The following is a 57671-nucleotide window of genomic DNA, read 5'->3' as shown; positions in this document are numbered from 1 at the left end:
TTGCTTGCTACAACGAACCTGAGTTCTGAACAGCGCAAATATTTAGATATGATCAAAGTTTCCGGGCAGTCATTGATGGGGATTTTGAATGATATTTTGGATTTTTCTAAAATCGAGGCGAATCGCTTAGAACTGTCGAATACCGAGTTTCTTCTTGACGATGTACTCGGCGCACTAGCAAGCATGATGGCGGTGTCCGTAGCAGAAAAAGATGTTGAGGTTGCCATCGGAATGGGCGTAGATGTGCCAAAGCGCTTGATCGGTGACCAACTGCGATTGCAGCAGGTACTGACTAATTTGACGAGCAATGCACTGAAGTTTACGGAGAAAGGCGAGGTCGCCGTTTTCGTCGATACGATTCAAGATAAGGTCGATCTTGAGACTAATCGCGTTTGGTTAAAAATCACAGTCAGTGACACTGGCATAGGAATGGATAAACAGCAGCTACAAAAATTATTTCAGCCTTTCTCTCAAGCCGACGCCTCTACTACGAGAAAGTTTGGTGGAACAGGTTTAGGACTGTCGATATCGAAGAGTATTGTCAATCTCATGGGCGGCGACATGGACGTGAAAAGTCGGTTTGGCATTGGCAGTGAATTTCAGATTACGGTGCCGATGATTGCTGTCAATGATACGACGACTGTGAGCTCTGCCACTCAAAAACGACTAGATCTTTTGGTCGTCGACGATAATTCCACGAGCAATCATTACATCTGCAAGACAGTGCGTTCATGGAATTGGAATACGGAATCTGCGACGAATGGACAACAGGCGATTGATATCGTAAGTGCTCGACTCGCCGAAGGAAGACATTTTGATGCCATTATCGTTGATTGGCAAATGCCGATGATGGATGGCTTAGTCACCATCAAGTTGTTGCGTGACATACTCCCTAAGGGCAAAACACCATTAATCATTATGGTTAGCGCATTTAGTCGAGACAGAATGCTACAAGAGCAAGCTGCAGATTATGCCGATGCAATTTTGATGAAGCCGATCACGGGATCAAGCGTATTTGATACCGTGCATGAAGCGATCCTGTTATGTTCTGGCCTAGAAGTGATGCCCCGTTATAGTAAAGCGATATTGACACGAGCCAATCAAATTCAAGGCGCAAAGTTACTTTTGGTAGAAGACAATCCTTTTAATCAAATTGTTGCTAAAGGCTTTTTAGAGCAGGGTGGTGCGACCGTTGATGTGTTAGAAAACGGCTATCTTGCGGTCGAACATTTGCGAAGTCACGCAGACAAATATCACGCAGTCTTGATGGATGTGCAAATGCCCATCATGGATGGTATTAGCGCGACGCGCATCATACGTAATGAATTGCATCTGCAAATTCCGGTCATCGCAATGACGGCAGGTGTCATGAGCTCTGAACGCGATCGTTGCTTACAAGTTGGAATGAATGATTTTGTCGGGAAGCCGATCGACGTCGAACAAATGTTTTTGGCAATTTCGAAGGTCTTGCCAATGGCATTGAATCAGGCAAAAATGGAAAACGAGAAAGTGAAGGAAGACTTATTAGCGACCACTTCCGCAAATCCTTCGGATTCATCAGTTTTTGATCCTCGCTCATTGGAAATTTTAGCTGCGGCTGATCCTAAACACTTGCAACGGATATTAGATTCGATCAGTTCTATGGTAGAGCGCGCTAGTACGCAAATGCTCGACGTTAGGCGTGCGTTTGAAGCACAACAGCCAGAAGTCGCCACTAGAGTGCTCCATACGATGCGAGGGTCTGTGGGGACACTTGGTGCCAAGGTTTTTGCGATGCAAACCTTACGGGCTGAAAACGAGATTCGGGATGGTGGCGCCAATGTTGACATGTTATTGACGTCTGTCGAACAGGAATTGCGGAAAACAATTGAGGCAGCACAGCATTGGCTAAGTGAAAAACGCTTAGGTCTAAGCACGCCAAACCTAACGGCACTCTCCATCGATGACGAGTCCGCAAGAATGGAACAATTTAGACAGTATCTTCAACAGAATGATCTCGCTGCTTGCGATGTTTTTGATACCCTAAAGGAAACGCTAAGCCAAAAAATATCAATGGAAGCATTCCTTCTTATAGAAAAAAACATGAGTGAATTAAACTTCGCACAAGCTGAAAGAATTCTGAGTCAAGCTTTGTTAAGGCATTGATGTGGTCTAATGAAGCCGGTTGCTTCCGCGACTCAAAGTGCGCAGAGTATGTCCTTGAGTACGTTGATATTGATTCTCGTTCCCAAGGAAACGCCGCAATTTACTGGAGAAATTTGGCTGGATATGACTGAATCCGGTAAGCGTTCCGATTTGTTGAAAAGCCTCTTCGGATCTTCTCACTAGCGTTGAAATTGCACTGGACTAAAGTCCGCATAGACATGACTCGATTTCGAATCGTTCACTGGCTTATTGAGCGAACTGAAGTTGGATGTCGGGATTGTCTGCAAACTGAATAAGCCTAACTTTGCGCCAACCCAGCGTCCGGGTTTAGCTTGAAAGGTGACGTTGTCCGGCAGTACAGAATGATAGGTCCTACCATCGACGCTATAAAACCACAAGGCTTGCGCTCCCGGTTTGACTTGCAGGCGTAGATAGAGCTTTAGCTCTGTCTCGGTACTTGCATTCGTTGAACCAAGATCGGCGATCTCTATTTGATGCTCGCTACACGATTGTTGACTGTTTTTGCATTCCGCGTAGATGATTGTTTGCTTCACTTGTTTTTCCTGCCCGGTATTCTTCAAACCTAGCCAAGCGTAGTCCATGCCAAAGAGGCTCAAACCTGCTGTGAGTCCTATTACGTTTGGATTTAATGTAATTGACGTATCGACGGTGAAGGTTTCTGCGGGCAGTTTTTGCATTAGTAGTGCCGGATACTGAGCTAAGCTTTTGTCAGACGACCATGGCAAACTAAACAGTCTTAAGTAGCCATGTCGTGCACTCAGCGAAAACCAGCTAGGCGACCAATTTGCTTGCCACTGCCATTGCAATTCGAGATCACTTGACGTGAAGTCATCTGACGTTGCTGGATTGTTGCGAGATGCGGCGGTCGTTGATATGACGGGTTTTTCCCATTCCATTACTGGCTCACCTATGCCCGTTTTCACATTCATGTTACCCATCACTGGCCAATCTTGCTCCCATCGCATTGGTTGTAAATGGACGATCCGGCCATAGGCGCGCTTATCTTGAAAATGATAGAACCAATCACGTCCATCTTCCGCATTGACCCATGCACCTTGATGCGGACCATTGATCTTGCTATCTCCTTGTGCCAAAACGATTTTATCTTCGTAAGGGCCTTGAATATTTTTAGAACGGAATACCGATTGCCAACCAAATTCAACACCACCTGCGGGCGCAAAAATATAGTACCAGCCCTTGCGCTTATAAAACTTTGGACCTTCTAAGGTTTTATAGCCAGGTAGAAGATTGCCGTCAACAACCAGCGTGCCTTTGTCATCGAGGAGTTTGCTGGCGTCTGCAGTCATTGCACGCAAAGTGAGTTGATTATTAAATCCCGCACGGCTTTTCGCCCATGCATGCAGAAGCCAAGCCTTACCATCATCGTCCCATAATGGTGTCGGATCGATTAAACCTTTACCGGCAACGAGTAGATGTGGTGATGTCCACGGTCCAGCAAAGTTCTTCGCGGTCATGACATAAATGCCGAAGTCTGGATCAGGATAAAAGATCCAAAATTTGTCATCATGAAAACGTAGGCTCGGTGCCCATACGCCTTTACCATGTTGCGGCGTCGAGAAGGTCTCATTTGGTATCAAATTCTGCAAGGCGTGTCCGACCAGATTCCAGTGAATCATATCGCTCGATTGCAACAATGGAAGACCCGGCGCGCTGTTGAAGCTCGATGCAATCATGTAGTACTGGTTGCCGACGCGGATCACATCGGGATCAGAATAGTCTGCATGAATAATCGGATTACGATAGCGGCCATTGCCGAGATCAGGTTCCCAGACTTGTTTTGTATCGTGTCGATTTTTATTCTGAGCATGCACTGGCGAAGCAAGCAATAAGATCGACGAAAACAAGCAGCAGAGTGCTTTGTCAAAGCAGTTCATGGAATTCCTTAGCAGAGTTCTTGCGTATGTACGATTGATGTCGCTACAGATTTCAGCGACGCTTATCCAGCAAAAGCGGTTTCTGCATAGCCTTGGACACCCGGATTGAGCAGGATAGTGGCACCAGCCCATTCGTCATCCGCCGCTTGCCCTGCTGCGATGGACGCAACCATCAAGGTGTCCAGTTTGTCACCACCGAAACAGCACATGGTTGGTTTTTTCATTGGCACCGCGATTTGTCGATCGAGTTTTCCTTCTGGGGTAAAGCGCAAAACCAATCCGGCGTCATTGGCGCAAATCCAATAACAACCTTCAATGTCGATAGCCGCGCCATCGGGACGACCATCCATCGTTTTCATATCAACAAAGAGGCGTTGATTGTGGGGCGTGCCGCTATTTGTATCGTAGTCAAACGCCCAGATCAGTTGGCTGTTTGGATGTGAATCAGAAAGGTACATGGTGCGACCATCTGGTGACCACGCGAGCCCATTTTGGACAAATAAATTCGAGATGAAGGGAGCTGAGATGCCTTGTTCTTTGGTATAGCGATATAAATGTCCAGCAGCTCGTGGCACTGACATATCGATCAACATGGTGCCGCTCCAAAATCGACCTTGGCGATCACAGCGACCATCGTTGAAACGCATTCCCATTGCCGATGTTGCTGGCGCTGCTAGATGTTGTGCGTCGACGATTCCACCTGCCACTACGTTGAGATGAAATACGCCGCTTTCCATTCCCGCTATAAAGCCGCCACTAGCTTGAGGAGCCATGCAGCCTATCATTTCAGCAGTGCTCCAGCTTGATACTGCGCCGCTCCTAGCATCTAAACGCCAGATAGTCTTTGCTGTGATATCGACCCAATACCAGGCTGCTTCGTGCGCAATCCAGATGGGGCTTTCACCGACGCCACAGCGGATGTTTGTCTGTGGCGTCGTAACGCGAATGATGTCAGGAGTAAGCACGTTTGGCATATTAGAGATCGTTAATCACTTTGTACTTTGGTACCAATGTTTTCATTACAGTCCAAGCGACTAAATAGGCGAGTGCACAGATCGCAAACATGATCGTGTAGCCAGTTTGCAATTGGCCTTGGCTTCCGTAGTAGTCAAACAACCAGCCACCGAGTTTTGTGATCAAAACGCCGCCTAAACCACCCGCCATACCACCAATACCGACAACAGAGGCGACGGCTTTTTTCGGGAACATATCAGACACTGTCGTGAAAATATTTGCTGACCAAGCTTGATGGGCCGAAGCGCCGATACCGATCAAAATCACGGGTACCCAGAAGCTTAGATAGCCGAGCGGTTGCGCCAATAAAACGACCAGCGGGAAAATCGCAATCATCAACATCGCCTTCATGCGACCATCATAAGGCGCATCACCGCGATTGATAAAGTAGGTTGGTAACCAACCACCACCGATACTGCCGACCATGGTCATGCTGTATAACACTGCCAATGGAATCACGAATTCGGTCGTTTTCATACCGTATTGCGCAGCAAGATATTTAGGCAACCAAAATAAGAAAAACCACCAAACGCCATCGGTCATAAATTTGCCAAAGGCGAATGCCCAAGTCTGACGATACGCGAGTAATTGGAACCAAGAAAATTTCTTGCCATCGTCATTACTCTCGACCACGCCATCTGTCAATTGATCATGATTGATGTAAGCGAGTTCTTCTGCGGACAAACGTTTTTGCTCTTCTGGTTTGTCATAGAACACCATCCATGCACCAAGCCAAATAAAACCAATTGCGCCAACGATAATGAAGGTCGCCTGCCAACCCCATGCTGCAGCAATCAAGGGCACGGTGATCGGTGCCAGCACGGCACCAATGTTGGCACCAGAATTGAATATGCCAGTTGCAAAAGAGCGTTCTTTTTTAGGGAAATATTCTGCGGTTGCTTTAATCGCTGCTGGGAAGTTACCTGCTTCACCTAACGCCAAAACGGCACGAGAAATCATAAAACCTGCGATCGAGACGGGAACGGCTGCGAGTCCTAGTGCAGTCGCGATACTGTTGATGGCTTCACCAAAAAAGATCGCATACGCATGCATGATGGCACCAAGAGACCATACGGTAATGGCGAGAACAAAGGCTTTTTTTGTTCCGATTTTGTCAATGAAACGACCTGCAAACAACATGGAAATCGCATACACAAATTGAAACGCAGCGGTGATGTTCGCATAATCGCTATTCGTCCAACCAAACTCTTTGCTCAAGTCAGGTGCCAATAAGCTCAAGACCTGACGATCTAAATAATTGATGGTCGTCGCAAAAAACAAAAGTGCGCAGATGGTCCATCGGTATTTGCCTATGCCTGTGGCATGGACTTGTGCATGTGTTGACATAGGTGTCTCCGGTTTTATTGTTTTTGGCAGTGCTGTTAATTTGAATTTCGATTTAGATTTCGATTTGTAGGGCTGGTGCAATTCACGTCGTTTAAAAATTGCGCAGGCGTGAGCCATCGACAGGCGGCGCGGGTTGCGCCCGCCCTACATTTTTTGATTTCCCCTCCCGAATACAGGAGAGGGAACTCTTTTACAGATTACTTGGCTTGCACGGTCAATTCACCATTGACCACACGTGGGATACCGTAAGGATTGGCATCTTGCAAGCTGGTTGGCAAGAGTTCAGCAGGGAACTCTTGATAACAAACTGGACGCAAGAAACGATCAATCGCACTGGCACCAACCGAAGTTGAACGGCTGTCCGAAGTCGATGGGAAAGGACCACCATGCACCATCGCGTGACAGACTTCGACACCTGTTGGAAAACCATTAAACAAGATACGACCAGCTTTACGTTCCAAGGTCGGTAACAAGGATTTAGCAATCGCGTAATCTGCTGCGGTTGCGTGCACAGTCGCCGTTAATTGGCCTTCGATGTGTTCAGCAATTGCTTGCATTTCGGTCAGGTCTTTGCAGCGAATCAAGAGCGAAGATGGACCAAAAACTTCATCATGCAATGCAATATTATTTAAGAAATCTTTTGCATGGCAGACTGCCAGATTAGCGCGTGCTGCACACGGTGTCGTCGCTTCTTGACCTTGTGCCAAAACCGCGACTCCACTGACTTGATTTAAGCGTTCAACACCTGAGCTGTAGGCTTGATGAATGCCTGGCGTTAACATCGTGGCTGCAGGTTTTGCCTGTAATGCCGCACTTGCTTTATCAATAAAGCCCTGTAACTCTGGACTGTCTAACGCGATGACCATGCCAGGATTGGTACAGAATTGTCCCGCACCCATCGTCAATGAATCGGCGAAACCTTGCGCAATGCTCGCACCCTTGGTTTTTAATGCATCGGGCAGTAAGAAAACAGGATTGATACTACTCATCTCCGCATATACAGGAATCGGTTCCGCACGTGCTGCGGCAGTACGCACCAACGCCATACCACCTTGACGAGAGCCAGTGAAGCCGACGGCTTTGATTGCAGGGTGGGCGACTAAACTTTGGCCGATCTGACGACCATCACCAATTAACATGGAGAATACGCCGGTCAAACCACAATCTTTCGCAGCTTGCTGTATCGCTTTACCGACTAATTCGGACGTACCGAGATGCGCGCTATGTGCTTTGACAACCACTGGGCAACCTGCTGCGAGAGCGGATGCAGTATCACCACCAGCAACGGAGAATGCTAACGGGAAGTTACTTGCGCCGAAGACCGCAACTGGGCCTAATCCAATTTTACGCAAACGTAAATCAGGACGTGGCGGAACGCGTTCTGGCAAGGCAGAATCAAGTGTTGCAGACAGATAGGCACCATCGCGCACAACTTTGGCGAACAATCGCAATTGATTCATCGTGCGACCACGTTCGCCTTCCAAACGCGCTACTGGCAAGCCAGTTTCTTGATGCGCACGTTCGATTAGCGTGTTACCCAGTGCTAAAATATTTTCAGCAATTTTCTCTAAAAATGTCGCTCGTTGCTCCGGGGTGGTTTCACGATAGCTATCGAATGTGGCTGCTGCCAATTGACATGCTTGATCGACATCCTCTTTGGTCGCCAAACCAAATGCGGGTTCGAATTCGCTGTTAGTGGCGGGATTGATCGCTTTGATCGTGCCCGCACTACCGAATAGGGATTCCTGGCCGATGACCATGCTTCCTGTGATTTGCATGCATTACTCCTTGATTCGTAATCTTACGTTGATGAACATTTCATTTTAACTGGGCGATTGCGCCCAGTCTTGATGGAAATCGTCATCATTCGTGCTTATTTTTACGCTGACTTCGACGTTTATTGCGGACCTTGCGCGCGAATTAACTTTAACAGCATTTCATCTTCTTCCGCTGTTAGGTCAGTCAACGGTGCACGCACTGGACCGCCGCTGCGACCAACTAAGCGTGCACCAGCTTTGACGATACTCACTGCATAGCCAGCCTTACGATTACGGATATCGAGGTATGGGAGGAAGAATTCATCGATTAAACGATTCGTCGTTGCGAAGTCATCGGCCGCAGTTGCATGGTAAAAATCCATTGCCAATTTCGGAACGAAATTGAATACCGCAGACGAATACACTGGTGTGCCGATCGCTTTGTAAGCACCAGCAAAAATCTCTGCTGTCGGTAAACCGCCGAGATAGCTGAAGCGATCACCCATACGGCGCCAGATGGACACCATCAATTCGATGTCACCGACACCGTCTTTAAAACCGATGAGATTTGGGCAACGTGCTGCTAGTTTTTCCAAAGAGTCTGGTGTCAAGCGGCAATTAGCACGGTTGTAGACAACCACACCAATACTGACGGATTTACAAACTTCGGCAACATGCTCGATCAAGCCATCTTGGCTAGCTTCGGTTAAATAATGCGGCAACAACAACAAACCCTGAGCACCTAAACGCTGCGCATCCTGCGCTAACGCAATCGCAGTGCGTGTGGGGCCACCGACACCCGCCAAAATTGGCACTTTGCCACGGCAAGTATCAACTGCAGTACGGATCACATCGCTGTATTCGCCTGGTGTCAAAGAAAAGAATTCACCTGTCCCACCCGCGGCAAACAAAGCACTCGCACCATACGGCGCTAACCACTCCAGACGTTCAGCATAAGTATCAGCACGGAAGTCATCATTTTCATCGAAGTCGGTGATAGGAAAGGATAAGAGTCCAGACGAGAGGATTTGTTTGAGTTCTTGCGGGTGCATAGTGTCTCCAGTGATAAATGCAGGAAATTGGGTGGAATTGGAAAAAATCATGGGTCTAAATTTAAGTGATACGTCATCGTACAACTTAAAATTGGTTTTTGCAAAGGGTTTTTTCGAATTTATTGATGGTGAAGATTTTGTTGTTCTTAATGAAAGGATTTGCTTGAATGTTTTGGCGCACCTTCCCCTTCAAGGGGAAGGCTGGGATGGGGATGGGTAATTACTAGGGACTCGGGCGAAAGTTTTCAGCAAGTTTGGTTATTTTTTTGGGGCTGAATTTTCTTGGGTAATGTTTATTTTCGCGAATGGTTTGTGGTCCGAAGGTCGGGTGTGGCCCGACAGCCACTTCCTTTCTTTGCTTCGCCAAAGAAAGGAAGCAAAGAAAGGCGACCACGCTGCCACTGGCCTTCGGCTTCCCAATTGTGCAGGACAAAAAATGGGAAAGTGTCGAAACTCGCTTCGCTCAGACAACGACACTTTCTTTATCCATTTTCTGTCCTGCACAATTGGCAGTGTCAGAAGTGGATGAAGATCAAAATCAACTACAACACCAAAAGCAACGGCAACACTAAAACAATCAGTATCATCGAACCTTCATTTTCTAATGTCGGTTGTTGGTCGTCGTTTTTGACTTTGTTTTTGACCTACCCCCGTTTGAGACGATGTAATTTGTGCTTCGCAAAAAATGGATAAGAAAGTGTTGCTGTCTGAGCGCAGCGAGTTTCAACACTTTCCCATTTTTTGTGACGCACAAATTATGCTGAAGCGAAGCGTAAGCACCCCGAAGGGGCGAGTCTACGGTCGCCTTTTTTGGATTACCTTTTTTGGCGAAGCAAAAAAGGTGATTGGCTGTCGGGCCACACCCGACCTGTGAACGATGAAAATAGCTGACAATTGGTGGGAATACAGACAGTGTAGAGCCCGAATTTAATGATTTAAAAGAAGAAAAGAAAATCAGCCCGCCCCCTCAATCACCTCCTGCGCCAACCTCAATCTCTCCCGACTATTACTCAAATGCGTCCGCATAGCCGCCCGCGCTGCCTCAGGATCTTTACGCAAAATCGCATTAAAAATATCCTCATGCTCATGATGCACGCGCACCAAATAAGCAGATGGATCATCTTGATTGAGTTGCGCGGTATTCAAACGTGCACGCGGAATCAAGGTGTGTCCCAAATGCCCAAGTAACTCAACAAAATAAGGATTGCCAGTCGCTTGGGCAATCAATAAGTGAAAGCGCACATCGGCATCGACGGAATGTGCGCCAGACTCGACCGTGGCGCGCATTTGTTGCAGGACCGCGCGCATCTCTTCGACCTGTGCTTCACTGCGGCGCGCGGCGGCATGCCAAGCGGCTTCGGTTTCCAAACTGATGCGAATTTCTAATACCGCGAGTACGTCGCGTACCGTCACGATCGACGAATTTTGTAAGCCCAGATGATGCGAAGGTGCGAGTACAAAAGTGCCAATGCCGTGCCGCGTTTCGACTAAGCCGGCTGCTTTCAGTTGCGAAATCGCCTCACGCACAACGGTGCGGCTGACGCCATAAACCTGCATGATTTCCGATTCTGTCGGCAGCTTTTCTCCAACTTTTAAATCATCGCTCTTAACGCGTGTCGTTAAGTGATCGACCACTGCGCTGGCAAGATTACGTGGTTTGCTGCGAATGGGGACTGGGTTGGCGTTTGTGCTGGTCATATTGAAATTGATCTTTGTTTGTTGAGACTAAACCAAAACGAAATGCGGTAGGATGGAGGCTTAGTCATTTCTTGTATGATAACCGATAAGTCCTCACTGTTGAAATGGGTTTCTATGTTGAGAAAAAGTGAAAAACCAGATCAATGAATCTTGGTTGTACGATATGGATATTACCCCCCCCTCTCCCGCATGCGGGAGAGGGTAGGGGTGAGGGAGGTTCAGATTCAAATGGCGCAGTTCAATTGCCATTAATCAATCGCATTTAAAAGACGACAAAGTTCTGAAATGACTCAAACACCCCATCCCCACCCTAGCCCTCCCCTTGAAGGGGAGGGAACTATCTGTGTGGCTGCAACTTGTATCGTTACCACTGCTTTGAAGGAGAGGAACCTAGGAGAGATAAGTGCTGTTGACAGCTTCTTCAATGGGGTTTTTCAACAAAGCCTGTAAACGCGCAGCCCCAACTGGCTCTTGTTCTTGTAAGGCAATCACCGCCCAGCGCTTAGCATGTTGTTCCGACACTGCTTGAATCTGCGCTAATTCATTGTGTGCCCGTTGTTGCAATAAGGCTGATGTGGGATGCGCTAAGGCGAGGCTATTGTTAATGACCCAAGCCCAAGGCTCAATCCCCGCACGTCGTAAATCATGCTGCAAGCTTGCCGCTTCCAACACCGGCGTGGTTTCTGCCAGCGTGACAATTAGTATCTTGGTTTGCTGCGGATCTTGTAGTTGCATCATCGGCGTATTAAAACGCACCCCAGTGCTTTCCATTTGACGCGCGATTTCGCGGTGATAAGCACCCGTTGCATCGAGCAATAACAAAGTATGCCCCGTCGGCGCGGTATCCATTACGACAAACTTTTTTCCGGCTTCACGAATCACGCGTGAGAAAGCTTGAAACACGGCAATCTCTTCGGTACATGGCGAGCGCAGATCTTCTTCCAATAGGGCGCGACCAGCATCATCCAGATGTTTCCCTTTACTCGCCATCACTTGCGCGCGATAAGCTTCCGTCGCGGCTTGTGGATCGATACGACTGACGCTCATATTCTCGACTTCGCCACCGAGTGCCGCCAACACATGTGCTGCGGGATCGGAGGTCGTTAAATGTACTGCATGACCACGACGCGCCAACTCAACTGCGAGTGCCGCTGCCACTGTGGTTTTGCCGACACCGCCTTTGCCCATAGTCATAATCAAACCATGACCATCGGCTGTTAAATCATCAATCAAGCTGGATAAGTTTGGGCAGCTTGGCGTAGTTGATATTTCGCTTGTTGATATTTCGCTCGTCGGTATTGCCGCAGAAGATGGGTTCAACAAAGCACGCAGCGCAGGCAAGCCAACTAAGTTGAAGCCTAGCAAAGGAACATAGTCAATCGGTGCATTGACCAACACTGCAGGCATCGCGTTTAGCGTGCTTTGTTCACGTTGCACGATGGCTGCTGCCAACTTGTCATGTGCCGCCTCGGTTTCTGGCATCACGCCATTGATCACTAAATATTGATGTTGAAATCCAATCGCTGCTAATTCTTCGTGTGTGCGTGCTGCCTCACGTAAAGCCGCCGTTTGCGCACGCGCAACCAAGACCATGCGTGTGCGTTGTGGATCAGCTAAGGCTTCCACCGCAGCATGATATTGCTCGCGTTGCTTTTCTAATCCAGCTAGCGGGCCCAAGCACGATGCATCGCCTTTGCCTTCTTCTAAGAAGTCGGACCATGCACCAGGCAATTGCAACATGCGTATGGTATGACCCGTTGGCGCTGTATCGAATAGGATGTGATCAAATTGGCTGATCAAAGATTGATTGGTGAGCAAACCCGTGAACTCATCAAAAGCGGCAATCTCGGTGGTACACGCCCCAGACAATTGTTCTTCGATGCTGTTGACTACTGCATCTGGTAAGACCCCACGCACCGGGCCAACGATCTTGTCGCGATAGATTTGCGCTGCTGCTTGCGGATCAATTTCTAGAGCAGATAAATTTGCAACTGCACTCACAGGCGTGATGTGATTGCCGATCGCGATGCCAAACACTTGGCCGACATTCGACGCTGGATCGGTGCTGACTAACAGCACGCGTTTGCCAAGATCCGCCAAGTAAATGGCCGTCGCACAGGCGAGCGAGGTTTTTCCCACGCCACCTTTACCTGTGAAAAATAGAAACGCAGGGGTTTGTTCAAGAAATTTCACAAGCGACTCCAGTCGTGAATAAATGCATCAATTCGGTAAAACGAAAATGGAGGCTAACAACTTTGACCTTCACCACAACAAGGCGCAGACGCTGTCGAGTTTGCGCTAGTGCTTGTGCTAACAGAAACAGGCAAGATGCTTAAACCAAGCCAACGTGCCAACTCCGCACGACGTGGATAACGATTCGTGAGCGCGATTTCACCATCGAGCAAAATCAAAGGTAAACCTTCTTGACCCGAACGCTCTAAAAAACTTTTTACGACTGCGTTCTCAGCAAATGCCATCGGTTGTTGTGCCAGATTAAAGCGCTCTATTTGCGCACCTTGCTTCTTTGCCCAATCGATATCCGCGGCAAAGCTGACTAATTGTTGATCTGCATCGACACCGCAGACACCCGTATTGCAGCACATGGCGGGGTCAAAGATTTGTAGGGTTTTCATACTGCTTTTCCAGTTTCAATGTTGACATACCGAATCGATGCACATTACAGCATATAGATCCAGTCACACTTTGCGCTAACGCATAGTTGGTGGATTAAGCCATGATATTGGCGATCTTATCCATCTCTGCCTTTAACGCAGCTTTATCGTGCTGCAAGGTGTCGAGCGGTAAAGCCAAGAAAGCTTCAATCCGAGCGCGCAAAATACGATAGGCCTGCATAAAACTCGCATCGATTTCGGCATCGGTACCGGTCGCATGGGCGGGATCTTCCACACCCCAATGCGTGCGTAATACAGGCCCTAGATACGCAGGGCAAGTTTCGCCTGCTGCGCTTGCGCAGACCGTGATGACGATGTCGGGTGTCGCGGGTAAGTTATCCCAAGATTTGCTGAAATAGCCTTCGGTGTTAATACCTTCACGCGCCAATAATGCCAGCGAACGAGGATGCACTTGCCCAGTCGGCTTACTACCCGCGCTCATCGCGCGCCAACCCGCTGGTGCTAAGTGATTGAATGTCGCTTCGCCCAAAATGGAGCGGCAAGAATTACCCGTGCAGAGAAATAAAACGTTCATGATGTGATGATCCTGAGTGACAATTATTGAGAGGAGGATTTCGGATACAACCAGTTAAATAAAACAGTCGCACAAGCAGCACCGACTAACTGCGCCACAATAAAGCCCGGCGCATCGACAGGGCGTATGCCAGCAAAAGTATCGCTCATTGAGCGCGCTAAAGTCACAGCTGGATTGGCAAAGGATGTAGAGGAAGTGAACCAATACGCCGCCGTGATATAGGCCGCTACTGCGAATGGCGTAGTGGCAGGTCGCGTACGAGAGGTGCTGATGATGACGGCGATTAAACCAAACGTCGCAATGCATTCACTCCACCATTGTGATGCGCCTGTACGTATATGTGTCGATGCAAAAAATATGTGCAAATCAAACATACCATGCGCTGCTGCGACTCCCGCAAAAGCGCCAAGAATTTGCGCGACGATGTAAGGGAGGATGAACTGTGTAGGTAAGTTCTTTTGCCATGCTTCGGACAAGGTCACCACAGGATTAAAATGTGCGCCGGATAAATTACCAAACATCAGAATTAAAGCAATTAAACCTGCTCCGGTCGCCAGTGCATTCGCTAATAAAGCGATAGCAGTATTTCCGCTAGAAAGTGTTTGCGCCATGATGCCTGAGCCGACCACAACGGCGAGTAAAAATGCGGTTCCCAGAAATTCAGCGACGAGTTTTTTTAACATAGAATTGCCAGCGGTCATACTTGGGTTTCTCCGATTTTTTTCATCTCGTGGTGAATCGCATTTTTCTCTAGCATGGACAACGGCAAGCTCACAAAAATGCTGATGCGTGCCATGATTTGACGGAAAACTTTGTGAAACAGTGCGCGCTTTTCTTCATCACTACCGTTTAATGCAGCAGGGTCTTCGAAACCCCAGTGCGCAGTCAAAGGATGCCCTGGCCAAATCGGACAGACTTCGCCAGCAGCGTTATCACATACGGTGATAATGAAATCCATTTGAGGCGCATCGGCCGCAGCAAGCTCATCCCAACTTTTGCTGCGTAAATTCGTGACGGGATAATCTGTGTGCTCAATTTGCTCAATCGCAAAAGGATTCACCGTGCCATTTGGAAAACTGCCCGCAGAATAGCCTTGAAAGCGTCCATGACCCATGGTCGTAATTAAGGCTTCCGCCATCACGCTGCGTGCTGAGTTACCGGTACACAAAAAGAGCACATTAAAGGTTTTGTCTGTCATGTTGGTTTTACCGAGAAAAGTAGAAATAGTAGATATGCGTGTTTTTTAGTTTGCAGCATCACAAGCTAGTGTGGAATTGGTCGAGCAAGGATTGCCACCGCAGCAGCTTTCTGTCAGGAATCCTAATAACTCGTTCATGACTGCAAAGTTAGCCGAGTAAATGATGAACCTCCCATCCTGTCGCGCCATGATCAAGCCAGCATGCGACAGCTCTTTTAGATGGAAGGATAAAGAAGAAGAAGGCACCTCAAGTTGCTCAGCAATTTTGCTAGCGGCTAAGCCTTCAGGACCAACGGCGACCAACAAACGAAATATTGCTAGCCGTGATTCTTGTGCCAGTGCGGCGAGGGCGGTGATGGCGGATTTGGTTTCCATGTATGCTTTTGAGATTGGGTTTCATTAATCGGGTTTACGCAAAACAGACGCTAGCGTCTTTACAGTCGCCTCGCCGTACAATTTGTACTTTCGGCGACGCGCCTAGCTAGCGCAATTTTGCGTAAGCCCTAATCAAAATTTGTTTGATTTCGATAATTCTATATTTATCGAAATATAGAATCAAGCTTAATTTAAATGACGATCAGTTTTTAAGTCAGTCTTAATGACTAAGTAGGAGGCTTGTGATTGTGCGATCGTCTAGGATATTTTTCATGTTGACGTGAAATGTCCTGATTAGTCTAAGTCGACAAAGACTCTTTGTAGCCAAGTCGCTTTTGAAATTCTGAAGTTACGTTCTTTTTTGACTAGCCGCGATGATCTGCGCAGTGACAAGATCAACATCGACTAGCGGATTTGCAGCAACTGAGCGACACCACATTTGCCCGTCCAATACACAGCTAGACAACATACCAGCAGGCAGTGCAGCAAGAAATTCTGAGGTGGATAGATGACGTGGTCGAAAGACATTAACTGCCGTTTGGGGTGGATTCCACAACTCAAGATGGTCTGTTTGTTCGATATTCTGGGCGAGCGTATCAGCAGCTTGCATCAAAAATTCAAGTCGTTGTGCAAGACCATTCTGTCCCCACGCTAACAGCGTCGCAAGTAAAGGAATTGCAGCAGCAGAACGTGATCCTTGCACGCCGACATTGGGTTTCGCCAAATATCCGCCGCCAAAACTGATTGCTTGATTTGCCGTGCTTAAGTCGCGGAACATAATCATGGCGGAGTCTTTGGGTTGAAATAGCCATTTATGGGCAGAGATCGCCACCGAGTCAGCTTTCTCTATGCCGCTCAAACGATCAGAATACTTGGGACTCAAGCGCAGTGGTCCAGCCCATGCCGCATCGATGTGCGTCCATGCGGCGACACCACTTAGTGTTAGGGGATCAATCGCGCCCGTTGCGGTAGTGCCAGCGTTCAATACCAAGCAGGCTTTTTCTAAATTGGGGAGTTGATCAACATCCAAGCGTCCCTGTGTATCAAGACCAACTTTGACCAGCTCTAAACCAAGTAGGCGACACGCTTTTTCTACACTCAGATGAGCTGCTTGCGATGTCACCACTTTTCGAATTCCCGCAACATCACGCGCAGCCCAAATGCCAGTTAAGTTAGCGATGGTAGAGCCTGAGCAAAAGTGACCTCCCTGCATATCAAAATACGGGACTAGCCAATCGAATACCTGCTTTTCCGCTTGGGTGGCAAACGGTGAAGTTGCTTCATGCAGCAAATTTTGGTTGAGACTGGCATTCCACATTGCCATCGCCCAAGTAATCCATGGAGTTGGTGGGTCCATGTGTGCCATCGATGTATGTGCACCTAGCTGTGCAGCGTGACCAAGTACCTGAGGTGCAAGCAAATTCAATACTTCAACTTCTCCTAGACCAACAAGTGGTAAGTTAGTTGGCAGATCAGACACTTCTGTACTTCTTGAAGTCATTAGCCTGAGCGCTTGCGTCAAACCTTCTGTATCAACAAAACTGGAATCGAAACGATGCATACAAAATCCTAGAAATTTGAATCTAATTGAAAGTATCTTGCTACCCGAAAGCTGATATGCGCGCTCTATAGCTGCACCATAATTTCACACCACAATCATGATCAGGATTCTCTGTTGAAAAGGCTGCTTTTGCTAGCTTTAATTTGTCGTCTATTTGTATTTTGTGTGGACACTTTTTTTGCTACAAACTTCAGTCTTTCCTGCTTACGACGAGGTCTTCAATACGGATTGAATGAAAGGCGCTTTGGCATCCGTATAAGCAGCCTTATCATCAACATATTGCGCAGCGAGGCGCCGTTTTAATTGCTGATACTCAGAACGCAACGCGGAATCTGCACGCAATAAGTCACGAAACCGTAGATGCTCGCACCAAATACGTGAACCGATTTCTACGCCATGTAAGTGAATGCGCAAACTGTTTGCTGGAGACTTCACAAAGTAACGTCGTGTCGGAATCTCTTTTTCATATTTGGAGACATAGTCAAATCCGAGCGCTTCTAAAGAAGTGATCTTTGATTCAATCTCGCTTAGTGCGTTTGTGCCAAGCAGAATATCAATTACGGGTTTGGCACAAAGCCCAATCACCGCGGTACTGCCAATATGTTCAATCTGGGTGTTTGTCGAAGAAAAGACCGTGAATAACTCTTCGCGGATTTGTGCAAAAATACGCGGCCATTCTTCTGAGTAAGAACTGATAACGACACTTGATTTCATATGACTTTTATTTAATTTTTATTGGACTTTTGCTCAAGCGAAAAGACGATCATTCTTGGGATTATCCTCTAAGCCCATGAGCGCGAACGACAGGTCGAAAGTGTTTTTAATGATAAGGCAGCTTCTTCTCTGATCCATTGCGCAAACGCTTGAACACTCGCTCGTTGCGCATCTTGTTCGCGATAAAGTAGCCAGTGTGAATACGGATCACGACTGCGGATGGCAAGCGGACGCACTAGTTTCTTTTCCAATAAATCCTCAATCACTAACACGTCTAGCGCGAGACCAATCCCATGATGCGATTTGGCGGTGTCGATGGCTAAATGTTCATGACTGTAGAATGGACCTTTCTTCGCATGCGCAAGTAGAGCGGTTTGATCGCTTTCAACCAAGGTTTTGAATTCGGTGAGACTGTTCAACCAAGCTTGCCAGCGTTCACCTACTTCACCGGTTTCATGATCGGGTGGTAGTGGTAAGCGAAGCAGTGTGTGGGTAGTCAAATCCGTCAAACTTTGCAGTGAACTGTGCTTAGATTTTTTCGTAGATGTCGTCACGTTACGCAAATACGTCGGGCTACATACTGGAAATAAGTAAGTCTCTTCCCACAATTTTTCCGCATGCAATCGAGTTTTCTTTGTGCCACTTGATGCCTGCTCGTAGCCACCTTTGCCATAGCGCAATACCACATCAATGCTGGTATCTTTGATCAAATCATGCGTTTGATTTTCAGACGATAAGCGCAAATCGATTTCAGGATATTGCGTATGAAAACGACTCAAGCGCGGCACCAGCCATTTCGCTGCGATGGATGGCGCAGCACTTACCACCAAAACTTGGCTATCACTATCGGGAGCACGTGCTTGCTCCAAGGCGATTTGCAATTGTAAAAACGAAGCGCTCACTTGCTCGGATAATTGTTGGCCCTTCGCTGTCAGTTGTACCAAACGATTCGAACGTACAAATAGCGCGGTGCCTAAATAGTCTTCTAAAGCCGCGAGCTGATGGCTAATCGCGGCGGGTGTCACCGAGAGTTCCTGTGCTGCTAATTTAAAACTACCAAGCCGTGCGGCCGCCTCAAAAGCACGAATGGCGCCGAGTGGAGCAGAGCGGATGTGGATAGATTTCGTCATGAGTTCAGTTTAGCAGAACTAATCCGAATCGCAAAAATCATCATTTGTCAGCGGCATCAGCGACACCTACACTGCGACTCCATCGAGTTTTTAATACTGAATTATTTGGAGCAAACCATGAAGAACACACAGATCACATCCCATCCACGACGTTTTTTATTTTTACTTGCGAGCAGTCGAGCGCAAGGCAATACCGAACAATTAGCTCGCTACGCGGCAAAGTTCTTGCCTGCCGAGGTCAAGCAAGAATGGATCAATCTACATGATTACGACATGCCGGATTTTGTCGACCAACGGCATACTGGCGACGGCGAGTATCCTGCGCCACAAGGCGCAATGCGTGAATTGCTCGACGCCACTTTATCTGCGACGGATTTGGTGTTTGTGACGCCGCTATACTGGTATAGCCTGCCAGCGTCAGCCAAGAAATACCTCGATCACTGGTCTGGTTGGATGCGCGTACCTGGTTATGACTTCAAAGAAAAAATGCGCGGTCGTCGTTTGTGGAATGTCACAGTGACAGCGGATGAAGATCAAAGCTACGCGCAAGCTTTAGTCGATAGCCTGCGCTTGACAGCGGGGTATATGGACATGCCGTGGAATGGCAGTTTGATTGGTTATGGCAATCGCCCTGGGGAGATTGTGCAGGATGTGAGTGCGTTGGAGCGAGCGGCGAAATATTTTGTTTGAGCTTTGGGGACAATATCCAAATTAAGCAGGCGGGAATCGTAATTGAGAGAAATTACGTCCATTAATAATCGCTTTCCGTTCAATTTCCGCTGCTGATTCCAACCATCCTTTTTGTTCTAAAAAAAGTAGAAATGCACGCGTGCTAATTTTACGGCAGTTGTCAGGCAATAGAAAACTGGCACGCGCGATTTTGTGATCTTCAAATAGAAATACGCCAGTCGGGGGAGGAATCCGTAGCGCAAATTCATTCATCGCTTCTTGGATCGCGAATTCACCGAGATTTGATTTCTTTTGAGGTGCTGAGGCCGATGCAAGATTCTGCTTAAAGTGTTTGAGCGTTTTTGTTTCCACGATCGGCAGTTTATTTGTCTTGACCCAATCAGAAATTATTTGACTAGTGGGTGTTTGATTGCGTGTCAGCTCGTATAGCACCATGTCAACGAGCTGCACTGACCAGCCCGGTTTGAAAATAGCATCCAACGCTTCTGCGTAAGCAAGCGTAATCAACGGTCCAGCATCGGGTAGTAGTAGAACAGGAGTTGTCTCTCTCAAATCCAACTCCATCAAGGTAATAAAGCGTGAAGACTATCTACCATGCTCTGAGTCGTTGAGTCAGGCAAGCGTGGCATCGGCAAGTGTGCCTGTGCCATCAACAAAAATAAATCCTCATCACTATCAATTCCCAATGCAGCCATGGCAGCATGGTCGTCAATACGCCCCAAAGAAAAATCTAATAAAGTCTTGAAATTCTGATTATCCGATGCCTCAGCCGCTTCAAATGTTTCAACCAAATAACGCAACTCTGCATTGAAAAGGGCGTTGATCGAGGTGTCAGATTTTGCAGCAATAATCTTGGCGCGCTTGAGTAATTCACGGTCTACTGAGCCGGTAAAGTTAACTGTTTCAGCCATAATGACCTCTTAATAAGTATAAGAATAAATACACATAAATGAGTGTAGCACATATTTGTGTGTACTTGATTGGGTGCGAATAGATGTGGCTATGGATGAATAAAACAATCCGCGTTGGCACAAAAAGCGTGCTCACTCTTGTGGCTGCTTAGAGCAAACGCTAAAGAAACTTTGCATATTCCAGCAAAATAAGCTGATAATGGCTATAATTTGCATGAAACGTCAATGAGGATTCATTCGGTGGAACTAGTAAATACGACTTTAGAACGCCCATTGCGGTCAAAACAAAGCGCCTTGAGGCAAGTGGCGAGGACTTTGCACGCTGGCAAGGTGTATCGTCGTGAGGATTTGGCGCAGGTATCTAATGCGGTTGATCGGCACCTGAGCGAATTAGTTGCTGATGGTTTTTTGAAGCGCTTGGCGCAAGGGCTTTACTACGTGCCTAAAAAATCGGTGTTTGGTGTACTTCCACCGGATGATCATGAATTGGTCACTGCTTTTTTGCGTGACAAGGATTTTTTGGTGTTCTCCCCATCAAGTTATAACGCTTTGGGCGTAGGAACTACGCAGCTTTATAACAAAACCATTGTCTACAATCACAAACGGCACGGCGTGTTTTCGTTTGGAAATCGTCAGTTTGATTTTCGAGTTAAGCCACGGTTTCCGAAAAAGCTTACTTCTGAATTTTTGTTGGTTGATGTGATTAATAATTTGGATGAATTCGCAGAGGATAAGAACCAAGTGCTTCAAATGGTTGAGCGAAAACTACCTTTATTCGATCAGGCTAAGTTGAAGCGTGCTGTTTCTGCCTTCGCTTCTGTCGCTACAAAGAAACGTTTTATAGCTTGGCGTTTTTCATCTGATCATGCTTGAGCTTTTGCATACTCGCAGCGACTTTAACGAGCTTCTTTCCATTGTTGCGCAGAAGCGCGGGATAGCGCCCGTACTCGTTGAAAAGGACTATTGGATTATGCATTGCCTGTGGGGTTTGCAGTAGTCGCAATTCCAGTTCGAGTTGAAGGGCGGTACGTCATTATCTAAGGGCTTTGGCATTATCCATCGCTTTTCGGAAGATATTGATATTCGCATAGAGCCGCCAAGTGAGTTGCAAGTTAAGGCGGGACGACATCATGACAAACCTGCGCATGTTGAATCTCGACGTGCATACTATGATTGGCTCTCGCAACACATTCGTATTTTTGGAATCGAAACCGTTCAACGCGATACTGATTGAGTTCGCTTTTTATGGACACAAGTATTGATAAAAATGAGATTATTCCATACAGTTGAATTAGATGTTAATTGTTTGGTTACTTGATTGGTAAAATCCAGAATGATTGAATGGTTTACATTGGTTGATAAAATAACTCTATAAATGGCATCGACCTGTTATTTTTAATAAAGCAGATTAATGTGATGAGCCTATGAACGCTAAATATGAAGTTTGAACAAAATGAAACAAGTGAATGACTCTGATCAGATATCCCGACTTGTCATATGCGGATATAAGTCCATTGCTACATGCAATTTGGAGTTGGGGAGATTAAACGTTCTGATAGGTGCTAACGGCGCTGGTAAATCGAATTTCATCGGTTTTTTTCGCCTAATTGGTCGGATACTCGATCAACAGTTACAAACAACTGTAGGACAAGCCGGTGGACCTGATGCAATGCTGCATTATGGGAGAAAAAAAACCGAAGAACTGAGGGCAGAACTGTACTTCGGAAATAATGGCTATCGTTTTAGCTTACGGCCAACCCTTGATAATCGAATGGTTTTCCATAGAGAGGCACTTTGGTGGAATGAACATGGAGACTGGCGACCAGCCTCAGGCCATTTCGAGTCGTATGCTGAGAGTCAGAAAGGGAGAACTGCAATTTATGCTTATGTCATACCAGCCATGCGGAGCTGGCGCCTCTACCACTTCCATGATACAAGCCACAGTGCTTTAGTTAAACAGATTCATAATGTGAACGATAATGAATATTTAAGGGAGGATGCCCGCAACTTAGCTGCGTTTTTGTTGCGATTGAAAAATCATCATACGGAGCATTATCAACGTATTGTGAAAGCAATACGCTTGGCTGCCCCGTTCTTTGGTGATTTTTACTTACGTGCTACCGTTGATAATAAAGATAAGATCCAACTTGAATGGACAGAACAGGGACAAGATGAGCCGTTTAGTGCAAGTGCGTTATCTGACGGTACTTTGCGTTTTATTTGTTTGGTTTCGGTGTTGCTGCAACCCGAAGAGTTTATGCCAAAAACCGTGTTGATCGACGAACCTGAGCTTGGCTTGCATCCTTTCGCAATTAAAGTGCTTGGTGGACTAATGAAGTCTGCTTCTCAAGAGCACCAGTTGATCGTTTCGACGCAATCGGTAGAGTTAGTGAATGAATTCGAAGCCCAAGATCTAATTGTTGTAGATAAGCGTGGCGGTGAGTCAATTTTTAGCCGTCCCGACGTTGTGAAATTGGCTGAATGGCTATCGGAATACAACCTTGGAGACCTTTGGAAGAAAAATCTGCTAGGTGGGAGGCCGGGGCGATGAGCCGTGTTTATCTATTAGTGGAAGGGCAGACGGAGGAGGCATTTGTTAATGAACTGATGGTACCGTTTTATGCCAGAATAGGTCTCTATCTAACCCCAATTATTGTCAGTACAAGCGCTGGACATAAAGGAGGAATGATTAGCTTTGCAAAAACGAGACCTCAAATTGAGAAATTGTGTAAGCAAGATGAGGCTGCTTATGTAACAACGCTTTTTGATCTTTACGCACTACCAGAGGATTTCCCTGGGAAAAGAAGTCCGGTTTATCCAATGAGTGGAAATGGGCGGCAAAAGGCAAAATTTCTGGAAGACGAGTTGGCTTTGGTAGTTAATTTACCCAACTTTATTCCTAACTTACTTGTACATGAATTTGAGGCTTTGCTGTTTTCTAAGTTGGAAGTTTTTAAGCAGTGGACTGATGATGATAGGGTATTGGAACCCTTGATTTTAGCTCGAAAAAAGAATGCGCCGGAGGATATTAACGATGGTCCGCATACAGCTCCATCGAAACGAATTCTATCTGCCATGTCTGGGTATCAAAAGACATTTCATGGTCCTTTAATTGCATGTGACATTGGTTTGGATGCTATACGAGCTGAGTGTCCACATTTTGATGCGTGGTTACACAATCTTGAAGGTTTAGTCTCAACATGAGAACTATTGATGAAGTGTATGATTGAATTGAAGGGTGCACTGAAAGTATCAGCCACCAAGAGTGACTGATATTGCATCGTTATAGAAATTTATCGAAACATCACATCAAAATAATATCGTACTGCTCCTGATGAAACACATTCTCCACCTGCAGTGAAATCGGCTTACCAATGAAATCCCCCAGCATTGCCAGATGTTGCGACTCTTCTTCCAAAAACATATCAACCACAACTTGCGATGCCATGATGCGGAATTCTCTTGGGTTGAATTGTTTGGCTTCACGCAAAAGTTCGCGCAGGATTTCGTAGCAGATGGTGCGGGCGGTCTTGACTTGGCCTTTGCCGCTGCAAGCGGGGCAAGGTTCGCAGAGGACGTGTGACAGCGACTCGCGTGTGCGTTTGCGTGTGACTTCGACTAAGCCTAATGCGGAGAACGTGGAAACCGAAAGTTTGGTGCGGTCACGTGCTAGGGCTTTGTTGAGTTCCGCCAAAACAGCATCTTTGTGTTCCTGACTTTCCATGTCGATCAAGTCGAGGATGATGATGCCGCCTAAATTGCGCAGGCGGAGTTGACGGGCAATCGCGAGTGCTGCTTCGAGATTAGTCTTGAAAATCGTATCATCAAAATTGCGACCTGCTACAAAGCTGCCGGTGTTGACGTCGATGGTGGTCATGGCTTCGGTTTGATCGATGATCAAGTAGCCGCCGGATTTGAGATTGACGCGACGACCGAGCGCGCGTTCGATTTCTTCTTCGACGCTGTAGAGATCAAATAACGGACGCTCACCTGTGTAGTGCTGGAGCTTGGGCAATACGGATGGCGTGTAAGTGCGACCGAATTCTTGCAGCATCAAAAAATTTTCGCGGGAATCGACTTGTATGCTGCTGGTTTCTTCGTTGACGAAATCCCGCAAAACGCGTTGCGCTAGATTCAAATCTTGATGCAAAAGGCTGCACGGCGGTTTGGTCTTGGCGAGCTTGGTGATGGTGGACCAAGTGCGGCGCAGGTATTCGATGTCGGCGCGCAGATCTTCTTCGGAAGCATCTTCTGCCATGGTGCGCACGATGAAGCCGCCTTTTTCATCTTCCAACATTAAGCCTTGCACTTTGGTGCGTAAGGCTTCGCGTTCTTCTTCGTTCTCTATGCGTTGTGAAATGCCGATGTGGGAGTCTTGCGGCAAAAATACCAACATGCGACCTGCAATCGAGATTTGCGTCGAGAGGCGCGCGCCCTTGGTGCCGATTGGGTCTTTGACGACTTGCACCGTGACTGCCTGACCATCGTATAGGAGTTTTTCGATGGGAGTGAGTGGCACATTATTGGAATTACCCTCATGCCCCTGTGGACGTGCATCCCAGATATCTGCGACGTGTAAAAACGCGGCACGTTCGAGGCCAATGTCGATAAAGGCTGATTGCATGCCGGGCAAAACGCGCACGACTTTACCCAAATAAATATTGCCGACCAGACCGCGCGATAGCGTGCGTTCGATATGCAACTCTTGTACTGCTCCCTGAAAAATCAGGGCCACGCGGGTTTCTTGCGGCGTGACGTTGATTAAAAGATTTTCGCTCATGGCTAGGTTTCTATTGGATTTTAAAGTTTAATTCAGTTTGAAGCGGTCGAGTAGGGCGGTGGTCTCGTATAAAGGGAGACCCATAATGCCGGAATAACTGCCGCTGATATGTGTGATAAAACGCGCCGCCATGCCTTGTATGCCATAGCCGCCTGCCTTGTCATAAGGCTCGGTGCTGTCGCAATAGGCAGCGATTTGCGCGTCGGTTAATGCGGCAAATGTCACTTCGGAAGTTTGCGTGCATTGTAAAAGCTGATGTTGATACTTGATCGCGATGCTTGTGAGCACTTGATGCGTGTTGCCAGCGAGTTTGCTCAGCATGGCAATGGCCTCTTCACGATTGGCGGGTTTGCCTAAGATTTCTTGAGCGATGACGACGGTTGTATCGGCGGCCAGTACGGGATGCGGAAATAAGCGTCGCGATAACATCGCATCCCATGCTGCTTGTGCTTTTTCTTGCGTGACACGGGCGACATAGGCATCAGGTAATTCGCCCGGAAGCACGATTTCAGTGACATCGGGGCCACGTGGAGGCGCGTCACGTAATAGTAAAACCTCAAAGTCGATGCTGACTTGGCGTAGCAATTCACGCCGGCGAGGGCTTTTAGACGCGAGATAAATTTTTTGGTGGTGCGACATAGCTAAAATCCTGATGCGGGGCGCGGTCGCTACGTTTTTTATACCCGATGGTAAGGGTGATTCTGAGTAATCGACCAGGCGCGGTAGAGTTGTTCTGCTAATAATACACGCACCATGCCATGCGGCAAAGTTAAACTCGAGATACGAATCAAACCGTCAGCTTTTGCCTTGAATTCTGCGTCTAAACCGTCCGCACCGCCGATGACAAACACCACATCACGACCTTCTTGCTGCCAATCGGTCAGTTGTTTGGCTAGGCCGACGGAGGTCAAATCCTTGCCGCGTTCATCGAGTGCAATGATTTTGGCATTCTTGGGGATCACCGCCTCAATTTTTTCTCTCTCCAATGCCATCACAGTTTCGGCGGTTTTGCTGCCTGAGCGTTCGATCGGTTTGATTTCTTTGAGAAAAATCCGGGCTTCAGGCGGCATACGTTTGGCGTATTCCTGAAAGCCATTTTCTATCCAAGAGGGCATTTTGTGGCCGACGGCGGCGATGATGAGTTGCATGTTGATGAGTGTGATTTATACGATTTTGCAATTATACGGCGCTCCCCTTGTCTTTATCGGATTCAGACTAAATACACCAAGAAACTCAAGGAAAATTCACTTTCAAGACGACTGGTCTAATTTGCGTTACAATTCAACGCATGAAACCAATACGCTTAAATATTCGGCAACACATTCTCGATACGGCTAAACCCATTATTTTGGGGAAAGGTTTTGTCGCGGTTGGCTTGAATGAAGTTTTGCAGGCTGCGGATGTGCCTAAAGGCTCGTTTTATCATTACTTCAAATCCAAGGAATTATTTGGTGAAGCTTTGATTGCCAGCTACTTTGAAGATTATTTGTTGGAAGTTGAGCAGCTACTGAAGGCCAATGGCGAATCCGCAGCAAGTCGTTTTATGCAGTATTGGAATGGTTGGCTGACTTCTTTGGCGGATAAAGATATGCAGTGTCAATGCTTGGCGGTGAAGTTAGCTGGCGAAGTTTCCGATTTGTCAGAAGCCATGCGTCTCGCTTTGCATCAGGGCACCGATCGTGTGATTGCGCGCCTCGCCCAGTGTGTAGAGGAGGGAAGAGCCGACGGCTCATTACCGACTTCGCTCGATGCGGCAGTGTGTGCCGAAACGCTCTACGAAATGTGGTTCGGTGCCAGTTTGCTTACCAAGCTTCGACGCGATCCTAGTGCTTTGGAGTCCGCCATGCGATCAACCAAACACTTGTTAGGTCTTTCAACGTAGACCAATAGTTCTTAGATTTACTTGTTTTTAGATTTACCTATTTTCAGTTTTACCGTACGCATCACGCGTCTATTTATTAAAGGATATTCCATGTTATTTACCTCACTCAAAGCTGGCTCATTAGAATTGAATAACCGTATGTTGATGGCCCCGTTGACACGCACGCGCGCAGGTGTTGAGCATTTACCAAATGCCTTGATGGCCGAGTATTATGCGCAACGTGCGAGCGCAGGTTTGATCATTACGGAATGCACGATGGTGACGCCGAACACGTCGGCATTTGCGGCTGAACCTGGCATTTACAGTGCCGAGCAAATCGAAGCTTGGAAATTAGTGACGAGCGCCGTGCACGACAAAGGCGGCAAGATCGTGATGCAGATTTGGCACGCTGGCCGTGCCGCTCATCCAGCGTATAACAATGGTGCGCCAACTTTCGCTCCAAGTGCCATTGCTATCGAAGGCGAAGTGCATACGGTGGATGGCAAGGCAGCGCACGTCGTACCACAAGAACTGACGATCGATCAGATTCAAAGTATCGTGAAGGATTTTGCCCAAGGTGCAAAAAATGCGATTGCTGCTGGCTTTGATGGCGTTGAGATTCATGGCGCGAACGGTTATTTGATCGACCAATTTTTACGTGATGGTTCCAACAAACGTACAGACATCTACGGCGGTAGTTTAGAAAACCGTGCCCGCTTTTTATGTGAAGTGATTACGGCAGTTAGTGCGGCAATTGGTTCAGATAAAGTGGGTTTACGTTTGTCGCCATTAAATAGTTACAACAGCATGATCGATAGCGACCCAGTCGCTTGGACCACGTATTTGAGCCAACGTTTGAATGACTTCAATCTCGCTTATTTACATGTAATGCGCGCCGATTTTTTCCAAGTGCAAAAAGCCGACGTGATGCCAGTTGCACGTGCGAATTACAAAGGCGTATTGATTGGTAACATGGGCTATACCGGTGAAGAAGCAGAAGCAGCGATCACAAATAATTTGTTAGATGCAGTCGCCTTTGGTACCGGCTTCTTAGCAAATCCAGATTTGCCTGCACGTATCAAGGCTGGTGCAGCATTGAATGCGCCAGATTCTTCTACGTTCTATACACCTGGCGCGGTCGGCTATACCGATTATCCAGTGTTGAATGATGCGGCATAATTTTTCTATTTCGTATGTTGCGTAGTTTGTTGAGTCGCATGCTGAAAAATTGATTGCTACTAATTGGGGAGTGTCGCAGGACATTCCCCAGTTTTTTTTAGAACATGAAAATGAATATTCAATCATGTAATTTGATCTGATTCCAGTTATCCCCAGTTATATTGCGCGTGAAAAAGTGATGTGTAAACAGATCTGAATGGACTGAAACTTGCACTTATGCTCACGGGGTTAAGGTAGAATATTTCGGCTCGGTGGTTTCAGTTTTCTATCCGTCAATAGCGTCTTTGTACCAGCGCGGCTCGCATGTATTTTGCTGTCAGTAAACGGGATGTCGTAGGGTGGCGACAAATCGCTCGGCATTCCCTTTTATCAGCAGTATTACGATGGTCTCTGGCTGCGCAACGGCGGTAACGGAAGATGGCAACAGTGGGCTCGTAGCACTTTTTTACTGCCATGGCATGCAGTCTGAGCGGTAATCGACTTTTATCTATGACGTGAGAGCTAGGCTAAAATATGACTGAAAGTGTGCAAAAAAAACTCCTGCGTGTGAGGCCACCGCGGGTAAAAATTACCTACGATGTGGAAACTGGCGGGGCCATCGAAAAAAAAGAGTTGCCTTTTATTGTGGGTATTTTCGCTGACTTAAAGGGCAGTTGGGAAGAGCCGGATACGCAAGTACCCTTAAAAAAGCGTAGCATGATCGACATTGATCGTGACAATTTCAACGACGTGATGGCCACCATTTTGCCACGGGTGAATTTAAAACCCCTCAGCAGCCACCTCAGCGGTAATTCGCTTGATCAGGTAATGAGCTTCTCCAACATCGACGCATTTGAGCCGATGAAAGTGATTGATGCCTTGCCATCACTCAAAAGCCTTCACAATGAACGCAGCCAAATTCGTGATCTCCAATCCAACGTGGAATTAGATGATGCTCTTGCACGTCCACTCGATGCCTTAATCGATGTAGCGCAACCGAGAAGACCGGCAGTAGCGAAGGTAGAGGCAACCAACTCGGTTGAGGCGAAAACCAATGTCGACCCGCCAATTGCCGCCGTTCCCGTGAGTGACACAGTTGACGCGATCAATGCTGATGCTATGGAGAAATGTGCAACTCAGTTAGCCAAAATCTCTAGCTCGAATGTTGAAGCGTGGAAGATGACGCTAGCTCCTTTCGTTAAACAAATGAACTTGTATTTTTCGGAGAGCGATGCGTCTGCTGCCGCTCGTATGACGCAAGCGAAGCAGCGAGGTGCGATTGCAGTGATCGATGAACTGCTGGCTCTGATTGATAAAAAACTCAGCAGTACACTATCAGCCGTAATGCACTGCCCAGGCTTCAAGCAAATCGAAGCGACTTGGCGCGGCCTGCACTATTTGGTGATGAATACCGAAACAAGCGCCACGCTCAAGCTGCGCGTTTTCCATGCCACAAAAGAAGAGTTACGCAGGGATATGATGAACACGGTCGAATTTGACCAAAACACCTTGTTCAAACTGATCTATGAAGCCGAATACGGCACCTACGGCGGCTATCCTTACAGCTTGCTAGTGGGTGATTATGCATTCGGCAATAGCGGCAGTGACTTGGATTTTTTGGGGAAAATAGCAGAGGTGGCAGCTGCGGCGCATGCGCCCTTCATCGCCCAAGCATCACAGGAGCTGTACCGTTTGAGTGGCTTTGATCAGTTAGACGAGCCACCTGATTTCAAGGAGACTTTTGAAAGTCACGAACTGAACGGGTGGAACGCGTTTCGTGAAATGGAACATTCGCGCTATGTCACCTTGACCTTGCCGCGTGTCTTGTTGCGCCTACCTTATGGCGCACCTGGGAAACGCAATGCTACACCGTGTGAGGGCGTCAATTTTGACGAAGAAGGTGTCAGCGCACTCAATCCGATTCGCTTTTCCAAAACCGGCGAAGCCATCAGCTATGCCGATCCAGAGGCCGATCATCTTTTGTGGGGCAATCCGGCATATTTGCTGGCCGAGCGCATTACCAATGCGTTTTCTTTATATAACTGGACGGCGGCCATTTGTGGCGTAGAGGGGGGCGGCTTGGTCGAAGGCTTGGCAAGTTACACCGACACTACCACCAGCGGTGCGACCGAATTATTTTGTCCGACCGAAATATATATTAGCGATAGGCGTGAAAAAGAATTAAATGATATGGGTTTCATTTCTCTGTGTCATTGCAAGGACACTGGCAAAGCCGCCTTTTTTTGCAGTCAAACCACTAATTTGCCAAAGAAACATTTTTCTGACTCGGCCATTGCGAACGCAAAAATCTCGGCGATGCTGCCCTATATGCTGGCTGCCTCACGTTTTGCGCATTATATAAAAGTGATTATGCGCGAGAAGATTGGAGGTTTCCTGACAAGAGGCAATGTCGAAAGCTACCTTAATGCTTGGATTGCCAATTATGTGCTGCTGGACGATAACGCCTCGCAGGAAGCGAAAGCAGCCTACCCATTACGCGAAGCCTGTGTGGTGGTCACAGACGTGCCGGGCGAGCCTGGTTACTATCGCGCCACGGTGTTTTTGAAACCGCACTTTCAATTGGAAGAATTGGCCGCTTCGATTCGTTTGGTCGCCAATCTTCCAAGTTAAATCCAGTACGTTGACCTATTTTAGGAGTTGCTATGGATTTAATTTTATTACAGCCGGGTGATCAGAGCATATTTAGCGGCAGCGACAACGCCGAGACTGTTAACTCCCGTTTTGACAGAGGTACCGGGCCGACCGGATTTTGTATTGAGCTAGTGTCACTACATCAAGGTATGAAGCAGCAAGTAACCACAGATGTCAGTAATCAAGCTCGCACCTCGGGTCGTCCGGTGATCACTGAATTCACGCTGGTGAAATATGTCGATAACACATCGGTGAAACTGTATGACTATTGTTTGCGCGCTGCTGTGATAGGAGCCGGTGCAGATCAACCAACCAAGATATTTATTGCCCGCAATTCTGGCGATAAAACCGCAAATATCATCACGATTACGCTGAAAGACGCCTTGGTGAGCGAGATTCAATTGCAAACGCATCCTGATGATTTGCCGACGGAGCAATTTAAGCTTAGTTTCACTGAAATTTTATGGACCTACACCGTGCAGCAAAATGATACGAAACGACAAGACAGTTTGTCGTCCGGCTGGAGTCTCCTCAAAAATAAGCCAATTGGCGCGCTAAGTAGGGAGTTACCCTAGGTCTGGAATGTCCGCACTGTACTTCGCTATGGCACTCGTTTTGGCACTAGCTTCTGTTGTTTTAATAGGGCTCGCGCAAGTTGGCGTTGTGTTGTGACCGCTCACAACGGGGGATTTGAGAAAGAGATGAAAATATGTTGATGGTCCATAAAAAATGGGGAATAACCGAATTGATTATTCCCCGTTCTTTTCAAGAATTTCTTGCAATCAAAATTACTCAGCGGTTTTACGACGCGTAGTCGCTTTTTTCGCGGCTGCTTCTTTCGACGATGCTGTGGCAGTTTTCGTTGCTGCAACTTTGATACGACCACCAGTCGGGATCTTCGCTGCACGTGGTTTTTTCACTGCGGCATCGCCAGTTGCAGAAGCACGTGGCTTGCGAGCTGGTTTTTCACCTGCCAACTCCGCCGCCACTTTGCTCACGCGTGGTTTGCGTTTTGGTTTCTCATCTTCCACAGTCGTTTGAATTGCCATCATATCTGGCGTCACTTCAACTGGAGCTGCTTTAGAACGTGTGCGTTTTGGCTTCTCTTCATCCATAGGGCCAGCCGTCATTTTGGAAGTACGCTTAGCAGCACCCATTTTGACTTCTTTACCGCCCCAGAGTTCTTCTAAACGGTAGTAAGCACGAATCGCTGGTTGCATGATATGAACGACCATATCGCCCAGATCGACCAGTACCCACTCACCCGTGCCTTCACCTTCCATACCGACGATGTTGCCACCGTTTTCTTTGACCTTATCGCGCACTGCCGCAGCAAGTGCTTTGGTTTGACGGTTAGAGGTGCCAGATACCACGCAAACGCGGTCAAACAAGCTGGTGATTTCAGTGGTGTCAAAGACCTGAATGTCTTGACCTTTCACGTCTTCCAATGCGTCGAAGACTAAAGTTTGTAGTTTTTTGATATCCATAATGCCCTATCTATCTAAATTTTGAATTCTTGGTGCCTGCTTCATCGTGAGTTTGAAGCCGATCCTACTGTAATTCGTGCTGTTGATTCACTGAGGTTAGCGCTAATTGTAAATCCACTCGTTTTGAAGGTAGTCTAACACCTTGCGTGGAATTAGCGAGGTGGTTTCCTTGGTTTGCCCTTGTTGCTGCAATTCGTCGCGAATTCGTGTTGCAGAAATATCCCAAGCTAGATTAGTTTCTAGCCAGGTTTTGCCAAAAGAGCATTGCTTAAGATCTTCAATAGCGCCATTTGCTTGCTGCCAGAGCGCGGCAAATTCGCTGGGTAATGTGTCGAGTTGCAAGCTGTAGCCTGGTCTTGCGGCAACGACGATATGTGCCAATTTAAAAATTTGTTGCCAGTTTTTCCACGTTGCGAAATTGTGAAATTGGTCGGCACCAATTAGCAAAATAAGCGCGATCTCCTCATTTGACTGAGCATTACCCCATTGAGATCGCATGTTAGTTAGAGTTTCAACCGTGTAGCTGGGAATCTGCGCAGCGGCACGTTCTACCTCTTGTCGGTCGATGCTGTAGGGCACAGATAATTGCTCATCAAATGCCAACTCCAACATCTTAATTCTTTGTTCGGCGCTTGCCTTTAAACCTGCTTTTTGCCAAGGTTGGCCTGCTGGGACTAAGCGCACTTCGTCGACCTTGAGCAGTTTTGCAAAATGCTGCACCAGAGCGACATGTCCATTGTGGACGGGATCAAAACTACCGCCAAAGACCAACACCGAGCGTTGGATAGTTGTTGCTGCGGCAGAATTGGAAGGAGCGGATTTTACACCCATTCCTTGTGTACCAAAAAGTCAGTCGCCAATTTGGCTTCTGCGCTACCCGCTTCAGGCTTCCAATCGTAGCGCCATTTCACGATCGGTGGCATCGACATCAAGATCGATTCAGTACGACCACCCGATTGCAGCCCAAATAAAGTGCCGCGATCGAATACCAGATTGAATTCCACATAACGGCCTCGACGATATGCCTGGAAGTCACGTTCGATTTCGCCAAAGGCAATATCTTTACGGCGTTCGAGAATCGGGCGATACGCTTTGACAAATCCATCGCCAACACTCTTGGTCATGGCAAAACTTTGCTCAAACGATTGTTCATTAAAATCATCAAAGAAAATACCACCGACGCCGCGTGCTTCTTTGCGATGTTTGAGATAAAAATACTCGTCACACCATTTTTTAAACCGAGGATGCAAGTCCGCACCGAAAGGTGTTAAGGCATCTTTGCAAGTTTGATGGAAATGTTTCGCATCTTCTTCAAAACCGTAATACGGCGTCAGATCCATGCCGCCGCCAAACCACCACACCGGATCTTTACCTTCGGCATAGGTAGTGAAAAAGCGCACGTTCATGTGGACTGTCGGCGCATACGGATTGCGCGGATGCAGTACCAAAGACACGCCCATGGCTTCCCATTGACGACCGGCTAATTCTGGGCGACTTGCCGCTGCTGATGGCGGAAGATTTTTGCCCATGACATGGGAAAAATTCACACCGCCGCGTTCAAATACATTACCTTCTTCAATGACCCGTGAAATCCCGCCACCACCTTCAGGACGTTCCCAGCTATCGGTGATAAAACGGCAGCCATCGACTTCTTCCATAGCTGAGACTATGGAAGCTTGTAAGCCTAGTAAATACTCTTTAACGGAATTAGCGTCGGTCATGATTTGTAAATAATTTCTATAAGCCTTCCAACGTAGTGGTTCGTAGGAAAAGCAAAGGTGTCGCGATATGTAGTGGGTAGAACCTAGAATATTTTAGCGTCATCCCTGCGAAGGCAGGGATTCAGTGTCTTTAAGCAGTTACGTCACTGGATTCCCGCCTACGCGGGAATGACAATACCCGAAGTTCAGTGCTTACGATCAGTGTTTACGCTCAGTGTTTACGATTCAGTGCACGCCATCCAATATCTTTACGATATTGCGCGCCTTTGAATTGGATTTTTTCAATAACATCGTAGGCATGTTTCTGTGCAGTTTTGACCGTATCGCCAAGACCAACCACACATAACACACGACCACCAGATACGCTAAGCTTGCCGCCAGCTAATGCCGTGCCCGCATGGAAAGTAATGCAATCAGCAGTTTCAGCAGGAATGCCCGTGATATCGGCGCCTTTCTCTGGCGCATCAGGGTAGCCAGCAGCTGCCATGACTACGCCCATTGCAGTACGTCTATCCCATTCGAGTTCGACCGTGTCAAGTGTGCCATTCACTGCATGTTCCATCACCGTGATCAAATCGGTTTTGAGACGCGACATAATCGGTTGCGTCTCTGGATCGCCCATGCGGCAATTAAACTCCAAAGTCTTAGGATTGCCTTGATCATCGATCATCAAACCAGCATACAAAAAGCCAGTAAATACGATGCCATCTTTTGCCATGCCTTGTACCGTCGGCTGAATGATTTCGCGCATCACGCGAGCATGCAATTGTGGCGTCACGATCGGTGCTGGGGAATACGCACCCATACCGCCGGTGTTTGGACCTTGATCTTGATCGAGCAAGCGTTTGTGATCTTGGCTAGTTGCTAAAGGCAGAATATTTTTGCCATCGACCATCACGATAAAGCTCGCTTCTTCGCCTGCCAAAAATTCTTCGATCACAACACGCGCACCCGCATCACCGAGCTTATTGTCGGACAACATCATATCAACGGCAGCATGGGCTTCTTCAGCGGTCATCGCAACGACGACGCCTTTACCAGCAGCTAAACCGTCGGCCTTGATGACGATAGGTGCGCCTTTTTGATTCAGGTAGTCATGCGCTGCTTGCAAGTCGGAAAAAGTTTGGTATTCCGCGGTTGGAATATGGTGGCGGTGCATGAAAGCTTTAGCGAAATCTTTCGAGCTTTCAAGCTGTGCCGCTTCTTTCGTTGGGCCAAAAATTTTCAAGCCTTTTTCACGGAAAATATTCACGATACCCGCCGCGAGTGGCACTTCAGGTCCCACCACTGTGAGGCCGATGTGTTCTTGAATCGCAAATTCTGCTAAGGCGTGCGGATCAGTAATATTGATATTCTTTAGATTTCTATCGAGCTCTGTACCGCCATTGCCAGGCGCAACAAAAATTGTTTGCGCACGTTCTGATTGCGCTAATTTCCACGCTAATGCATGTTCACGACCACCGGAGCCGACCACGAGAATTTTCATTTTTTACTCTTGAACTTAAATATCAATTGATCTTGATTTGCCACGCAAATGCGGGATGCGAGACGCCAAACTTAATCTTCGATGATGGCGTTGGTAAATACTTCTTGTACGTCATCAAGATTTTCTAGCGCATCAATAATTTTTTGCATTTTGATAGCATCATCACCAGTGAACACCGTTTCTGTTTGCGGCTTCATCACGACTTCTGCGACTTCTGGTTTAAAGCCCGCTTTTTCTAAAGCATCTTTAAGCGCGGATAAGTCGTGTGGCGGGCAAGTGACTTCAATGCCGCCTTCGTCATCGGTGACCACATCATCAGCACCAGCTTCTAAGGCTGCTTCCATCAATGCATCTTCATTAGTGCCAGGAGCAAAAAACATTTGACCGCAATGAGTAAACAAGAACGCGACAGAACCTTCTGCGCCCATGTTGCCGCCAAACTTATTGAACGCATGGCGGACTTCAGCCACAGTACGCACACGGTTATCAGTCATACAGTCAACGATAATCGCCGCGCCGCCTATGCCATAGCCTTCATAGCGAATTTCTTCATAGTTGGCGCCTTCCAGCGTACCCGCACCGCGTTGAATCGCGCGCGTGACGTTTTCTTTTGGCATATTTGCATCGAAGGATTTATCGACTGCTAAGCGTAAGCGTGGGTTGGAGTTGACATCTTCGCCACCCATACGCGCTGCAACCGTAATTTCTTTAATCAAGCGTGTCCAAATCTTGCCGCGCTTCGCGTCAGTTGCGGCTTTTTTATGCTTGATGTTGGCCCATTTACTATGTCCTGCCATGATTGCTCTTTCTAAAATTGGCAATTCTTTGCACTTATTTACACTGACTTGCGGTAATTTTTATCATTCGCTAACAATTCAGACATGTCGCGATGGAAACTTTGCAAAGGATTGGTTTTATAATGAAGACCGCTATTCTAACATAGAGCACTTATGCAAAACCGCCCAGAGCTTTGTCGGGCGGCATGGTTTGCATAAGTTTTCGAAGTCGATTTGAACAATTATCTCTTTTTATTCAATTTCACCCCAGGCAAATCATGTCAAAACCACTCTTAGTCGCCAAATCCATTGCAAAAAATCAAACTATTGATCTCCATTTGCTTTCCGACTGGGCGAATCGCCATGGCTGCATTACTGGCGCTACAGGCACAGGCAAAACCGTGACCTTACAAGTACTGGCACAGTCTTTTTCGGATATTGGTGTGCCAGTCTTTATGGCCGACGTGAAAGGTGATTTGTCGGGGATGTCGCAGGCAGGCCAATTGTCGCCAAAGATGCAACAGCGCCTGCAGATGCTAGGTGTCGAAGCGCCAGAATGGCAAGCCTGCCCAGTGACTTTCTGGGATGTATTCGGTAAACAAGGTCATCCGGTGCGTGCCACGATTTCTGACCTAGGACCGTTGTTGCTCGGTCGCATGCTGAATTTGAACGAAACGCAAGAGGGCGTATTGCAACTCGCCTTTAAAATTGCCGATGACAATGGATTGTTATTATTGGATGTTAAAGATTTGCGCGCCATGCTGCAATATTTGGGTGACAACGCCTCTGAATTTCAAACCGAATACGGCAACATTTCCGCTGCCAGCATAGGCGCAATTCAACGTGCTTTGTTGGCGATGGCCGAACAAGGTGGCGAGGAATTTTTCGGCGAGCCTATGCTCAATCTTGACGACATGATGCAAACCGATACGAACGGCAAAGGTTTTATTAATATTCTGGCGGCAGATCAACTCTTGCAATCGCCACGGTTGTATTCGACTTTCTTGCTATGGATGTTGTCCGAGCTCTACGAAAATATGCCAGAAGTCGGTGATGTCGCACAACCTAAGATGGTATTTTTCTTCGACGAAGCGCATCTTTTATTCGATGAAGCGCCAAAAGTCTTATTGCAAAAAATCGAGCAAGTGGTCAGGTTAATTCGATCCAAGGGCGTTGGCGTTTATTTCGTGACGCAAAACCCGCTGGATATCCCCGATACTGTGTTGGGCCAATTAGGTAATCGCGTGCAACACGCATTGCGCGCATATACCCCTCGTGATCAAAAAGCAGTGCAAGCCGCTGCGGAAACATTCCGACCGAATCCTGAGCTCGATACTGCTGCCGTGATTAGTGAGCTTGGTGTCGGTGAGGCCTTGATTTCTTTCCTTGATGAGAAAGGTCGTCCGAATATCGTACAGCGCGGTTTTATCGTGCCACCAGCATCACAAATTGGCGCAATTACGCATGAACAAAGGCAGGCTATCATCGCCAACTCTATCGTTGCTGGCGTTTATGAAAAAGCGATTGATCGGGAATCCGCCTATGAAAAAATTAAAGGCCGTGTGTCACAAACTAGCGAAGGCAGTAGCCAGGCGACGCCGCCAGTTGCTAATGATAATGAAGCTTGGGGACGTTCGGCCGGTTCGCAGTCAACACAGTCTCCCCAACCGCACTCTCAACAGCCTGCACCCGCACAACAAGAAGCTGAGGGCGGTGGAATTGCGGGCGCTTTAGGCGGTATGTTTGGGAATTTGTTTGGTGGATCTGGGATACGTCGTCGCGATAATGTGGCAGAGACGATGGTGAAGTCGGCAGTGCGTACCATTGGTTCGCAGGTTGGACGTGAGATTATTCGTGGGGTGTTGGGCTCGATTATGAAGAAGCGATAAGTTTGATTTTGGTTTTGTAGGTTGGCGCTGAACGTAGTGAAGCCCAACATCGGTTGTTTTGTTTGGAAGCATGTGTGGTGCTGCGAAAATGTGACGTTGGGGTGTTTGACCTCCTCAGGTCGGGTGTGGCCCGACAGCCAGTTACCTTTTTTGTCTCGCCAAAAAAGGTAACCCAAAAAAGGCGACCACGCTGCCACTGGCCTTCGGCTACCCAATTGTGCAGGACAAAAAATGGGAAAGTGTTGAAACTCGCTGCGCTCAGACAGCAACACTTTCTTATCCATTTTCTGCGAAGCACAAATTACATCGTCTCAAACGGGGGTAGGTCAAAGGCAAAAACAAAGTCAAAAACAAAGTCAAAAACAACGACCTATAACTGCCAGACGAAAAATGATTAACCGTCGATGCTGATTGTTTTGAAGTTGCCGTTGCTTTTGACTTCCATCCACTTCTGACACTGCCAATTGTGCAGGACAGAAAATGGATAAAGAAAGTGTTGCTGTCTGAGCCGAAGGCGAGTTTCAACACTTTCCCATTTTTTGTCCTGCATAATTGGGAACCCGAAGGGCAGGGGCAGCGTGGTCGCCTTCTTTTGCTTACTTTTCTTGGCGAAGCAAGAAAAGTGAGTGGCTGTCGGGCCACCCCCGACCTACAGGCAGTAAATCAACAGAAAAAACACTAAACAGATACAACCAACGACAATCTACAATTCAAGGATCAAGCTGAGAGAGCACCATGCACATCAAACACCTAATCACCATCATCCTATTAACCACCAGCCTAACAATTACTTACGCCGCCACAGCCCAAGTCACAGTCAATCCCCTAGTCATAGGCGAATCCATAGAGCTAGTCTCTAAAACCATGCAAGAAACCAGACGGATTAATGTCTATTTACCTGACGGCTATCAACAAGACCGATCAAAATCCTACCCCGTCGTATACATGCCCGATGGTGGTGTTGCCGAAGACTTTCTACATATCGCTGGTCTGATGCAAGTCTCGATTGCCAATGGCACGATGCGTCCATTTATTCTGGTAGGGATTGAAAACACCGTACGTCGTCGCGATTTGACAGGGCCTAGTGATAGCGACTTGGATAAAAAAGCGATTCCTAATTTGGGTGGCGCAGACTTGTATCGCCATTTCTTAACGAAAGAGTTAATTCCTGAAATTGAGCAGCGTTATCGCACGACGCAAGAACGCGCATTAGTGGGTGAATCTTTGGCGGGACTGTTCACGATTGAGACCTTGTTTCATACGCCTGAGATGTTTCAAACCTATATCGCAATCGATCCTAGCTTATGGTGGAATGACCAAGCCTTGACGGCGAGGTTTGCTGAAAAATTAAAGACAAATCCTCAACTAGCAAAGAACCTATATTTTGCCAGCAGCGGACAACGCGGGATGGAGCAGGTGATTAAGAGCTTTGCAGAGATGCTGAAGCTTCAGCAACCGAAGGGCTTAAATTGGACTTACGAACATTTTGCCAAAGAAACGCATGCGACGATTTATCATCCCGCGGCCTTGATCGCGTTTCGCAAACTATTTGCCCCAGTCGCTCAGCAACAATGAGGGCTTATGCGGGGCGTAACCACGCCATAGGAATATCGGCTTCTAGATTTCCGTCGGGGCGGCGTACACGTTGTGCGAAATGGCCTTCGATTTGAAATCCTAAACTTTGATAAAACGCCTGCGCTTTGAGATTGGATTCACGTACAAATAACTCGACACGCAAAATGTTGGGATGCTGGTTTTCAACGGTGTCCAATAAAGCAGTGAAAATCGCTCTACCAACGCCCACGCCTTGATAATCAGGATGAACGGCAATAGTGAGGTCGGAGAGTACGTGGGAAAATAATTTTGGTACGGGGATGTAAGCATGGATTTCAGCGACTACCGTTGATCCGGCTTTGGCAATATAACTGATGCCACGTGCTAGTGCGGTATCCAAATTGTGACGAATATAGTCGTCGGTAATTTCATCTTCAGTACGAGCGATCCCGCCACCTTGTCGCGCTACTTGTAAGTAGAGTGTTTTGATGCCAGCAAAATCGTCTTTGTTCGCTGGTACGACAAGGTAACTCGGTGTATCGCTCATACATAGACCTTTTTATTTGCTGATCGCCATCGTGCGTTGTTTGAGCCAAGTGAGAGCATCGCCTTGTACGCGTGGTGAGAGGCGATGTAAGACGTCTTGATGGTAGGCATTGAGCCAATCAATTTCATCTTGCGACATCAAATCGAGCGCGATACAACGGGTGTCGATAGGACACAGGGTTAAACTTTCGAATTGCAGATATTCTCCGAATTCAGTGTTTTGTGCGGGTACACAAAGCAAGAGATTTTCTATGCGCGCACCCCATTTTCCTGGGCGATAAATTCCCGGTTCGTTGGAAGTGATCATGCCAATTTCCATCACCATATCGCTATTTGGAATCGCCCCAGAAATGGACTGTGGACCTTCGTGCACATTGAGGAAATAACCAACGCCATGTCCCGTCCCGTGACCGTAATTTATGCCTTCCGCCCACATCGGCGCACGGGCAATTGTGTCGAGTGACGTGGAATAAGTCCCGTAGGGGAATTGCATGCGCGAGAGCGCGATCATGCCTTTTAATACTAGCGTGAAATCACGCTTCTGCTCTGCGGAAACGGTGCCAACCGGAACCACGCGGGTGATGTCGGTGGTGCCGTTCAGATACTGGCCGCCGGAATCAATTAGCAATAAGCCGTCACCTTCGATGACCGCATGCGAACTCGCGGTGGCGCGGTAATGTGGCATTGCGCCATTGCCGTTGAATCCAGCAATAGTGCCAAAACTCGGTGAAATGAAATGCGGCTGACGCGCACGAGCCGCGCAGATTTGTTCATCGATGGTGATTTCTGTGATGCGTTGTTGTCCTTGTGCTTGTTCAAACCACGCAAAAAATTCACATAAGGCTGCACCATCTTGCTCCATCGCTTCACGCACGAATTGCGCTTCTGCAGGATGTTTGCGAGATTTGTTATAGACCGAGGGATTGAGTGCTTCCACGACCTTGACGTCTTTCGCAATTGCTTGCTGAAAACCATAAGTAATGCGGCGTGGATCGATCAACAGGGTCGCGCTGGCATTGAGATTTTGTAGTGCTCTGGCTGCGTTTTCGTAAGGCTGGCAAGTGATGCCGTCCTTGGACAAACTCGCAGTGATTTGTGGAGATACTTTATTCAGTGGCACAAACAAGGTTGCACTATCCAAGCCTATCAATGCATGGGACACAAAGACAGGATTATAGTTAACGTCAGCGCCACGCAAATTGAAGAGCCAAGCGATGTCATCGACGGTTGAGACAAAATGCCAGTTCGCCCCTTTAGCTTGCATTTGTTCACGCACGGCGGCAAGTTTGTCGGCGCGGTTGACCACGGCAAAAGGAGCGAGATGCTCGTAGATGGGGGCATCTGGTAAGGCGGGACGATCACTCCAGACTTCATCCAAGATATCGAGTTGGGTATTGAGAATAATTTGCTTAGGTTCTAACGCGGCTTGCAAAGCGCGGGCACTGGCTAAGCCTAATACATTGCCATCGACGATTAGCGTTTGGCCGGCTTGTAAATGCTGTGCCAGCCAATCAATGTGAGCGGTCGCTGCAGCGGATTGAATTTTCATCATCGTGATGCCGGTTCCAGCCAATTCAATTTCCGCTTGTGACCAGTAACGACTATCGACCCACAGACCAGCAAAATCGGAGGTCACGATCAAGGTCGCGACAGAGCCTGTAAATCCAGAAAAGACTTCACGGCCTTGCCAACGGGTGGGTAAATATTCGGATAAATGCGGATCGGCAGAGGGAATTAAACAGGCTTGTACGGCGTGTTTTGACATTGCCATTCGCAAATCTGCTAATCGCTGTGGGATAGTTGGGCTCATATTGTTTCCAGTGGGAGGTGTCGAGTCTTGAGATTGCTCAGGAGTCGAAGATCAATGATTAACGGAGAAATCGTCGCATCACATGCGGCATAGGTTCATTCGGGTTGGCATGCGCGTATTCGAGTTCAGGTGCAAGTTCAAATTCGTAGGCCGTATATAAATCAACCAAACGTGGTTGGTCGGTACGCACGCCTAGACGCAATTCCTCTACACCGGAGGTTTGTGCCTGATGAATGACGGCTTCGAGTAAATGTTGCGAGAGAGCTTCACCACGGAAAGCAGGAAGGATGCCCATACGACGCATTTCCCAGGTGCTGGTTTCACCATCGACGGGGAGCCAGCGCACCGAACCGGCAGGCTCTTCATCCACTAGCAAAATAAAGCCACCGCCTTGATTCAATTCTTCGGCGACTTTGTCACTACTCTCATGATGTCCGGACGAGGTCGCTGCTACTTTACCTGCCCAGCAAGTTCGGGTCAGATGCGCCAAGAGAGGCGCATCTTCCGTATTGGCTTCGCGTATGACGATGTCCATAGCGTAAAAGAGAAATTAACGAACGCGCATACCCGGCTCTGCACCAGGCCATGCTTCAAGAATATATAAACCTGGATTGGTTTTCTCGTCAGCTGCAGAAGCCGCTAAGACCATTCCTTCGGACATGCCAAATTTCATCTTACGTGGTGCCAAATTGGCGACCATGACGGTGAATTTGCCGATTAATTGTTCTGGCTGATAGGCAGACTTGATACCGGAGAATACATTACGTGTTTTGCCTTCGCCCACATCTAGTGTCAGACGTAAGAGCTTGTCCGAGCCTTCAACGTGTTCGCAGTTGACGATTTTAGCGATACGTAAATCGATCTTGGCGAAGTCATCAATTTTAATCTCAGGCGCTATATCCTCAATAGCGCCACTGACGATTCCCTCTCCTTCAAGGGGAGGGCTAGGGAGGGGATGGGTTTCAGTCAAAGTTGCTGCAACAGCATTAGACGCAACAACTGGCACTGGCGCATCAAACAATTGATCAAAAATCTTAATATCAACGCGCTGCATTAAATGCACGTAAGGATTGATGTTGTGCTGATCTGGTAGTGGCGTATTGACGCTAGCCCAGTTGAGCGGAGCAATATTCAATTGCGCTTCAACTTGACTTGCTAGCTGTGGCAACACCGGTTTTAAGAATACGGTCAAAATACGGAAAGCTTCTAACAAGCGGCTGCAAACTTCTTGTAGCTTTGCATCATTCTCTGCTTGCTTTGCCAATTCCCAAGGTTTGTTTGCATCCACATAGGCATTGATGATGTCGGCTTGCTCCATGACCGCGCGCAAGGCCTTGCCAAATTCGCGCGCTTCATACAAAGCTTGAATATCGCCTGAGACTTTGCGTAGATTTTGGATGAACGCATCATCACTTGTCGCCCATGCTGTATTGACGACGCCGTTAAAACGCTTAGTAATAAAGCCCGCTGCACGACTTGCGATGTTGATGTACTTGCCGATCAAATCCGAATTGACGCGTGCTACGAAGTCATCCGGATTCATATCCAAATCTTCGACCTTGGCATTGAGTTTTGCTGCGAAGTAGTAACGCAGCCATTCTGGATTCATCCCGATGTCGAGGTAGCGTAATGGGGAAATGCCGGTGCCGCGTGACTTAGACATTTTTTCGCCGGAGACCGTTACGAAACCATGTGCATACACATTGTCTGGTGTTTTATAACCAGAGAATTTCAACATGGCAGGCCAGAACAAAGTATGGAAGTAAGTAATATCCTTACCGATAAAATGAATCTGCTCGGTAGTCGGATCTGCCATAAAGGCATCAAAATCACGTCCGGTTTTATTGAAATAATTTTTGAGTGACGCGAGGTAGCCGACTGGCGCATCGAGCCATACATAAAAATATTTGCCTGGTTGATCAGGAATCTCGATGCCGAAATACGGCGCATCGCGACTGATATCCCAATCGCCGAGACCGCCTTCACCTTCTAGCCATTCTTTGCATTTATTGGCGACTTCTGATTGCAGACGATTGTCTTGCAAAGCCCAGCCGCGCAAAAATTCTACGCATTTCTCGTCAGATAATTTAAAGAAAAAATGTTCAGACGATTTCATGATAGGCGTTGCACCAGTCAACACCGAGTACGGGGACTTCAAATCTGTCGGTGCATAGACGGCGGAACACACTTCGCATGAATCGCCGTATTGATCCTTAGCGCCACATTTCGGGCACTCGCCTTTGATGTAACGATCTGGCAAAAACATGTTTTTGACTGGATCATAAAATTGTTCAATCGTTTTGCTCGTGATAAAGCCGGCCGCTTTGAGCTTGCGATAGATGTCTTGAGACAATTCGTGGTTTTCGGCACCATCGGTCGAATGCCAGTTGTCGAATTCAATATGGAAACCGTCTAGATATTGTTTGCGACCCGCTGCGATTTGGCCGACGAATTCTTGTGGTGTAATGCCCGCTTTTTCGGCGGCAATCATGATCGGCGCACCATGTGCATCATCCGCGCAAACGAAATTGACTTCGTGGCCCGACATTCGTTGGTGACGTACCCAGATATCAGCCTGGATGTATTCCATGATGTGACCGAGGTGGAAGGGAGCGTTAGCGTAAGGAAGGGCGGTGGTGACGAACAGCTTGCGGTTCATAATGGATGATTGCTTTATTTGAGGAATAAAGTGGGTATTTTAGCAGTGAAGCTATGAATTCGTATGAATTCTTAGCTCTATTAATGCACTGCTAATAGGTAAATTTAAGCTTGGATATTGAAAAAACAAACGGGAATGTGGTTTCTAAATAAAAGGGACTGCCATGCATTAGCATTCCTTAAGATTAGGCATGAATTCTATAAGCAAGCTTTTCGCCATCAATTTTTCTAAAAACGTTTTTGACTTTTTCTCAGACGCGCTGATCGTTTGATCGGCATGTAAAAAACCCCCGAACAAAAGTATGGTCGGGGGTTTAACTAAAATAAACTATTTATCTATAAGGTAACTAGATAAATATTATCTTATTATGGTGCGCGGCATTCTGCTGGTACATATTTGATCGGTGTCGTTGTGGTGCACTTCCAGCTGATAATATCTGAAGCAGCTGTTGGAGTATAAATGAGGACAGTATTTTGTGTCGCAGCAGTACCTGTCACGGTAATTACGCCAGTCGCCGGTGTGCATGCCGCTGAGACTAAATTCTTTGTTGCTGTTGTTGTATCTACAATTCCTAGGCATGCATTTACTGGTAAAGTGCCGCCGTTGTTTGAAATATTTTCAGTAACTGTTCCTTTGAAACTGGCTCCAACAATTGCCAATTCTGTTACACGACCACGAATTGTGTAATCTTGGTACGCTGGCAATGCAACCGCAGCCAAAATACCGATAATTGCAACAACGATCATCAATTCGATCAATGTAAAACCTTGTTGTACGCGCTGGAATTTCATAATAATGCTCCTTGGATTAAGTTAAAGATTCGGTGTTACCGCTTGCTACGATTTTATTAGTGCAATAGCTGTGCCAGTTCTTAAATGCGGGTTTTTCAGCGTTAAAGCGTAATCTTTTTGAAATTTACTGACAAAATTTGTCAGAATGTTGTCAGCGCCTGCAAAAAAGTGTCAGTTTGGGAGTCGAATTGCGTCGATTCTCGCGGAATAAAACACGGCTTGGTGGCAGGGTTATCTGAAAGTCTGTGATCAATTTACGTTAGACTTGCGGAAATTGAATGGAGAATCGCATGTCTGTCATAAATCAAAATCAAGAAGTTGAGCAAGTTAAGGCTATTTTGTCATCGGTGATCGATCCGAATACGCAAAAAGACTTCATGTCGACCAAGTCTATTAAGAATATACAAGTGCAAGCTGGCATCCTTAGCCTCGATGTTGAGTTGGCTTATCCGGCGAAAAGTCAATTTGCTTTGGTGTCTGATTTAATTAAGAAGGCTGTTTCTGGCCTACCAGGTGTTCAGCAGGTTCAGGTTAGCGTGAGTAGTAAGATCGTTGCCCACGCGGTACAGCGCGGCATCAAATTAATGCCAAATGTGAAAAACATCATTGCCGTTGCCTCGGGTAAAGGCGGTGTCGGTAAATCGACAACCGCAGTGAATTTGGCATTGGCCTTGGCGGCAGAAGGCGCTTCGGTTGGCTTGCTGGATGCCGATATCTATGGCCCGTCGCAACCGATGATGATGGGTATCGATGGTCGTCCAGAATCGGCTGATGGCAAGACTATGGAGCCACTTGAAAATTACGGAGTGCAAGTGTCTTCGATCGGTTTTATGGTGGATCCCGATTCTCCGATGGTGTGGCGCGGCCCTATGGTGACGCAGGCATTGCAGCAATTGCTGGAGCTGACGAATTGGCGCGATCTGGATTATTTGATCGTCGATATGCCGCCAGGTACTGGCGACATTCAATTGACGCTCTCGCAAAAAGTGCCAGTGACTGGCGCAGTCATCGTCACCACACCGCAAGACATTGCCTTGTTAGATGCGCGTAAAGGCTTGAAAATGTTCGAAAAAGTCGGGATTCCTATTTTGGGTATTGTTGAAAATATGAGTACGCACGTTTGTTCCAACTGTGGTCATACCGAAGCGATATTTGGCGCTGGCGGCGGCGAAAAAATGTGTGCAGAATACGGCGTTGAATTTCTAGGTGGCTTGCCATTGACCATGGCGATTCGCCAGCAAGCAGACTCGGGTAAACCAACCGTGGTGGCAGAACCTGACGGCGAGATTGCGCAAATTTACAAAAATATCGCGCGCAAAGTGGCGATCAAAGTGGCCGAAAAAGCCAAGGATATGAGCAGCAAATTCCCAACCATTACCGTACAAAATACTTAATGCCATTTTCACCCCAAGATCATGAATACATGCGTCTTGCCTTGGAGTTAGCTTCCACGGCAACGATGGCGACCTCGCCTAATCCTAAGGTGGGTTGTGTGTTGGTGAAAGACGGGGAGATAGTGGGAAGCGGTTGTACCCAGCCGGTCGGTCAAGCACATGCCGAGGTGATGGCGATACGCGACGCTGTCAGTCGCGGCAAGGATATGCGCGGCGCAACGGCCTATGTCAGTCTAGAACCCTGCAGTCATTTTGGTAGAACGCCGCCATGCGTAAATGCCTTGATTGAGGCAGGTGTGGCGCGTGTCGTTGCTGCGCTGAAGGATGCGAATCCACAAGTCGCGGGGCGAGGCTTTGCGATGTTGCGTGAGGCCGGCATTGAGGTTGAAGATGGCTTAATGGCGACAGAAGCGCGCGAAATGAATCTGGGTTTCTTTAAGCGTATGGAGACCGGCTTGCCGTGGGTGCGTTTGAAGATGGCGGCGAGTCTCGATGGCTTCACGGCATTGCCGAATGGTAGTAGCCAGTGGATTACCGATGCTGCGGCTCGTGAGGATGGACATCGTTGGCGCGCCCGTGCTGACGTCATATTGACTGGAATTGGGACAGTCCTTGCGGATGATCCACGTCTCAATGTGCGTTTGCCTGGTGGCAGTGAGCAGCCAAGTTTTCAACCGCGCAAAGTTATCGTGGATTCTCAACTACGAACCCCGATTGGCGCACAGATTCTGAAGAATTCGAAGGCCACGCTTTTTCATGCAACACGTGATGTGGAAGTAGAGCGTCATTTGATTGATTTCGGCGTGGATTTGCATTGTCTGCCGGAGAGGCAGCAGGACGCAAGGACTCAGGTCAACTTGCCAGAAGTGCTGCTTGCCTTAGGCCAGCAGCAAATCAATGAGGTGCATGTTGAAGCAGGTGCTAAGCTTAGTGGTGCCTTGATCGAGGCCGGATGTGTTGACGAATTATTGTTGTATTTGGCTCCCAAATTACTTGGTCAGGGTGCATCGATGTTCGCATTGCCTGAATTGCAGAAAGTCGATCAGGCAAAAAATTTGATCATTCACGAAGTCAAGCAAGTAGGTGAGGCGATTCGTGTGTTGGCGCGTTTTCATGTTGTCTAGCTAGCGTGATGCCGATAGCGTGATTCTGAGCACGAAACAAAGCTTGGGGAAACAAAAAAGCCTCGCTGATTTCTCAACGAGGCTTCATCTTGGTCGGAGTACAAGGATTCGAACCTTGGACCCCCTGGTCCCAAACCAGGTGCGCTACCGGGCTGCGCTACACTCCGAAAAACTGCTAACAAATCGAGTCGATTACTTTCTCGAAATTGGTGAAACTAAAAAGGATCGTCGATTTCTCAACGATCCTTCAAATTTGGTCGGAGTACAAGGATTCGAACCTTGGACCCCCTGGTCCCAAACCAGGTGCGCTACCGGGCTGCGCTACACTCCGAGAAGTGAGATAATACTTCGCGCTAGGATTCTTGTCAACCGCCTTGCACTTGATTTGATTTGTGTCAATCGCTGGTTTCAGCACCATGACGCTGATTGCAGACTATGCGAACTAACGCTCTGCCTTAGAAAAGCGACTTAAAAATCGGAAAATTCTCAGCAAGACAATGCCGCTTAAAGTTGAAGTTGGCTATGAAATTCCCGTTGTTCACCCGAAATCGGATCGATAAACGCGATCGATTTTGCTAAGAGTTGCAGCGGCTTCTGAAAGTCATCACTACCTTGCGGGAGTGCCACCGGATAGAATTGATCGTTGATGATGGGCGCTCCTAGGCTTGCTAAATGTACGCGTAGTTGATGTTTTTTTCCTGTGCTTGGCTGCAAAAGGTAAACCGAATGCGCGCCACGGCGCTCCAATATACTAATCATCGTTTCACTATTGGGCTCGCCGTCGATTTCTTGCATGACAAAAAACTGCGTGCTTTCGACCATTCGACTTGTTTTGTGAATGGGGAACGCTTGTTCACTGAGGTGTGCTGCTAAGGCATGATAAGTTTTATTGACTTGTCTGCCTTGAAATAAAGTTTGATACTTTCCCCTGCTCTGTACCTGCGTGGAAAATAACATGACACCCGCCGTCTCTCTATCTAGCCGATGTAGCGGCGTTAAATGTTCGATTCCCGTTGTGCATTTGAGTCTGACCAGTAAAGTTTCGCGAAGATATTTTCCACCAGGTGTGACGGGTAAAAAGTGGGGCTTGTCAACGACTAGTAAGTGCGCATCTTGATAGAGAATAGTCTCTTGAAATGGAATCGCGATTTCATCTTCAAGTTCACGGTAATAGTAAATGCACATGCCGCGCTTGACTTGGCTGTCAGGGCTGAGAACTTGCCCATCGCCGTCGCACACTTCGGCTTTTTGCATGCGCATCAGCCACACTTTTGGGGGTATATCAGGGAATTGTTGTGTCAAAAATTGCAGCGCGCTTTCCCAATGTCCCTCGGGTATCCAGATGTAACTCGGGCTCACGCCATGGCGTGTTGGTAGGGGAGCTTGACGTGTTGTCGATTGTGGTTTCACGATGTAAAGGATACGGTATCATTGATGCGATACTAACATTGTAGAGCCTCGTGCTCATGGGAAAAAGCTGTAGTGGTGTATTTGCATGAAACTTGTGCTTCGCACACTCTCTTAATTGCCCACACACGCCAATATCGATGATGTCTGTAAACTTTCTAATCAAGTCCCTTATTGAGCCAAGCGCAGATCCAAATTGCTAGTATTAGGCTATCTAAGTAACCAACGATTGATTCGCGATATTGGCGAACTTGAATCGATACAGGTCGATTGGTAGGTGGGCGCTGCCGCAGTGGTGACTAAAAGTGGCATAGATCAAATAGAGCAACGTACGGCAAAGCGCGTCGTGACAACTGGATGCGGGCAGGGAACCATATTTGGCGCATTGATGGACTCACTAGATGAAATTCACTTACCTGGATATGCGAGAGTCAAGCAGAGTGCGATTACCCAGCTTGTCGATACCATACGCACCCATTCCTCCATTTACAAGAAAGCAGGATCTGTCCATGCCTGCGCCTTATTCAACGCTGATGCGACATTGATGTAATTTGTTGAGGATGTCGGACGACGCAATGCGGTTGATGCTATCGCAGGTAAGATGTGGCTAGAGAAAACTTTTGTACACCACGGGGCGATTAATTTCAGAGAGGGTGATTAAAGGCGCGCAAATGGGGATTCCGATCTTACTGTCGCGCTCAGGAACCACGGAAATGGGATTGCAAGTTGCCCAGCAGTTGGGGATGAGTCTATTTTCGCGATGTTCTGGCAAGCATTTTTTATTACTGTCTCACCCGCAACGCCTGATCGCCGATAGCGTAGCCCCATGTTGAGTGCTTGCTGGTGGGATGGAGGTATCTTGAAATGGGTGAAGGCGGTAAAATAGCGTTTTTCACTTTCCTGCGATATTTTTAGACATGATGGCAATAGTTGTTGTCGTGTTTGTAAAATTCGCCAGCTATCCATGATTGCATCTCACATACCTCAAGCTACGGCCGCTGTGCGCACACGTTTTGCGCCTAGTCCTACTGGTTATTTACACGTTGGCGGTGCCCGTACTGCCTTATTTAGTTGGGCATTTGCTCGCCACTTTGGTGGCACCTTTGTTTTGCGTATTGAAGATACGGATCTGGAACGTTCGACTCCAGAAGCAGTTCAAGCCATTTTGGATGGCATGAATTGGCTGGGTTTGCAACACGATGAAGGTCCGTTTTATCAGATGAAACGTATGGATCGTTACCGTGAAGTGTTGGCGAAAATGTTGGCAGATGGTGCCGCCTATCATTGCTATTGTTCGACGGATGAAGTTGAAGCCATGCGCGAACGTCAACGTGCTGCGGGCGACAAGCCGCGTTATGACGGCACTTGGCGTCCAGAAGCGGGCAAGACTTTGCCAGCCATTCCAGCAGATCGTAAGCCGGTGATTCGTTTCAAGAATCCGTTGGATGGTGAAGTCACTTGGAACGACGTCGTGAAAGGCCCAATTACGATTGCTAACCGTGAATTGGATGATTTGGTGATTGCCCGTCCTGATGGCACACCGACATATAACTTCTGCGTTGCGGTTGATGATAGTGATATGGAAATCACCCATGTGATTCGTGGTGATGACCATGTTAACAATACACCGCGTCAAATTAATATTTTGAACGCACTCGGTGCGCCTTTGCCGTTCTATGGTCATGTGCCAATGATCTTGGGAACTGATGGACAAAAGTTGTCCAAGCGCCGCGATGCTGTCAGCGTCATGGATTATTTAGATAAGGGATTTTTGCCTGAGGCATTGCTTAACTATTTGGCGCGCCTAGGCTGGAGTCATGGCGACGACGAAGTCTTTAGTATGGAGCAAATGATTAGCTGGTTTGATCTGACCCATTTGTCCAGCTCAGCCGCGCAATTTAATCCAGAAAAATTGGCTTGGCTGAATAATCACTATATTAAAGCCGCGGACAATGAGCGCTTAGCGAAATTAGTGCGTGCCGATATGGAAAAAGCCGGTGCTGAATTTCAAGATGCACCAGCCTTGGATGCTGTGATTGCTTTGTTGAAGGAGCGTACCAACACCACGGTAGAACTAGCGCAAGCAGCGATGCTGTTTTATCGTCAGCCTATGCCTGATGCGGCTTTGGTCACGCAGCATATTACTGATGCGATTCGTCCTGCCTTACAAGATTTCACTGCAGCATGTGCTACTGTTGAGTGGAGCAAGGCCGCAATCTCCGCAATGATGAAAGAGACTTTAGCCAAGCATGGCCTGAAGATGCCTCAACTTGCGATGCCACTGCGTTTGCTATTGACTGGCCAATTGCAAACGCCGTCGATCGATGCTGTGATTGAATTGTTCGGCAGAGAAGTTGTGTTAGCGCGCCTAGGTAAAGCCTAAAGATAACGGGTCAAGATGCGCTGCGACCGCGAGATTGCCAAGTATGAAGCTTTACAATCAAAGCTTAAACTTGCTATACTCGCGGTTCTGTTTTGTGCGGGGGTATAGCTCAGTTGGTAGAGCGCTTGCATGGCATGCAAGAGGTCAGCGGTTCGATTCCGCTTACCTCCACCACGATCAGTTTATAGATTCAAATCATCAAAGTATTTTTTAAGTTTTTCAGAAAAATGCTTGCAGGAATGAAGAAGTTGAGTATATAATCTTGGTCTTACTTGATCGCAAGCGTAAATAACGAAGCGAAATAAAGCAGGTAAAAGCAGTAAAAAAGGTCAGTAATAAGGACAGATTTATGTCCCCATCGTCTAGAGGCCTAGGACATCACCCTTTCACGGTGAGTACAGGGGTTCGAATCCCCTTGGGGACGCCAGATAAAGCTGCTAAGTTTAAAAACTTAGCAGCTTTTTTGTTTTTCAGGTGCAAAGCGAGCACTGCTCGCGCAGGGGATTCGAAGGGAATCGCTTGCAAGCGATTCCGCGGCCTGCGCCTGTGTAGGAGAATCCCCTTGGGGACGCCAAATAAGGCCGCTAAGTTTAAAGACTTAGCGGCTTTTTTGTTTTTCAGGTGCAAAGCGAGCCCTGCTCGCGCCGGGGATTCGAAGGGAATCGCTTGCAAGCGATTCCGCGGCCTGCGCTTGTGTAGGAGAATCCCCTTGGGGACGCCAGATAATGCCGCTAAGTTTAAAGACTTAGCGGCTTTTTTGTTTTTCAGGTGCAAAGCGAGCACTGCTCGCGCAGGGTAATTCTCTAGGGACGCGAGATTAATATCAGTGATTAATTGGGCTGAGATTTTAGCTGGTCATATTAGAAAATAAACCGAAGCCCATCGACGAGAAACATCGTCTGTGCTTCGGTTTTTTTATATGCGGATAAAAACGCGTTTATTACTCAGTTTCAAAACCTTATTAATGCCAAGTTATGCCCCTGAATAATTGTCTGCAGATTTATTTATTGTTGACTTTTGTTCTTTGAATTCAGTGTGTGGCGGCCTCTTGCTAAAAGCCTATGTTGCGGTATCAAAAGCCGTGAGCTTAGTGATTGAAAGTCAAAGTATTATTCATGACGTCTAGGATTGTTCGGCTGTCTGTCGTTGCGGTCCTTGATGCCGTCATGATCGCGATCAGATTGATTGCGTTGCCATTTGCCGCGGTGCATTCGCCATTGATTCCCATCTTGCTCCCAACGTGCTTGTTCATAATTGTAGCCGCGTTGATTGCGCAGCCAGTATCCTTTGACCCAAGTATGTCGGCGTCCGCGTGACTCCCAATGCCCATCTGCCCATGTGTAGCCGTTTCGTGCTCGTGGTCTGTATTCGGTGCGTGGCTCAGGAGGGCCGAAGCGCATCACGACACTGAGATCTTGGGCGCTTGCAATTGTGCTGACGCCACTCATCAACGTGAGTGAACAGCAAGCAATCAGTACGATTTTTTTTAACATGATAGATTCCCAGTTAATTGTTAAGAGAGGCAATGACAGATCATCGCCTCTCTTATGAGATGGATTATCGACGTGATCCAACTACTTCGACGATGACCCGACGATTTTTTGCCCGGCCTTCACTCGTGGAGTTGTCGGCAATCGCCTGACGTTCGCCTTGGCCTTCGGTATAGACGCGATCAGCACCGACGCCGCGTGATATCAAGTGGGCTTTGACTGCTTCGGCACGGCGAATGGATAAGGCTTGGTTATACTCATCACTGCCAATCGAATCAGTGTGACCTACGGTGACCATCACTTCTGTATTCATGTTTTTAAGGGAGTCGAGCATTTGATCGAGTGCAGCTTTTCCTTCGGGTTTCACGATGGATTTATCGAAATCAAACAAAGCTTCGGCGGAGAAGTTGATTTTTTCTGAGACTGGCACCGGTCTTGGTTTGGCGACCTCCTGTACTGGTCTTGTTTCAGTTATGACCAATGGCGCTGGGGCTGGTGCTGGCATAGGCTCTGGCGCAACGTAGGCCGGGCGGGTTTGCGGAGCGGGCTGTCCCATTTTGTAGACCAGACTGATTGAATACAGATCGACGTCACCGCGATTTTGCACGCCGTCGTTGACACGATGACGTTCAATCTGTCCGCGCACGGCGAGTGCCTCTGTCAATTGGTATTCCAGACCAAGGCCATACTTGCCATTGAGTTTTCGTTCACTAGGATTGGGATCGCTTACTGCGTAGAGACGATCGCCGTTGAAATGGGCTTTGGCTTCGGTGTAATGCATGCCGATATTCGCGAGGAAAGCAAAACGCTCGGTGAAGTTCACCCGACCCAGCAAATCCAGATTCACACCCTGAAAGCCAACGCGACCATGGAGTGTGCCCGGATTCCCTAGTGCAGAAAAGCTCGATTCACCTAAATTGAAATAGCCACCTTCTATAGCGAAGTTCTCATTAAGTTGTTTTCCTAGAAAAAGCTTATAGCCAAGATCGCGTTCGTCTTTGGTGAACATCACGGAATTCGCACCGTTATCCATCAAGCTGCGAACCAAGCGCTGTTCGTCAATAGACGTGCGTGACTGTCCTAGCCCTGCACCTATGTACCAAGCTGATTTTGACCACTCTTTGGTTTGACTGTCTTGGTCGAACATTTGGGCATTCGCTTGTGTACTAAATAGCAAGGCACAAGTGACAAGACCGAGTAGGCCGACTTTTTTATTTTGTTTCATGTAATTCTCCGGTTGCAGCAAAAGCCACTGGATTCGTGGCTCTCACTGGCGATTTGATGTGGTTTAAATGTAGGGGAAACTGGCTATTAGAGCGTGATTACATTATTTCTAAGCGTCACAGCACTGGCCGATAAGACGCGACCATTTTGCAGTGTTGCCATATCGCCCATCGTAATGGCGGCAGAGCTCGTCATGATGGTGCCAATAAAAGCACTGTTAGCGCCCAAAGTGGTTGGTGCGATGGGTACCCAAAAAACGTTGGCTGCCGACGCGCCACCATTCAAGGCGACGATCGAATTTGACGAGCTATCTAATGTTGAACCGGTACGGAACACATACAAGCCCGGGCCATTCATCGTAAACGTACCGGTGATGGTAATTGCATCAGCGTAGCAGTACACACCTGGTGGCAAAGTCTGACCACCAAGATTAATGCCGGCAGCGGAATTGACATCGCAGCTACGTGCATTCGCATCGGCGATCGCGGTTTGAACATCGGCTAAAGCAGTTGCCAAAATCGCGCCAGATTTATAGTTGGTATAGCCCGCGGTTTGTACCGGATCTACCGTTTGCGATGGTGATCCGATGTCGCCAGTGATCAGAGTTAAACCACCAGAATTATTGGTAATTGAATTCCCAGCCAAAACCGCAAAACTCTCAGCACTACGCAGATTGATGCCGGTAATTAACGCAGCGGTAACGGTGAAATTCGTGCCGCCACTGAGACTGCCCTGAGTCGCTGTAATCGTCGTGTTTCCGACCACAAAGGTGCTAGCTAAGCCCTTAGGTGCCGAATTGCTGATGGTCGCAACAGCCGGATTGGTGGAATTCCAGACCACGGTGTCGCTGATATTTTGTGTACTCAAATCATCGAAGACTGCGGTTGCAGTAAATTGCAGGTTTGCACCCACTGTTGCACTCGAATTTGATGGCGTGACGGTAATGGCCGTCATGACCAATAGCGGTGTGACAGTCAATTCTGCTGATCCGGTAAAGCCATCTGCCTTGGCGACGATAGTAGCAAGACCTGCACTGACACCAATTGCCAAACCATTCGGACTCACTGTGGCCGTGAAAGGCTGCGCTGAGCTCCAATTCGCCGTATTGGTAATGTTTAGCGTACTGTTATCCGAGTAGGTTGCCGTCGCAATAAAGTTTCTTGAGCTACCAGCCACGACAGTATTGGTGGCAGGTGTGACTGTCACGCCAGTGATCACGGGTGCTGACATCACAGTTAGTAGCGCGCTGCCTGACTTAGATTGAAAAGTTGCGGCGATATTGCTGGAGCCTACTGCCAGACCTGTTGCTGTGCCGCCAGAAAGGACAGTCGCTTTGCTGATATCACTTGAGGTCCAAATCACGGTATTGCTGATATTTGCCTTGGAGCCATCGCTATACGTTGCGGTCGCCACAAAATTTTGTGTCGCTGCAATATTAATTAATGCGCTTGCTGGGGTTACGGCAATCGAGACTAATTGCGCCGGTGTCACTGTGACGGTTGTGCTGATTGTTTTACCATTGAAGGTCGCTGTAACGACACTATTACCAGTGGTTAAACCTGTCACCACGCCAGTGTTTGCGACAACACTCACGACGCTCGTTGTGGCAGCGACATAGGTGCTGTTGGCACTGACATTCATGGTGCTGCCATCAGAATAGCTTGCCGTAACCACTAAGGCCTGTGTTGCACCAACTTGTACGCTAGGGTTAAGTGGTGCCATGGATAGTTGCATCAATACCGCTGGACTCACATTTAAATTAGTAGTTCCACTTACGCTGCCAGAGCGGGCAACTACTGGTGTGGCGCCTACGCTCACGGCGGTAGCCGTACCGGATGCAGAGATACTAGCAATGGCTGGGTTACTTACACTAAATGTCGTGATTGCTGAGATATCTGTGCTGGTGCCATTAGAGTAGGTACCGATTGCTTTAAAAATTTGCTGATTCCCAACGGGCACAGTAGGATTCGTCGGCGTCACAGCGATCGACACTAAATTCACCGAAATGACTGTTAAGTTAGCCGTTGCCGTTTTATCTGCATATTTCGCCGTGATGGTTGTACTGCCAGCCACAATGCCTTGTGCCAGACCGGCATTGGAAATACTGGCATTGGCTGCGATACTGGAGGTCCAGCTACTCTCGCTGCTGACTACGCGTGAGCTACCATCCGCAAATGAGGCGGTCGCGACAAATTGTTGTATGCCGCCAATTTGTATAGAACTATTTGCCGGTGATACATTGAGCGCCACTAAATTGGCAGCCGGAAGACCTAAAATTGGCTCGCGCCCTTGATCACCGCTACCGCCACAGGCAGTGCTTAGTGCAGCAATCAGGAAGATGGGTAACCATGTTGTCAGCCACGATGGTAGCCATGCTGACGGTTTAGAAAAGTACGATTGAATAGTCATTTGTTGCCTCTTTTAATGGTTTGTCGTAATTGAGATTCGTTATCAATGCGGTTATGTCGTCTTTGATGAACATCAGGAATATCATGTGGTTAGGGTAGGAACAGGCTTATTCCCATGATGAGAAGCGGGCATAAGACGCAAGGATTTCATCGCAATCTAAAATCCAAACCTCATCTTGGCGATGCTGTAGCTTTCTATCTGTACGCTGACCAACATAGGGAATCGTGAGACAGGTTAAATCGCTTAGTTGGCCACAAACCCTTGTTTAGAAACTTGCAAACCTATTCACATTGAGAGGAGGTGTGCCGTCTGCCACCAGGGGGGGAACGCGATGGTCACGATTGCCTACGCGACC

At 47.7% G+C, this 57671-nt stretch carries 49 protein-coding genes, 4 tRNA genes and 2 pseudogenes (1 of these 55 only partly in view); 19 read left to right on the top strand and 36 right to left on the bottom strand.

Annotation, left to right across the window (positions count from 1 at the left end; genetic code table 11):
- Positions 1-2145, top strand: the 3' portion of a protein-coding gene (locus tag H8K52_RS04455) for a response regulator (protein WP_186921682.1). 1827 nt of this gene lie to the left of the window's left edge; 2145 of the gene's 3972 nt are visible here — the last part of the coding sequence; its start codon lies off the left edge, out of view; its stop codon occupies positions 2143-2145.
- 179 nt (positions 2146-2324) lie between these two features.
- Here the strand turns inward: H8K52_RS04455 and H8K52_RS04450 are convergent, their stop codons facing one another.
- From H8K52_RS04450 to kdgD, 5 genes are all read right to left on the bottom strand, one after another.
- Complete coding sequence (locus H8K52_RS04450) at positions 2325-4061, bottom strand: glycoside hydrolase family 43 protein (protein ID WP_186921681.1); 1737 nt, start codon at positions 4059-4061, stop codon at positions 2325-2327.
- 62 nt (positions 4062-4123) lie between these two features.
- Entirely contained in the window at positions 4124-5035 is a 912-nt protein-coding gene (locus H8K52_RS04445; RefSeq protein WP_186921680.1) for an SMP-30/gluconolactonase/LRE family protein, read from the bottom strand.
- Position 5036: 1 nt separating this feature from the next.
- Positions 5037-6422: an MFS transporter gene (locus H8K52_RS04440; protein WP_186921679.1), complete on the bottom strand. Its 1386-nt coding sequence runs from the start codon at positions 6420-6422 to the stop codon at positions 5037-5039.
- A 197-nt stretch (positions 6423-6619) separates the two neighbouring features.
- A complete protein-coding gene (locus tag H8K52_RS04435; RefSeq protein ID WP_186921678.1) occupies positions 6620-8200 on the bottom strand; it encodes an aldehyde dehydrogenase (NADP(+)) in 1581 nt (526 codons plus the stop codon).
- A 119-nt stretch (positions 8201-8319) separates the two neighbouring features.
- Positions 8320-9231, bottom strand: a complete 912-nt coding sequence (gene kdgD, locus H8K52_RS04430; protein ID WP_186921677.1) for a 5-dehydro-4-deoxyglucarate dehydratase — start codon at positions 9229-9231, stop codon at positions 8320-8322.
- Positions 9232-9280: 49 nt separating this feature from the next.
- Here kdgD and H8K52_RS04425 point away from each other — a divergent pair, with 49 nt between their 5' ends.
- Positions 9281-9451 carry a hypothetical protein gene (locus H8K52_RS04425; RefSeq protein ID WP_186921676.1) on the top strand — a complete coding sequence of 57 codons (171 nt, stop codon included), beginning with the start codon at positions 9281-9283 and terminating at the stop codon, positions 9449-9451.
- Between the two features lie 734 nt (positions 9452-10185).
- Here the strand turns inward: H8K52_RS04425 and H8K52_RS04420 are convergent.
- The 10 genes from H8K52_RS04420 to H8K52_RS04375 form a co-directional block, all read right to left on the bottom strand.
- Positions 10186-10929, bottom strand: coding sequence for a FadR/GntR family transcriptional regulator (locus tag H8K52_RS04420; protein WP_186921675.1), 744 nt, complete (start codon positions 10927-10929; stop codon positions 10186-10188).
- Between the two features lie 390 nt (positions 10930-11319).
- A complete protein-coding gene (arsA, locus tag H8K52_RS04415; protein ID WP_186921674.1) occupies positions 11320-13122 on the bottom strand; it encodes an arsenical pump-driving ATPase in 1803 nt (600 codons plus the stop codon).
- 53 nt (positions 13123-13175) lie between these two features.
- Positions 13176-13562 (bottom strand): arsenite efflux transporter metallochaperone ArsD, encoded by a 387-nt coding sequence (gene arsD, locus H8K52_RS04410; RefSeq protein ID WP_186921673.1) that lies wholly within the window; start codon positions 13560-13562, stop codon positions 13176-13178.
- A gap of 94 nt (positions 13563-13656) precedes the next feature.
- On the bottom strand, positions 13657-14136 hold the full coding sequence (locus H8K52_RS04405) for an arsenate reductase ArsC (RefSeq protein WP_186921672.1): 480 nt from the start codon (positions 14134-14136) through the stop codon (positions 13657-13659).
- Positions 14137-14159: 23 nt separating this feature from the next.
- Positions 14160-14819, bottom strand: coding sequence for an MIP/aquaporin family protein (locus H8K52_RS04400; protein ID WP_246464269.1), 660 nt, complete (start codon positions 14817-14819; stop codon positions 14160-14162).
- A gap of 14 nt (positions 14820-14833) precedes the next feature.
- Positions 14834-15334, bottom strand: coding sequence for an arsenate reductase ArsC (locus tag H8K52_RS04395; RefSeq protein WP_186921670.1), 501 nt, complete (start codon positions 15332-15334; stop codon positions 14834-14836).
- A 45-nt stretch (positions 15335-15379) separates the two neighbouring features.
- Positions 15380-15709, bottom strand: coding sequence for an ArsR/SmtB family transcription factor (locus tag H8K52_RS04390; RefSeq protein ID WP_186921669.1), 330 nt, complete (start codon positions 15707-15709; stop codon positions 15380-15382).
- A gap of 349 nt (positions 15710-16058) precedes the next feature.
- Complete coding sequence (locus H8K52_RS04385) at positions 16059-17270, bottom strand: pyridoxal phosphate-dependent decarboxylase family protein (protein WP_186921668.1); 1212 nt, start codon at positions 17268-17270, stop codon at positions 16059-16061.
- Positions 17271-17474: 204 nt separating this feature from the next.
- The gene (locus H8K52_RS04380; protein WP_186921667.1) at positions 17475-17984 is read right to left on the bottom strand and encodes a GrpB family protein; all 510 of its coding nucleotides are present in this window, start codon (positions 17982-17984) and stop codon (positions 17475-17477) included.
- A gap of 68 nt (positions 17985-18052) precedes the next feature.
- The gene (locus H8K52_RS04375) at positions 18053-19114 is read right to left on the bottom strand and encodes a LysR substrate-binding domain-containing protein (protein WP_186921666.1); all 1062 of its coding nucleotides are present in this window, start codon (positions 19112-19114) and stop codon (positions 18053-18055) included.
- A 117-nt stretch (positions 19115-19231) separates the two neighbouring features.
- On the opposite strand from H8K52_RS04375, the gene H8K52_RS04370 reads away from it, so the two are divergent.
- The gene (locus H8K52_RS04370; RefSeq protein ID WP_186921665.1) at positions 19232-19804 is read left to right on the top strand and encodes a flavodoxin family protein; all 573 of its coding nucleotides are present in this window, start codon (positions 19232-19234) and stop codon (positions 19802-19804) included.
- 21 nt (positions 19805-19825) lie between these two features.
- Here H8K52_RS04370 and H8K52_RS04365 read toward each other — a convergent pair whose 3' ends face one another.
- Positions 19826-20356 (bottom strand): PWWP domain-containing protein, encoded by a 531-nt coding sequence (locus H8K52_RS04365; protein WP_186921664.1) that lies wholly within the window; start codon positions 20354-20356, stop codon positions 19826-19828.
- Between the two features lie 11 nt (positions 20357-20367).
- Complete coding sequence (locus H8K52_RS04360; protein ID WP_186921663.1) at positions 20368-20715, bottom strand: hypothetical protein; 348 nt, start codon at positions 20713-20715, stop codon at positions 20368-20370.
- A 240-nt stretch (positions 20716-20955) separates the two neighbouring features.
- Here H8K52_RS04360 and H8K52_RS04355 point away from each other — a divergent pair, with 240 nt between their 5' ends.
- The 4 genes from H8K52_RS04355 (at position 20956) to H8K52_RS04340 (ending at position 23919) form a co-directional block, all read left to right on the top strand.
- Complete coding sequence (locus H8K52_RS04355) at positions 20956-21588, top strand: DUF6088 family protein (RefSeq protein ID WP_343044126.1); 633 nt, start codon at positions 20956-20958, stop codon at positions 21586-21588.
- Between the two features lie 142 nt (positions 21589-21730).
- On the top strand, positions 21731-21949 hold the full coding sequence (locus H8K52_RS21190) for a nucleotidyl transferase AbiEii/AbiGii toxin family protein (protein WP_246464267.1): 219 nt from the start codon (positions 21731-21733) through the stop codon (positions 21947-21949).
- A 219-nt stretch (positions 21950-22168) separates the two neighbouring features.
- A complete protein-coding gene (locus tag H8K52_RS04345) occupies positions 22169-23266 on the top strand; it encodes an AAA family ATPase (RefSeq protein ID WP_186921662.1) in 1098 nt (365 codons plus the stop codon).
- Complete coding sequence (locus H8K52_RS04340) at positions 23263-23919, top strand: DUF4276 family protein (protein ID WP_186921661.1); 657 nt, start codon at positions 23263-23265, stop codon at positions 23917-23919. Before H8K52_RS04345 ends, H8K52_RS04340 begins: the two co-directional genes overlap by 4 nt.
- A 100-nt stretch (positions 23920-24019) precedes the next feature.
- On the opposite strand, the gene rng is transcribed toward H8K52_RS04340, so the two are convergent.
- The 3 genes from rng to rlmH are packed head-to-tail and all read right to left on the bottom strand — an operon-like array spanning position 24020 to position 26643.
- Positions 24020-25495: a ribonuclease G gene (rng, locus tag H8K52_RS04335; protein ID WP_186921660.1), complete on the bottom strand. Its 1476-nt coding sequence runs from the start codon at positions 25493-25495 to the stop codon at positions 24020-24022.
- A gap of 27 nt (positions 25496-25522) precedes the next feature.
- Positions 25523-26134, bottom strand: coding sequence for a Maf family protein (locus tag H8K52_RS04330; protein WP_186921659.1), 612 nt, complete (start codon positions 26132-26134; stop codon positions 25523-25525).
- Between the two features lie 38 nt (positions 26135-26172).
- On the bottom strand, positions 26173-26643 hold the full coding sequence (rlmH, locus tag H8K52_RS04325; protein ID WP_186921658.1) for a 23S rRNA (pseudouridine(1915)-N(3))-methyltransferase RlmH: 471 nt from the start codon (positions 26641-26643) through the stop codon (positions 26173-26175).
- 140 nt (positions 26644-26783) lie between these two features.
- On the opposite strand from rlmH, the gene H8K52_RS04320 reads away from it, so the two are divergent.
- From H8K52_RS04320 to H8K52_RS04305, 4 genes are all read left to right on the top strand, one after another.
- Positions 26784-27377, top strand: a complete 594-nt coding sequence (locus H8K52_RS04320) for a TetR/AcrR family transcriptional regulator (RefSeq protein WP_186921657.1) — start codon at positions 26784-26786, stop codon at positions 27375-27377.
- A gap of 90 nt (positions 27378-27467) precedes the next feature.
- Positions 27468-28535, top strand: a complete 1068-nt coding sequence (locus H8K52_RS04315; RefSeq protein WP_186921656.1) for an alkene reductase — start codon at positions 27468-27470, stop codon at positions 28533-28535.
- 513 nt (positions 28536-29048) lie between these two features.
- Positions 29049-31145: a type VI secretion system contractile sheath large subunit gene (gene tssC, locus H8K52_RS04310; RefSeq protein ID WP_186921655.1), complete on the top strand. Its 2097-nt coding sequence runs from the start codon at positions 29049-29051 to the stop codon at positions 31143-31145.
- Positions 31146-31177: 32 nt separating this feature from the next.
- Positions 31178-31741, top strand: a complete 564-nt coding sequence (locus H8K52_RS04305; RefSeq protein ID WP_186921654.1) for an Hcp family type VI secretion system effector — start codon at positions 31178-31180, stop codon at positions 31739-31741.
- Between the two features lie 213 nt (positions 31742-31954).
- On the opposite strand, the gene rsfS is transcribed toward H8K52_RS04305, so the two are convergent.
- The 5 genes from rsfS to H8K52_RS04280 all read right to left on the bottom strand — a co-directional run bounded on the left by rsfS (position 31955) and on the right by H8K52_RS04280 (position 36657).
- Positions 31955-32653: a ribosome silencing factor gene (gene rsfS, locus H8K52_RS04300; RefSeq protein WP_186921653.1), complete on the bottom strand. Its 699-nt coding sequence runs from the start codon at positions 32651-32653 to the stop codon at positions 31955-31957.
- 102 nt (positions 32654-32755) lie between these two features.
- Positions 32756-33484 carry a nicotinate (nicotinamide) nucleotide adenylyltransferase gene (nadD, locus tag H8K52_RS04295; RefSeq protein ID WP_186921652.1) on the bottom strand — a complete coding sequence of 243 codons (729 nt, stop codon included), beginning with the start codon at positions 33482-33484 and terminating at the stop codon, positions 32756-32758.
- The gene (gene hemF, locus H8K52_RS04290; protein WP_186921651.1) at positions 33475-34374 is read right to left on the bottom strand and encodes an oxygen-dependent coproporphyrinogen oxidase; all 900 of its coding nucleotides are present in this window, start codon (positions 34372-34374) and stop codon (positions 33475-33477) included. Before hemF ends, nadD begins: the two co-directional genes overlap by 10 nt.
- A 211-nt stretch (positions 34375-34585) precedes the next feature.
- Positions 34586-35860: a phosphoribosylamine--glycine ligase gene (gene purD / locus H8K52_RS04285; RefSeq protein WP_186921650.1), complete on the bottom strand. Its 1275-nt coding sequence runs from the start codon at positions 35858-35860 to the stop codon at positions 34586-34588.
- 71 nt (positions 35861-35931) lie between these two features.
- Positions 35932-36657: a YebC/PmpR family DNA-binding transcriptional regulator gene (locus tag H8K52_RS04280; protein WP_186921649.1), complete on the bottom strand. Its 726-nt coding sequence runs from the start codon at positions 36655-36657 to the stop codon at positions 35932-35934.
- Between the two features lie 257 nt (positions 36658-36914).
- Here H8K52_RS04280 and H8K52_RS04275 point away from each other — a divergent pair, with 257 nt between their 5' ends.
- Together H8K52_RS04275 and H8K52_RS04270 are read left to right on the top strand one after the other, a co-directional pair.
- Positions 36915-38525, top strand: a complete 1611-nt coding sequence (locus H8K52_RS04275; protein ID WP_186921648.1) for a helicase HerA-like C-terminal domain-containing protein — start codon at positions 36915-36917, stop codon at positions 38523-38525.
- Positions 38526-39260: 735 nt separating this feature from the next.
- The gene (locus H8K52_RS04270) at positions 39261-40100 is read left to right on the top strand and encodes an alpha/beta hydrolase (protein WP_186921647.1); all 840 of its coding nucleotides are present in this window, start codon (positions 39261-39263) and stop codon (positions 40098-40100) included.
- 4 nt (positions 40101-40104) lie between these two features.
- On the opposite strand, the gene H8K52_RS04265 is transcribed toward H8K52_RS04270, so the two are convergent.
- The 5 genes from H8K52_RS04265 to H8K52_RS04245 all read right to left on the bottom strand — a co-directional run bounded on the left by H8K52_RS04265 (position 40105) and on the right by H8K52_RS04245 (position 45885).
- Entirely contained in the window at positions 40105-40626 is a 522-nt protein-coding gene (locus tag H8K52_RS04265) for a GNAT family N-acetyltransferase (protein ID WP_186921646.1), read from the bottom strand.
- 12 nt (positions 40627-40638) lie between these two features.
- Positions 40639-42435 (bottom strand): aminopeptidase P family protein, encoded by a 1797-nt coding sequence (locus H8K52_RS04260; protein ID WP_186921645.1) that lies wholly within the window; start codon positions 42433-42435, stop codon positions 40639-40641.
- A gap of 58 nt (positions 42436-42493) precedes the next feature.
- Positions 42494-42970, bottom strand: coding sequence for a GNAT family N-acetyltransferase (locus H8K52_RS04255; protein ID WP_186921644.1), 477 nt, complete (start codon positions 42968-42970; stop codon positions 42494-42496).
- 15 nt (positions 42971-42985) lie between these two features.
- Positions 42986-45094: a methionine--tRNA ligase gene (gene metG, locus H8K52_RS04250; protein WP_186921643.1), complete on the bottom strand. Its 2109-nt coding sequence runs from the start codon at positions 45092-45094 to the stop codon at positions 42986-42988.
- 365 nt (positions 45095-45459) lie between these two features.
- Complete coding sequence (locus tag H8K52_RS04245) at positions 45460-45885, bottom strand: pilin (protein WP_186921642.1); 426 nt, start codon at positions 45883-45885, stop codon at positions 45460-45462.
- Between the two features lie 302 nt (positions 45886-46187).
- Here H8K52_RS04245 and apbC point away from each other — a divergent pair.
- Together apbC and ribD are read left to right on the top strand one after the other, a co-directional pair.
- Positions 46188-47279 (top strand): annotated as a pseudogene (gene apbC / locus H8K52_RS04240) (iron-sulfur cluster carrier protein ApbC); the annotation flags it as partial.
- Complete coding sequence (gene ribD, locus H8K52_RS04235) at positions 47279-48403, top strand: bifunctional diaminohydroxyphosphoribosylaminopyrimidine deaminase/5-amino-6-(5-phosphoribosylamino)uracil reductase RibD (protein ID WP_246464266.1); 1125 nt, start codon at positions 47279-47281, stop codon at positions 48401-48403. The pseudogene apbC and the gene ribD, both read left to right, overlap by 1 nt.
- Positions 48404-48493: 90 nt before the next feature.
- On the opposite strand, the gene H8K52_RS04230 is transcribed toward ribD, so the two are convergent.
- From H8K52_RS04230 to H8K52_RS04220, 3 genes are all read right to left on the bottom strand, one after another.
- A tRNA-Pro gene (locus tag H8K52_RS04230) sits at positions 48494-48570 on the bottom strand.
- An 87-nt stretch (positions 48571-48657) separates the two neighbouring features.
- Positions 48658-48734, bottom strand: a tRNA-Pro gene (locus H8K52_RS04225).
- Positions 48735-48907: 173 nt separating this feature from the next.
- On the bottom strand, positions 48908-49813 hold the full coding sequence (locus tag H8K52_RS04220; RefSeq protein WP_343044125.1) for a pseudouridine synthase: 906 nt from the start codon (positions 49811-49813) through the stop codon (positions 48908-48910).
- 196 nt (positions 49814-50009) lie between these two features.
- Between H8K52_RS04220 and H8K52_RS04215 the strand changes: the two are divergent.
- The 4 genes and pseudogenes from H8K52_RS04215 to H8K52_RS04200 all read left to right on the top strand — a co-directional run.
- Positions 50010-50643 (top strand): annotated as a pseudogene (locus H8K52_RS04215) (formate dehydrogenase accessory sulfurtransferase FdhD); the annotation flags it as partial.
- 131 nt (positions 50644-50774) lie between these two features.
- Complete coding sequence (gene gltX, locus H8K52_RS04210) at positions 50775-52193, top strand: glutamate--tRNA ligase (RefSeq protein WP_186921640.1); 1419 nt, start codon at positions 50775-50777, stop codon at positions 52191-52193.
- Positions 52194-52291: 98 nt separating this feature from the next.
- Positions 52292-52367, top strand: a tRNA-Ala gene (locus H8K52_RS04205).
- A 177-nt stretch (positions 52368-52544) separates the two neighbouring features.
- Positions 52545-52620, top strand: a tRNA-Glu gene (locus H8K52_RS04200).
- A gap of 682 nt (positions 52621-53302) precedes the next feature.
- On the opposite strand, the gene H8K52_RS04195 is transcribed toward H8K52_RS04200, so the two are convergent.
- From H8K52_RS04195 to H8K52_RS04185, 3 genes are all read right to left on the bottom strand, one after another.
- Positions 53303-53686, bottom strand: coding sequence for a YXWGXW repeat-containing protein (locus tag H8K52_RS04195; protein ID WP_186921639.1), 384 nt, complete (start codon positions 53684-53686; stop codon positions 53303-53305).
- Between the two features lie 64 nt (positions 53687-53750).
- Positions 53751-54908: an OmpA family protein gene (locus H8K52_RS04190; protein WP_186921638.1), complete on the bottom strand. Its 1158-nt coding sequence runs from the start codon at positions 54906-54908 to the stop codon at positions 53751-53753.
- A gap of 86 nt (positions 54909-54994) precedes the next feature.
- On the bottom strand, positions 54995-57316 hold the full coding sequence (locus H8K52_RS04185) for an Ig-like domain-containing protein (RefSeq protein ID WP_186921637.1): 2322 nt from the start codon (positions 57314-57316) through the stop codon (positions 54995-54997).
- Between the last annotated feature and the right edge of the window lie 355 nt (positions 57317-57671).

It is taken from the genome of Affinundibacterium seohonense (assembly GCF_014284305.1).
Lineage (GTDB): Bacteria > Pseudomonadota > Gammaproteobacteria > Burkholderiales > Burkholderiaceae_D > Undibacterium > Undibacterium seohonense.
The sequence above is the reverse complement of the archived record's forward strand: the minus strand, read 5'-3'. Positions and strand labels throughout refer to the sequence as shown.

Excerpts from the sequence above, each read along its gene's own strand:
- H8K52_RS04255 (WP_186921644.1), bottom strand. The coding sequence starts at position 42,970 with ATGGACATCGTCATACGCGAAGCCAATACGGAAGATGCGCCTCTCTTG.
- H8K52_RS04340 (WP_186921661.1), top strand. The coding sequence starts at position 23,263 with ATGAGCCGTGTTTATCTATTAGTGGAAGGGCAGACGGAGGAGGCATTT.
- H8K52_RS04315 (WP_186921656.1), top strand. The coding sequence starts at position 27,468 with ATGTTATTTACCTCACTCAAAGCTGGCTCATTAGAATTGAATAACCGT.
- H8K52_RS04445 (WP_186921680.1), bottom strand. The coding sequence starts at position 5,035 with ATGCCAAACGTGCTTACTCCTGACATCATTCGCGTTACGACGCCACAG.
- H8K52_RS04265 (WP_186921646.1), bottom strand. The coding sequence starts at position 40,626 with ATGAGCGATACACCGAGTTACCTTGTCGTACCAGCGAACAAAGACGAT.
- H8K52_RS04260 (WP_186921645.1), bottom strand. The coding sequence starts at position 42,435 with ATGAGCCCAACTATCCCACAGCGATTAGCAGATTTGCGAATGGCAATG.
- H8K52_RS04420 (WP_186921675.1), bottom strand. The coding sequence starts at position 10,929 with ATGACCAGCACAAACGCCAACCCAGTCCCCATTCGCAGCAAACCACGT.
- H8K52_RS04275 (WP_186921648.1), top strand. The coding sequence starts at position 36,915 with ATGTCAAAACCACTCTTAGTCGCCAAATCCATTGCAAAAAATCAAACT.
- H8K52_RS04405 (WP_186921672.1), bottom strand. The coding sequence starts at position 14,136 with ATGAACGTTTTATTTCTCTGCACGGGTAATTCTTGCCGCTCCATTTTG.
- H8K52_RS04345 (WP_186921662.1), top strand. The coding sequence starts at position 22,169 with ATGAAACAAGTGAATGACTCTGATCAGATATCCCGACTTGTCATATGC.
- H8K52_RS04385 (WP_186921668.1), bottom strand. The coding sequence starts at position 17,270 with ATGCATCGTTTCGATTCCAGTTTTGTTGATACAGAAGGTTTGACGCAA.
- nadD (WP_186921652.1), bottom strand. The coding sequence starts at position 33,484 with ATGGGTGTAAAATCCGCTCCTTCCAATTCTGCCGCAGCAACAACTATC.
- H8K52_RS04440 (WP_186921679.1), bottom strand. The coding sequence starts at position 6,422 with ATGTCAACACATGCACAAGTCCATGCCACAGGCATAGGCAAATACCGA.
- kdgD (WP_186921677.1), bottom strand. The coding sequence starts at position 9,231 with ATGCACCCGCAAGAACTCAAACAAATCCTCTCGTCTGGACTCTTATCC.
- arsD (WP_186921673.1), bottom strand. The coding sequence starts at position 13,562 with ATGAAAACCCTACAAATCTTTGACCCCGCCATGTGCTGCAATACGGGT.
- H8K52_RS04390 (WP_186921669.1), bottom strand. The coding sequence starts at position 15,709 with ATGGAAACCAAATCCGCCATCACCGCCCTCGCCGCACTGGCACAAGAA.
- H8K52_RS04400 (WP_246464269.1), bottom strand. The coding sequence starts at position 14,819 with ATGTTAAAAAAACTCGTCGCTGAATTTCTGGGAACCGCATTTTTACTC.
- H8K52_RS04245 (WP_186921642.1), bottom strand. The coding sequence starts at position 45,885 with ATGAAATTCCAGCGCGTACAACAAGGTTTTACATTGATCGAATTGATG.
- hemF (WP_186921651.1), bottom strand. The coding sequence starts at position 34,374 with ATGACCGACGCTAATTCCGTTAAAGAGTATTTACTAGGCTTACAAGCT.
- H8K52_RS04330 (WP_186921659.1), bottom strand. The coding sequence starts at position 26,134 with ATGTCGCACCACCAAAAAATTTATCTCGCGTCTAAAAGCCCTCGCCGG.
- H8K52_RS04425 (WP_186921676.1), top strand. The coding sequence starts at position 9,281 with ATGGGTCTAAATTTAAGTGATACGTCATCGTACAACTTAAAATTGGTT.
- rng (WP_186921660.1), bottom strand. The coding sequence starts at position 25,495 with ATGAGCGAAAATCTTTTAATCAACGTCACGCCGCAAGAAACCCGCGTG.
- H8K52_RS04435 (WP_186921678.1), bottom strand. The coding sequence starts at position 8,200 with ATGCAAATCACAGGAAGCATGGTCATCGGCCAGGAATCCCTATTCGGT.
- rsfS (WP_186921653.1), bottom strand. The coding sequence starts at position 32,653 with ATGGATATCAAAAAACTACAAACTTTAGTCTTCGACGCATTGGAAGAC.
- H8K52_RS04280 (WP_186921649.1), bottom strand. The coding sequence starts at position 36,657 with ATGGCAGGACATAGTAAATGGGCCAACATCAAGCATAAAAAAGCCGCA.
- H8K52_RS04270 (WP_186921647.1), top strand. The coding sequence starts at position 39,261 with ATGCACATCAAACACCTAATCACCATCATCCTATTAACCACCAGCCTA.
- H8K52_RS04370 (WP_186921665.1), top strand. The coding sequence starts at position 19,232 with ATGAAGAACACACAGATCACATCCCATCCACGACGTTTTTTATTTTTA.
- H8K52_RS04320 (WP_186921657.1), top strand. The coding sequence starts at position 26,784 with ATGAAACCAATACGCTTAAATATTCGGCAACACATTCTCGATACGGCT.
- ribD (WP_246464266.1), top strand. The coding sequence starts at position 47,279 with ATGCCATTTTCACCCCAAGATCATGAATACATGCGTCTTGCCTTGGAG.
- H8K52_RS04450 (WP_186921681.1), bottom strand. The coding sequence starts at position 4,061 with ATGAACTGCTTTGACAAAGCACTCTGCTGCTTGTTTTCGTCGATCTTA.
- H8K52_RS04185 (WP_186921637.1), bottom strand. The coding sequence starts at position 57,316 with ATGACTATTCAATCGTACTTTTCTAAACCGTCAGCATGGCTACCATCG.
- metG (WP_186921643.1), bottom strand. The coding sequence starts at position 45,094 with ATGAACCGCAAGCTGTTCGTCACCACCGCCCTTCCTTACGCTAACGCT.
- H8K52_RS04195 (WP_186921639.1), bottom strand. The coding sequence starts at position 53,686 with ATGTTAAAAAAAATCGTACTGATTGCTTGCTGTTCACTCACGTTGATG.
- rlmH (WP_186921658.1), bottom strand. The coding sequence starts at position 26,643 with ATGCAACTCATCATCGCCGCCGTCGGCCACAAAATGCCCTCTTGGATA.
- H8K52_RS04360 (WP_186921663.1), bottom strand. The coding sequence starts at position 20,715 with ATGGCTGAAACAGTTAACTTTACCGGCTCAGTAGACCGTGAATTACTC.
- H8K52_RS04190 (WP_186921638.1), bottom strand. The coding sequence starts at position 54,908 with ATGAAACAAAATAAAAAAGTCGGCCTACTCGGTCTTGTCACTTGTGCC.
- gltX (WP_186921640.1), top strand. The coding sequence starts at position 50,775 with ATGATTGCATCTCACATACCTCAAGCTACGGCCGCTGTGCGCACACGT.
- H8K52_RS04380 (WP_186921667.1), bottom strand. The coding sequence starts at position 17,984 with ATGAAATCAAGTGTCGTTATCAGTTCTTACTCAGAAGAATGGCCGCGT.
- H8K52_RS04395 (WP_186921670.1), bottom strand. The coding sequence starts at position 15,334 with ATGACAGACAAAACCTTTAATGTGCTCTTTTTGTGTACCGGTAACTCA.
- tssC (WP_186921655.1), top strand. The coding sequence starts at position 29,049 with ATGACTGAAAGTGTGCAAAAAAAACTCCTGCGTGTGAGGCCACCGCGG.
- purD (WP_186921650.1), bottom strand. The coding sequence starts at position 35,860 with ATGAAAATTCTCGTGGTCGGCTCCGGTGGTCGTGAACATGCATTAGCG.
- H8K52_RS04375 (WP_186921666.1), bottom strand. The coding sequence starts at position 19,114 with ATGACGAAATCTATCCACATCCGCTCTGCTCCACTCGGCGCCATTCGT.
- H8K52_RS04305 (WP_186921654.1), top strand. The coding sequence starts at position 31,178 with ATGGATTTAATTTTATTACAGCCGGGTGATCAGAGCATATTTAGCGGC.